Source organism: Flavobacterium glycines (genome assembly GCF_900100165.1).
In the GTDB taxonomy this organism is placed as follows: Bacteria; Bacteroidota; Bacteroidia; order Flavobacteriales; family Flavobacteriaceae; genus Flavobacterium; species Flavobacterium glycines.
Genome location: NZ_FNEO01000002.1, coordinates 1 through 57,671 on the forward strand (window position 1 = coordinate 1; position 57,671 = coordinate 57,671).

The window sequence follows — 57,671 nt, forward strand, 5'->3', positions numbered from 1 at the left end:
ACGTTAGCGGTAATTTTCTCGCCACACAGACATGACACAGACAACAAAAAATATATTACAGATTATTTTAGTAACGCTTTTATTAAGCGTTCTAATTTTCGCTTTTACAGAAAGGTCGAATCAACTATGGAAAAAAACGGCTTTAATATTAATGGGTTTAGCATTTATAATACTGGAAATAAGAAGAATTAAAAGAATCAAGTATTTTAATCTCATTGAGAATGATTTAATAATCAATCAGACTTTTTCAGATCAAAAAAGATACGATTTAAAAGCAATTTCAAGTTGGACTGAAAACCATTATAATCTATTAGGAATTAAAACCGGAAACGAAATAATCATAAATATTGAAGGAGAAAAAATCAGATTGTTTGAACGAAATTCAAAGGATTATGAAAAGCTGTCTGATTACTTGAATGATAAGTTATCAACGAAGTACGAAAACTACCGCTAACAGCGGTTTTTGCGCAATTGCTGATTTAACTTTTTACTTCTTCACGAAAAACGTTTATCTTTAACAGAAAATAATCAGCCCGCTGGCATCGAAACTGTCGCAAAGCATCGGAACACGTTATGAGCTATGCTAAAACCGAGCATTAAATGAAGAACTTCAATTTGAGAATTACGTTATTCTATTTTTTTGGAATTTTATTTATCATTTATGGTTTTCAAAGATTCTTTTATTCGTTTCAAATTAAAGAAATTTTATACTTACGTAAAGACATAAATGACGTTGAATGGACAAAAAGAATAAAAATACTTGATGATTTTTTATGGTATAGACTTTATTTGGCTTTTGTGATTGCCTCATTGGGAATTGTATTTGTTGCTTACATGAATTGGAAAAATAAAAATCATTACATAAATACTGTTATTATATTTCTTCTCTTATTGATGACATTTTTTTCTGGAATAATTTTTAATAACACTATAAACCAATACTTTAGTTATTTTGAAAAACTATTTGGTAAAAGTTATGAATACGGCTACTTTGCGTGTGGAATAGTACTAAATTTCGTTGGAAGTTTATTAATACTGAAAAGTATCAGAATTGAGAAAAGCACAGTTCATAACAGCGGTTTCATGCAATGACTGGGTTGCTTCGTTACCTTAACGCTTTTTCTTCACGAAAAAATTCTATCTTTAGCAGAAAATAATCTACACCACTCGCTAGCAACAAACGCAAAGCCCTGGACCGTTATGTGCAACCTTAAATAACGATAAAAACATCAAGTAATGTCTGGACTCAACATACTAAATGAAAAATCTTTAGAAATTGACCCGCAACAATGGTGTTCAGACATTGAGACTTTTATTAGAACAAAATTTATTGAATCCAAAAAGGACGGGATTCTAGTAACCGTTTCAGGCGGACTGGACTCCAGTGTTACTGCCGCTCTTACAACAAGAGCTGTTGGTAAAGACAAGGTAACAGCTCTAATGTTACCAGAACGATTTGGCAACCCTGAAGCCAATTTATACGGTAAACTCATTATCAAACAGCTTGACATAAAATCCAAGAAAATTTACATCAACCCTATCCTACGTAGTTTAAAAATAGCAGATCTACTTTTGACATTTTTAGGTGGCAGGGAATTTTGGAGAAATCGAATTGAAAAAGTCAAGCAAAAAAAAGGAGATGAAGTTTACAAAGGATATTTAAAAATGTTAAGGGGTGAACGAGTAGAAACATTTCAAAAATATACCTCTAAAATAAGTGGCAGACAGCGTGCAAGATTACTTTACGCATACAAATATGCAGAAGACAACAACCTGTTGCTGGTTGGTGCAACTCATAAAACAGAGCGTTCCGTTGGGCTTTTTGTAAAATGTGGAATTGATGACTGTGCGGACATTATGCCTCTTAAAAATATTTATCGAAGTCAAATATTCCAAATTGGGCAACATATCGGCATCCCAACCGAAATTCTGGATAGAACACCCAATCCCGATATGGTTCCTGGTGTTACAGACAAATATGTTGGCTATCTGGAATTGCCTGTACAGCAAGTTGACTTGATTTTACTTGGCTTAGAGAACAAAATGACACCAAAAGAAATTGCAGAACAAGTTACCCTAAGAGAAAAAAAAGTTTTAGAAATACAGGAAATAGTCCGATTGACAGAAACGCAAAGAAATCCTTCGCTTGCACCAATTATGACCGTAAAAACAACTAAGAATGAATAGAAGGGCTACATACAACAGCGGCAACTGTTGCACAACTCCCATTTACTAAAAATCATATCGAAAAAATACAATCCAACTTCTTTTAAAGCGATTTGAAAGAAGTTTCTTTTTGCCCTAGTACCTTTCAACGAATGCCTGCTTATCTTATGAAACAAACCACAGCGTTTATAAGATGCTCATTCTCTATTGCTTTTAAAAAGCAAAGTTATTATCTTTAATTCACCACTTAAACTTTAGAGATAAAAAGTCAATAATATGCAAAAGATCCAATTCAAAATACACATAAACGCCTTTGCCGACAAAGTCTATGAAACCATGCTGGGCATGAGCAATAAAGCTACTTATGAGACATGGACAGCGCTTTTTAACCCCAGTTCTACCTACGAAGGCAACTGGTACAAGGGAAGCAAAATGCTCTTTGTGGGAACAGATGAGCATGGTAACAAAGGCGGCATGGTTTCGGAGATAGCTGACTGCATCCCCAACCGTTTTGTTTCTATTCGTCATTACGGAATTATAAAAGACAATACCGAAATTACCGAAGGTCCGGAAGTAGAAAAATGGGCTAACGGATTTGAAAATTATACCTTCGAAGAAAAGAATGGTACAACTACAGTTATTGTTGATTTAGATGTTACAGAGGATTTTTTGGATTACATGAATCAGACTTTCCCAAAAGCACTCGAAAAACTAAAAGAAATTTGCGAGCAATAAACACAAACAAAAAAGCCTCGAAATCAATGATTTCAAGGCTTCTTGTGATTCCAGAAGGATTCGAACCTTCGACCTACGCATTAGAAGTGCGTTGCTCTATCCAGCTGAGCTATGGAACCATTTGTTTTAAAACTTTATGGTAAAGTTTTGGTCGGGGTGGCAGGATTCGAACCTGCGGCCTCCTGCTCCCAAAGCAGGCGCGATAACCGGGCTACGCTACACCCCGAGTAGCAAAATTTATAAGCGGAGAGACAGGGACTCGAACCCTGGCGACGGTTACCCGTCGACAGATTAGCAATCTGCTCCATTACCACTCTGGCACCTCTCCAAGCTCAGAGAACGTGTCTCGTTTTGCGGTTGCAAATGTAACACAACATCTCATTTCTCACAACTATTTTTGTGCTTTTTTTTAATATTTTTTTTGATTTTTTCAAAAAACACTAACAATCAAAGAGATAGAATCCATCTTTTTTTAAACTTTTTTTTCAAAAACAGAATCAATAATCGAAAATATAAATTTTATACAAAAAAGACTAAATTTGCTACAACTATACAATCAAACCTAATTTAAAAAATGAGCAAAAAAGTAGTTATCGTTGCTGCCGTAAGAACACCAATCGGAAGTTTCATGGGAGGATTAGCCAATGTTTCAGCACCGCAACTGGGCGCTGCAGCCATCAAAGGCGCTTTGGACAAAATCAATTTAGATCCTAATCTGGTAGACGAAGTACTGATGGGTAATGTCATTCAGGCAGGCGTAGGTCAGGCTCCTGCACGTCAGGCGGCTCTTTTTGCTGGTTTGAAAAATACCATTCCCTGCACCACTATCAATAAAGTTTGCGCTTCGGGTATGAAAGCCGTAATGATGGCGGCTCAGGCTATTCAAACTGGTGATGCTGAAATTGTAGTAGCAGGCGGTATGGAAAACATGAGTTTGATTCCGCATTATACCCATTTGAGAAGCGGAACAAAATTTGGTCCCGCTACCCTTACAGATGGTATGCAAAGAGACGGTTTAGTGGATGCTTATGACAATCAGGCTATGGGTGTTTATGCCGACCTTTGTGCCAACCAATACAATATTAGCCGGGAAGAACAGGATAATTTTGCCATTGAATCGTATCGCCGTTCGGCTCAGGCCTGGGATACAGGTAAGTTTGATGCCGAAGTCGTGCCGGTAGCCGTTCCGCAACGTCGTGGTGAACCGATAGTGATTGCTAAAGACGAAGAATATACTAATGTTAAATTAGATAAAATCCCTTCTTTAAACGCTGTTTTCACCAAAGACGGAACCGTTACTGCCGCTAATGCTTCTACAATAAACGATGGAGCCGCAGCCTTAATCCTGATGAGTGAAGAAAAAGCAGCCGAATTACAATTAAAACCATTAGCCTATATAAAAAGCTATGCCGATGCTGCTCAGGAACCAAAATGGTTTACCACAAGTCCTGCAAAGGCCTTACCTAAAGCCTTAGACAAAGCAGGAATAACAATAAATGATGTCGATTTTTTTGAATTCAACGAAGCTTTTTCCGTTGTAGGTTTAGCCAATATCAAAATCCTGGGATTGGACAGTGCCAAAGTAAATGTCAATGGAGGTGCCGTTTCCTTAGGACATCCACTAGGTTGTTCAGGAGCGAGAATCTTAGTGAGTTTGCTGCATATTTTAGAACAAAATAATGCCAAAACAGGAGCCGCAGCCATTTGCAATGGTGGCGGAGGTGCTTCAGCAATTGTTATTGAAAGAATCTAAAAAAATAGAATTAATGTTCGGAATTTGTAATTTAGCCATTATCCCCCTTCGATTTGAACCTAGCGACAAAAGCGAAATTGTTTCCCAAGTTTTATTTGGCGAACATTTCAAAATTTTAGAAAAACGCAATCAATGGTCACGCATTAAATTACAATACGACGACTACGAAGGCTGGGTAGATTCCAAACAATATCAGGTGATTTCAGAAGCCAATTACGACCAATTGTCTAAAGAAACCATTATCCTGAATTCCGATTTAATCGAATACATTACAGCACCTAACAATCTGTTGATTCCTATTCCGCTGGGGGCTTCGCTGTCTTTTTTAAACAACAACGAAATCAATACCCAGAATTACGAATTTGAAGGAACAAAAGTAAACGGTATAAAAGACAAAAAAAACCTTATCAATACCGCTTACATGTACCTGAATGCTCCTTATTTGTGGGGAGGGAAAACACCTTTTGGTATTGACTGCTCCGGTTTTACACAAATGGTTTATAAATTGAATGGATACAAACTTTTAAGAGATGCTTCGCAGCAGGCAACTCAGGGTGAAGCCTTAAGTTTTATTGAAGAAAGCGAACCCGGAGATTTGGCTTTTTTCGATAACGAAGAAGGCAACATCATCCATGTGGGGATTATCATGGAAAACAATTACATTATCCATGCGAGTGGAAAAGTACGCATTGACCGTATTGACCATTTAGGAATTTTTAACGGCGAAATCAACAAACATACTCATAAACTGAGAGTGATTAAGAAGATTGTTTAATTTTAAAACATTCTTTTTAAAACGAGGCTATATTCCCCTCTTGAGAGGGGTTAGGGTGTGAAAAAACCTTTTTTACTTACAATCCCATTTTTCATTAGAAAGTTTGTCTTTTAATGCCGATTTTAAATTGTAATGCCACCATTCGGAATCGAAAGAATTAAAACCATTTTCTATCATAACCTTTTTAAGCAGCGCCCGATTGTCTTTTACTTTTTGAGATAAATCTTCGTAGTTATGACTGGCTTCAGGGCCAAAAAAATCAAAAGGAGTTCCCATTTTTAATTCTTTCCCTCTTTTATTTACAAGTGTAATATCGACCGCTCCTCCTCTATTATGAATCGAACCTTTGGCTGGATCGGCTACATATTCCGGATTAGGAACAATAGCCCACATTCGTTTTTGAATATCCAGCGGACGGTAACAATCATACAATTTAATACGCAACCCTTCTTTCATAAAAGTTTCATTGGCCTTTATCAAAGCCTGAACTGTTTTGTAACGCAAATAACATTCGGCGCAATCGTACACTTTGGCTTTCAGAAAATTATCTTCGGTAGCGTATTTCATATCATAAACAAAATCAGCACTATAGGATTTCAAATTGACAAATGTAGTATCGTCCACTGCCACAGCAACCGGATTAACAGACTTCACCACCACAATTTGCGATTGACAGGACAAAAAAATAATCAATAAACAAAGTAAACTTATATTTTTGAATGTAGTTCTCATTGGCAACTAAATTAGTAACGCGTTTTTTGAAATAAAATGCATTTTCAAATACAACATTTTGCGCTTCTTACAAATGTACAAAAGGAAACCAATAAAGCAGTCTTACTCCTTATTCTTATTGATAATCCACACAAAATTGATTGTTCGAAATTGAAAACAAAAAAAGAATCAGCCTGAAGTAGTTAAAAAAATCTTTTTTATGCGGTTTTACTTTCGGCGATTAAATTTAAAAATGTACTTTTATTTTTTATTACCCAAATGCAATAAATCATTCACCATTAAAACTAAATAAACAACTTAAAAATGATTGTAGATTCTTTAAACAATGCTGCTAAATACTATGGTTTGCACCCTGCTTTCGAAAAAGCTTTTCAATTTTTAAAAGAAAATGACTTAGCCAATCTGGCTGACGGAGTAACCCAATACAGCGATGATTTAAAAATTATCGTAAACTCAGGAAACGGAAATTCAAAAGAACAAAGTTTGGTTCACTTTGAGTGCCACGATAAAAATATTGATATTCAGGTATGTGTAGCCGGTCCGGAAACCTACGCCTGGAAACCCAGAGAAAAATGTGTGAGTCCAAATGGTGATTACAGCGACGAAAAAGATGTTCGTTTCTTTTTTGACAAACCGGATATGTTTTTCGAATTGAATCCGGGACAATTCACCATCCTATTTCCGGAAGATGTACATGCGGCCATGATAAGCAATGGAAAAATTAAAAAAATCGTTATCAAGGTTAAAATCTAAAAAAAAAATAAAATTAATTACAGCAAAACTACTTTTCGGAGTAGTTTTTGTTGTTTTATGAAGCAAATGAGAATCATTTTATTCCGAAAAATAATTATTACATTTGAATCTATTGCCAAAAAATTACAACCAAATGCTTAAAAACAGAGCCGTTTTTATTTTTACATTCTTCTTTTTATTTCAACTCAGCCATGCTCAAAAACCAAAAAAGCCTGATGCTGTTGAAATTTACAATCAAATTCAGAAATTAAATTTCCTCGGGAGTGTGCTTTATATTGCTGCTCATCCTGATGATGAAAACACCCGCTTGATTTCTTATTTTTCGAATGAAAAAAAAGCAAGAACGGCCTATCTTTCCTTGACTCGTGGTGATGGCGGACAAAATTTAATTGGTCCTGAATTAAGAGAATTATTAGGTGTAATACGTACCCAGGAATTAATAGAAGCCCGAAAAATTGACGGCGGAGAACAGTTTTTTAGCCGTGCTAATGATTTTGGTTTTTCTAAAAATCCCAACGAGACATTTGAAATTTGGGACAAAGAAAAAGTACTGGCTGATGTAATCTGGACTATCCGAAAATTTCAACCTGATGTGATTATCAATCGTTTTGACCATCGTTCACCAGGAACTACCCATGGTCACCATACCGCTTCGGCTATTTTGAGTGTAGAAGCATTTGGTTTATCCAATAATCCGGAACGTTTTCCGGAACAATTGCAATGGTACAGTCCCTGGCAAGCCAAACGTGTTTTCTTTAATCCTTCGGTTTGGTTTTATGGCAGTCAGGAAAAATTTGATGCTGCTGATAAGACCAATTTCGTCACTTTAGAAACAGGTGCTTACTATCCGGCATTAGGGCAATCCAATCAGGAAATTGCAGCCTTGAGCAGAAGTGCTCATAAATCACAAGGTTTTGGCAGCACGGGAAGTCGCGGTAAAGACAGCGAATATTTAGAACTGATTAATGGTGAAGAATTAAAAGACAAAACCAATATTTTTGACGGAATAGACACTAGCTGGAATCGTGTAAAAGGAGGAAGAACTATTGGGAGAATAATCAACAATATACAGGAACGATTTGATTTTTCAAATCCTTCTGCTTCAATCCCTGCTTTAATCAAGGCTTACCAAATGATTGAAAGTCTTGATGAAAATCATTGGAAACCAATTAAATTAAACGAAATTAAAAATATCATTGCCAGCTGTGCCGGATTGTATCTCGAAGCCGTGGCCTCAGAAGATCAGGCGACTCCGGGAAGTGCTGTAAAAATCAAAATTGAAGCGATTAACAGAAGTACTATTCCAATGGAATTAAAAAGCATCACCAGTTTTCCTGACAAAAATAATACCGACATCAACAAACCTTTAGATAACAATAATCCACAAAATCTAACAGTTCCTATTCAATTAGCCGAAAACATTGGGTATAGCCAACCTAATTGGTTAAAAGAAAAACCAACTACAGGTATGTATCAGGTTAGTGATCAAAAAAACATTGGAATTGCTGATATCATCAGAGATATTAAACTGGAATTCAACATTGCAATCAACGGTCTGACCATTCCTTTTGAACGTGCAGTAGTCTATAAATTTAATGATAAAGTTAAAGGAGAAATGTACAATTATCTTGATGTGGTTCCCGAAGTAAGTTCGAGAATCATAGACAAAATTTCTTTTTTTAATGACGGAAATACCAAAAAAATGGCAGTATTGGTAAAAGCCGGAAAAGACAACATCAAAGGAGAAATCCGATTGGAACTTAACAATGACTGGAATGTTTTTCCGGATCATATTCCTTTTAGCCTGGACAAAAAAGACAACGAAAAAACAGTTTATTTTGAGGTAACTCCTCCTAAAGAAGCTTCGGAAACTACCGTAAAAAGTGTGGTTACACTTAATGATAAAAAATATGAAAAAGAACAAATTATTATCAATTACGAGCACATCAGTAAACAGCAGGTATTGCTTCCGTCAGAAGCAAAATTTAAAAAACTGGATTTAAAAACTACTAATGAAAGAATTGGCTATATCATGGGTGCAGGAGATAATGTCCCTGAATGTTTGAGCCAAATGGGATACAAGGTAACATTAATCACTCCCGAAGAAATCAATTCGCGTTATTTGAATAATTTTGATGTAATCATCACCGGAATTCGTGCTTACAATACCCTTCCCTTTTTAAAAACGAGACAACATTTATTATTGGAATTCGTTAAAAGAGGAAAAACACTGATTGTACAGTACAACACTCCGGATAAAACGATTCCTGCTAATATTGCTCCCTATCCTTTAAGCCTTTCTAACGACAGAGTTACCGACGAAAACGCCAATGTTGAATTTTTAGCACCAAATCATCCTGTTTTAAATTATCCTAACCCGATTACATCAAAAGATTTCAAAGGCTGGACACAGGAACAAGGCTTGTATTATCCTAATGAATTTGACGCTGCCTTTACGCCTATACTTTCTTCTCACGACAAAGGAGAAAGTGCTAAAAAAGGTGCTCTATTAGTTGCTACCTACGGAAAAGGACAATATATCTATACCGGCTTAAGTTTATTTAGAGAATTACCAGAAGGTGTTTCAGGAGCCTATCGGTTAATTGCCAATATGATTGCATTAAAAACTCCTGAAACTGAGGAAACACAAAAATAAAAAACACTTATAATGGACTCAAAAAAAGAAAAAAAGTGGAAACCGGATTACACCTGGGTACTGGTTGCCAATGTAGCTTATGTCTTGTTTTTTTATCTAATAATGAAATTATACTCTTAAACCATGCAATTATTTGACTGGATTGTACTTATAATTACCTTGCTATTCATAGTAATTTATGGAGCCTGGAAAACGAAAGGAAGTAAAAACGTAGAAGAATTCATTCTGGGAAGTAATGAAACTCCCTGGCATATGGTGGGGCTTTCGGTAATGGCTACTCAGGCCAGTGCGATTACCTTTCTTTCCACTCCCGGTCAGGCTTATCATGACGGAATGGGATTTGTTCAGTTTTATTTTGGATTACCCATAGCTATGATTGTCATTTGTTTGACATTTATTCCTATCTATCATAAATTCAAAGTTTTTACTGCCTATGAATATCTGGAAAAACGTTTTGATTTAAAAACACGTTCCTTAGCAGCTATCCTTTTTTTATTGCAAAGAGGACTTGGAACAGGATTGACCATCTATGCTCCTGCGATTATTTTATCGGCATTATTAGGTTGGAATCTTACGTACATGAATATTGTAATAGGGATTTTGGTAATTATTTATACCGTTTCCGGCGGGACTAAAGCAGTTAATGTGACCCAAAAACAACAGATGTTTGTGATTATGTCGGGTATGTTTATCACCTTTTTTCTAATTCTTCATTTTTTACCTAATGATATGACTTTCAGCAATGCGCTGCATATTGCCGGAGCTAATGGAAAAATGAACATTGTAGATTTTTCTACTGACCCTGAGGAAAAATATACTTTCTGGAGCGGAATTACAGGAGGTTTCTTCCTGGCTCTGGCTTATTTTGGCACCGACCAATCTCAGGTAGGACGTTATTTATCCGGAAAATCGGTTAGGGAAAGCCAAATGGGATTAATCATGAACGGGCTCTTAAAAGTGCCTATGCAGTTCTTTATCTTACTGACTGGCGCGATGGTTTTTGTTTTTTTCCAATTCAACCCGGTACCTTTAAATTTTAATCCCAACAACAAAGCCCTCATTGAAAAATCAAAATTTAAGAACGAATACCATTCTTTAGAAAAAAAACTGGACACCCTTTCTGAAGACAAAAAAGTAATTAATCTTTTGTACATCGACCAATTAAACCAGGATTATGACAATCCTATTTTAAGAAAAGAATTAGTTGCTATTTCAACCAAAGAAAAAGATTTAAGAGACAGAGCTAAAGAAATTATCCATAAAGCCGATAAGGGCAGTGAAACCAATGACAAAGATTATGTTTTCTTTCATTTTATCCTGCATTATTTACCCAAAGGTTTAATTGGTTTATTATTGGCTGTAATTATATCGGCAGCTATGTCTTCTACTGCTTCGGGACTAAATGCTTTAGCTTCCACCACCGCTATTGATATTTACAAACGAAATTTAAAAGAACCGAAAACCGAAACGCATTATCTGAATGCTACTAAATTTTTCACGTTCTTTTGGGGAGTGGTAGCCATTCTTTTTGCCTGTATTGGTACTTTGTTTGAAAACCTAATTCAGTTAGTAAACATTGTTGGTTCTATCTTCTACGGGACAGTATTAGGCATTTTTCTGGTTGGTTTTTATTTTGATTTTGTCAAAGCCAAAGCTATTTTTTACAGTGCTTTTATTAGCCAGTTGACCATCTTTGTCATTTATTATTTTGCCATTTTTATCTATCCGAGTGGCGAAGAAAAACTGGGCTATTTATGGCTTAATTTCATTGGAGCCATGATGACGATTGTGCTTTCTTCTTTATTGCAATTAAGTATTTTTAAAACAACGAAAATTGAAGAATAAATTAAAAACAAAAATCCCATTCGAACCAGATGTGCGAATGGGATTTTTATAAAAAACGAAATATTTTATCTACTCCATTCCTCTATACTGGCTTTGTTCATTTCAATGTATTCTTTGTTTCCGGCAGCTTCCGAAGCCGACATAGACCATTTAGCTGTTTCTATAGCTCCTTTTTTATCTCCCTGTTTTGCCTGAATCAATGATTTTAATCTTAGATAATAAAACGGAACCGATTTAGACAATTCAATCGCCTTGTCAATATAAGATCTTCCTTTTGCAATATCTCCGTTAGACTGGTAATAATATTGAGCTGCTGTATAATATTCTTCAGGTGTTGGTCCTGCAAGGGTTTTATCAATACTTGCAATTGCCAGTTTATTAGTAGGCACTTCAAATTTCAATGAAACATAGGAGTTCTCCCAGGAAATATCTAAAGTTGCCGAATTAGTCGTCAAATTATTAATCGCTAAAGTAAAAGTTTCTACCGGTTTTGTCAAAGCTTCATCATTAACCGTTGCCTTCAAAGCTACTTTTGCCTCATCAAAATCCTTAGGTGTTCCCCAATTGTCAATTGCGGTATAAAAAATAATATCCCAACTCTGAACATTGGGAACGGTAAATAAAGCATATTTCCCTTTTTTCAACGTTTTTCCATTAATCACTACATCATCACTAAAAGAGATCGTCGAATTTTCATTAGCTCCGGTACGCCATAGCTGACCAAAAGGAACCAAATTCCCTAAAACCGATCTTCCTCTTGCCGATGGTCTGGAATACACAATTTCTACATCAGTTAGACCAACTACCTGTTTAACAACAGCATTCGGACTTGTTTCAGGAATTCTTACCTGAGCTGTAACACTAAAATAAGAAACCACAAGAAATAATACAATCAATACTCTTTTCATAATTCTGTAATGTTTTAAAAATCAAATTTACAATATCTGTTTTACGACAGCTGTTAATTATTGCATAATTTAGAATCCATTTCTTTAACTCTGCTATAATCCAGCTCATCAAAGTGATTTACAACATAATCCGCCAATGATAAATCCTGATTCTTAGAATGCTCACTATTATAGCCTATACACAAAATTCCTGCCGCTTTTCCCGCAACAATTCCATTAGTACTATCTTCAATAATAATACAATTTTCCTTAGGAGCAATCGATAAACTCGCAGCATGTTCAAAAATGGCCGGATGTGGTTTTGATTTTGGAAAATCCTCACCACTTACCTTATGGGTAAAATATTGATGCAAATCAAAACGATTAAAAATACGCTCGATAGTTACTTTTGAAGCTGAAGAAGCCAAAATTAACTGCACTCCATTTTGATGTAAATCTTCAATTAAACTGCGAACACCAGCTAATAATTCTAAATCTTTTTTAGTATCAAAAGCATCATTAAAAATGCTTCTTTTTCTCAGAATCAAATCTTCTACATCCTGTTCCAGTTGAAAAATATCTTTTAGTTTTTGGAAAATATTTCGAGTCGAATTTCCTGTAAAAGAAGTATATAATTCTTCGCTTACTTCGATATTTAATTCTTTGAATTGTTTGTAATAAGCATAACGGTGTACAGGTTCAGTATCGACAATTACGCCGTCCATGTCAAAAATTACAGTTTGTATCATTGTTTTGTTTTTAGTTTCTTGTTTTTTGTTGAAAGTTGAAAGTTGACAGTTCTAAAATATAAAGGAATTTGATTTTAATCTCTTTCCTCTTTTCTTATTATTCCTTTTTCAAAAGATCACGAATTACTGTTTCGGCTGCATGTAAACCAAATAAGGCCGGCATATAACTGTTTGTTCCGTAAAAAGATTTTTTAAAGTTAGTTCCGTCTGTCATTTTTACACTGGTTTCATCCGGTTTTTCCATAGAAAAAACAGCTTTTACTCCTTTTTTAACGCCCATTTTACGCAAACGCTTACGAACTACTTTGGCCAAGGGACAAACATCGGTTTTACTAATGTCTTTTACAGTAACTTTTCCGGCCTGCATTTTCCCACCGGCCCCCATATTAGAAATGATTTTCACCTTCTTTTTCTTCGCTCCAACAATCAAATTCAATTTTGGAGTAATACTATCAATACAATCCAAAACATAATCCATATCCTCAGAAACCAATTCGAAAGCACGTTCCGGAGAAAGAAATTCTTTCACTCTGGTTAAATTCAATTCCGGATTGATATCCATCAAACGATCACCTACAATCGTTACTTTTGGTTCCCCAACTGTCGAATGCAAAGCCGGCAATTGTCGGTTTATATTGGTAATATCCACCACATCTCCATCCACAATAATCATATTTCCCACTCCTGCGCGGGCTAAAAATTCGGCTGCAAATGATCCTACACCACCTAATCCTACTACCATTACATTGGCATTCTGTAATTTATTTAATCCTTCTTTTTTGAATAAAAGCTCCGCTCTTTCGGTCCACTCTGCCATAATTTAAAGTGTATTTGTTTATTTGGTAATTTGTTTATTTGTAAAAACAGCATCAAAATTATTGGAAATAATCTGCTGTAATTCTTCCACTGTTATCTTTTTATATTTTGCAGCCAAAGCGTACACTTCTTCAATAGTATAGTCGGAAGTATCGGTTTCCAGAAAAAATCGATTTTCCGGCACACTATTAAAAACCGATTCTAATTCGGGATTTATCAATAAATATCTCCCAAAAGAAAGATAAAATCCATTATTGAGAAGTTCTTTTGCCAACTGCTCTTTTTTAGAAAATCCATGAATAATGACAGGAGTTGTCAGTTTCAAACGTTTTTTCATTTCTTCCAATTCCTGAAAAGCATGAACACAATGTATCACAACAGGTTTTTGAAATTTTTCGGCCAATAGTAATTGTCTTTCTAAAACTTCCAATTGAATCTCAAAAGCAGTCTCACTGCGTTTGTCCAAACCACATTCGCCAATAGCCAGACATTCCGGCAAGCCCGCTTTTTGTTGTAAAATTTCAAAATCACTTAGCAGTCGATTTTCATCGATAAACAATGGATGAATCCCAATGGAATAATGCGGCATTGTCTGGTCAAACTCCTGTGGATATTGATTGACTAATTCCAGAATCTCAGCATCATTAGTAAATTGATGGGTATGTAAATTGAAGTACTGCATTAGTCATGAAATTTTTTAACCCCCGCACGAATTGCCACTTTTAAATCGTTTTCCAAAGGAACTTTAGGACAGGAATAACGGTAACTGTAAGCACAATACGGATTGTACGAAGTATTAAAATCAATTGCAATTGTATTGCCTTTTGGAATCTTTAAATCGATATATTTCCCGCCAATGTAACTTTCTTTACCCGAAGTTGCATCAAAAAAAGGCAAAAACAAATCGTTCTTATATTTTGGATTTACAATGAGTTCCAAACTTTGATACACATTCAATTTGTGCATTTTTCCATCCATTTCAAAATGTACTTCACCGTACTTCTTATATATTGGTGTTCTGTCAGTTGATGTTTTCATCTTGAAAGCTTTTTCTTTTGGCGTACGCACTAACTTGGCAACTACAAAATATTTTTTACTTACAGGATAAAAATCCAAACCTTTGAAATGGCTAAAATCAGCTTCTTCTAATGGACTCGTATCACGATTAGCATATTCTTTATTTAATTCCTGCTGGTATTTTTTAGCTGCAGCCAAATCAAATTTTTCCTGGCTATAGCCAAAAACACTTTGGAACAAAATACTAAACAATAGAATATACCTCATCTTCAAAATTTTATGCAAAAATAGCTTAAAAGTTGCAAAGCCACAACGACTAATCTTCATAAAATTACAGCTTAAAACTATAAAAACTAAAATTTTAGTTAAATAACTATAAAAATAGTTTTGAAACTAAAAAAATAGTTATATACTTGTATTCAAATTAAACAACTATGGAAAAGTTAACCAACAAAGAAGAAGAAATCATGCAAATTTTATGGAAGCTGGAAAAAGCTTTTGTAAAAGAAGTCATGGCCGAAATGGCAGATGAAAAACCGCATTACAACACCCTTTCGACCATTATTAGAAATCTGGAAGAAAAAGGATATGTTTCCTATAATGCTTTCGGGAAAACGCATCAATATTTTCCAATTGTAAAAATGGAAGATTATCGAAAAAAATTCATGAATACTGCCATTGAAAACTATTTTGATAATTCTTATAAAAATATGGTTTCCTTTTTTGCCAAAGAAGAAAAAATATCTGCCGAAGAATTACGAGAAATTTTAGCCATGATTGAGAAAAAAGAATAACTATGGAAAATTTATTCCTTTACTTCATCAAAGCAAGTGGCTTAATTGGATTGTTTTTCCTGGCCTATATGCTATTACTGCGCAAAGAAACATTCTTTACCGCCAACAGATGGTTTTTACTTTCGGGATTATTCACCTCAGCATTACTGCCACTTTACTTTATCACTAAAATAATTTGGGTAGAACCCACAACGGATTCCTTGGATTGGTCTACTATTCCGGTAACGACTATGACTATTAATCCGGAACCCCAAATCGATTGGTACTTAATCGCTACTTACGTTTATCTAATAGGAACAGTAATTTTTCTGCTCAAACTCTTCTTTGATTTTTATAGTTTATCCAAAGTATTTAAAGGTCAAAATAGCAAACAGCAAGGAAATTTTAAACTAATTGATATAAATGTAAACATTGCACCTTTTTCCTTTTTTAAAGCTATTGTTTATAATTCCTCTTTGTATACGTCAATAGAATTAGAAAATATATTGGAACATGAAAAAGTCCACAGCAGTCAGCATCACAGTGTAGATGTATTAGTCGCGCGATTGTTTTGTATTGCTTTTTGGTTCAATCCGTTGATTTGGTTGTATAAAAAAGCAATCATTCAAAACTTGGAGTTTATAGCCGACAGTGAAGCTTCCAAAAACATCGCCGACAAAAAAGCCTATCAATTAACTCTTTTAAAAATAACCACACAAGACAATTGTGTAGCCATTACCAATCATTTCTATCAATCCTTAATCAAAAAAAGAATTATTATGTTGAACAAAAACCAATCCGACAAATGGAATTCTTGGAAGTACATCACCGTATTTCCGGTACTAATTGCCTTTGTGTTTTTATTTCAAATTGAAGTAGTTGCACAGGAGAAAGAAGTTCAAAAACAAAAAAAACAAGATAAAATAAACACAAAAACAGGGAGATTAAAATTAACCATTGACCCAGGTAAAGATGCTGAAAAAGACAAAATATTCAATAGAAAAATTGAATTTAGAGATGAACTTATTGTCGTAAATGGAAAACCAACATTTAGAGACCCAAGAGATCTTTATATAGACCTTATAACATCAATAAAACAATTAAACATAGAACAAGCAATTGCGAAGTATGGAACTTTAGGAAAAAAAGGTGCTTTTGAAATCACAACTGAAAATAATATTTCTCCATTTAGTGAAGAAATTAAATTAATGGGGAGTGATAAAAAAACTGAAAAGACAAATAAAAACAGTAATAAGTCAAAAAACAAAAAGACAGTTAGAATAACAACAAAAAGTAAAGAACCGATTAAATCCTACCTTAAAGAATATTATATTGATGGTAAAAAATCGACTGCTTTTGTATATAGTAAACTAGACATAAACAACATTGACAAAATCGAAACAAATTCTTTTGAAAAGAAAGTAATAATTACAACGAAAACGTCAGACACACCAAAACCAACTATTATTTCTGAACAAAATGACAACAGTAAGACTTCAACAAAAATAAATGACGAGGACAAAAATTCTGCTCCAATAGATTTTATTAAAACTTTTAGAAAAGCCTTAGTCATAATTGATGGAAAAGAGAGTAACCTTAAAAGCTTATTAAAAATTAAAAATAGGAATATCAAAATTATTAACGCTAATATATTTGAAGAATCCACCGATGAAACCAAAAAAATCACCTTAGCTACCTATGGGGAAAAATCCCGAAATGGAGTTCTAGTAGTTGAAACTTCTCCCCTTTAAAAGGAAAATAATAAAAACTACTATTAAAATAAATGATCTAAAAAGACGGTCTCTCTCCAAGACCGTCTTTTTAGTATCTTTAAAAGAAAAAAATGTTCAAAATTTTAGCCAAAATCAATAAACTCGTTTTACCTAGTTTCAGCAAGCAAGGCCTGGATTTGGCTAAAGCCAAGAAATGGCAATTAGTAATATTGGGTACCGTTATTATGTTACTTCGAGAGCACTGGATTAATAGGTTAAAGCAGCAAAAATTTTGTAGCCATTTAATTTCTCACGACCGTTAAGAAAAGTCAGCTCCATCAGGAAATTCAATTGCACAATTTCACCTCCTAATTTTTCTACCAATTCACAAACCGCTTTTGCCGTTCCTCCTGTTGCCAGCACATCGTCGTGAATCAAAACCTTATCTCCTTTTTGAATAGCATCTTTATGAATCTCTAAGATGTCAGTCCCGTATTCTAAATCATAGGAAGCTGAAATGGTTTCATAAGGCAATTTATTAGGTTTTCGTACTGGTACAAAACCGGCATTTAATTCCTGAGCCAGTAAAATTCCAAACAAAAAACCTCGGCTTTCCGCTCCTACGACCTTATTAATTTTATGTCCGTTTAATGATTTTACCAAAATTTCCAGACATTCCTGAGTTGCTTTGGCATCATTTAACAAAGGGGTAATATCTTTAAATAAAATTCCTTCTTTTGGAAAACCCTGAATATCACGGATATAATTTTCTAACTTCATTTTTTTTAGTATTTATTGAAATTTATGCTTGCAAGTTACACATTTATCCCTATATTTGCACCCGCAATCACGCTTTACAAAGCTACTGCAAAAGGCCTCGTGGCGCAACTGAATAGCGCATCTGATTACGGCTCAGAAGGTTACTGGTTTGAATCCAGTCGAGGTCACTTTTTAAAATTAAAGCCCGAAAAACCTATGTTTTTCGGGTTTTTTTGTGTTTATTATGCAACTTTAGCAATTCTGGTAAATTTAAAAACCTCAGTGTTTACTAGGAAAACTGGTTTGAATCCCGTCGGGGTAAAATTCATAAATCATTGTAAAAATATAATTAAAAAAATTAAAAGTAGTAATCCTGTTTTATACTATTTGTTATTTAGGGATAGAACTATTTAATATTGTATCAACTGTTTTAGCACCATAAAAACGGATAATTTCATTTTTCCCCATCTCATTACCGCGTTCAAAAACTCTTTTGATAATGTTTTTTTCTGTTTTTCCCAATCAATTGTATTTATTTTAGTGTCCCAAAAAGTGTGTAAGTTGAAAAGTCAAGACTTCGTTTTTTAATTACATAGTTTATGTTATAGTACCAAAAAATCGAGCTTTATTAATAGAACTCAAATATTTTCAGAATAACTTTTCAACTTACACACTTTTTGAAACACTACTAATAATTTTCTCATTTCACGCATCTAAAACCAAGATGATTAGTAGCTGATCTAACTTCTCCATTCCCTCTAGTCCCAACCATATATCTACTACAATATTCTGAAGTACATAAAAAAGAACCTCCTCTATGTACACGTTTTTTCTCATTTCCTCCTTTAGAATCGTAAGGTGCATCAGGTCCTTTTGGATTTCTCGCTACTCCTCCTTCTTGACTAAGTTCCCTATAATAATCCGAACTATACCAATCATTTACCCATTCCCAAACATTTCCAGCCATATCATACAAGCCGTAAGCATTTGATTTAAATTGAGCTACCGGAGCAATTCCGGCAAAACCATCTTCAGCTGTATCACCTTTATCAACTGGAAAATCACCCTGATAAATATTTGCCTGAAATTTATGATCAACAGTTAATGTATTCCCCCACGAGTATAACTCTCCTGTTTTCCCTCCACGTGCAGCAAACTCCCATTCAGCCTCAGTAGGTAACCTTTTCCCTGCCCATTTTGCATAAGCCAAAGCATCTTCATAAGCAATTTGAACTACTGGATAATTCCCCTTATTCTTTATTGAACTATTAGGTCCTTCAGGATGTCTCCAATCGGCACCTTTTACAAATCTCCACCATTGAAGATAATTATTTAAACTCACCTTAGTAAGTGTTGGAGTAAATACAGCCGATCCTGCAAACAAACTCTCAATTGGAACATTAGGAAATTCTTCTATAGTAGGTTTTATTTCCGCTACAGTCACATAAGCTGTTGCATCAACAAATTTTTGAAACTGATCATTTGTAACCTCCTTTGCATCCATCCAAAATCCATCAACATACACTTGATGAATTGGCGTTGCATCTTGGGTTACTCCTTTAATACTACACAAGCTTTCTGACTCTTTTTTACTTCCCATTGAAAATTCTCCTCCCGGAATCCATACCATGCCCTCAGGTGCATATTTAGGTTTATTATTTTTATTCTCGATTGTAGGTTTATATGTTGGATTACCATCACTATCAACTACTTCATTAGATTTCTCAACAACTGTTTTTTTTGATGCAGCTGAAAAAAGGTATGCAAGACCAATTGTAAAAATGACTACAACAGAAATGCTCCATATTTTTTTATTTTTAATCATCATTATATCTTTTAATTCAATTTTAATTATAACATTTACTAATACTACATAACAAATTTAAAATAGTTATATCTTTTAAAAGTTATAAAAATGATCAATTATAGTCTAATTATTGACAATATAGCCCTTTATTTATCAAATAAATATATTATTGATATACTAATTTAGTGTACAATTGAAGTTAAGAATAAATCTTAATTTTAAAAATCCAACATTGAAATAGCCTTTAAAATATAAGATACTTATAAACAAAACCTTTAAAATGTTTATCACATTTAAAAGGTTCTTACTTTTTCTCAAACTTATGCTTGCATATCCATATTTTTCCACTTGTATAAAATGATTTTACAAGTAATTATCCTTTCTCTGAATTAAAAAGCTAAAACCACACTAAACCAAAAAAATCATCATCATTTTACTTATAGTTAACCAATTTCAAAAGTTTTATGATAGAATTTGAAATAGTGTTTTCTACTTCAAGTCTAACTTCGCTTTATCAAAATATTGAAAATAAACAAACTATAAACGTAAAGATGAAGATTATGAAAAAAACCTTTAGCTTATTTTTAGCTATCTCGGCAATTACTTTTAGCTCGTTTGCCCAACCCAATCAAAATGATGAATCATTTAAATGGTTTAAAAAAGCGACTGAAGTAATTAATTACCAATTAAACCAAGCCACAAAGACATACCTTCCCGGTAAAAACCCGCGTTCAATAAATCCTGATGGAACGGTAAAACTAGCTGGACTGACGGATTGGACTACCGGATTTTTCCCCGGAAGTTTATGGTATGGGTACGAACTTACCGGTAATAAAAAATTAGCTCAGGAAGCTAAAAAATTCACACTTGCACTGGACTCTATCCGAAATATAAAAACCACACATGACCTTGGTTTTATGCTCTTTTGCTCTTATGGTAATGCGTACAGAATTACAAATGACGCCATCTACCTTCCTGCATTGCGTGATGGAGCTGCCAACCTTGCTGCCCGTTTTAATCCTAAAATTGGAGTAATTCGTTCTTGGGATTGGCTACACTATCCGGTAATTATCGATAACATGATGAACTTGGAATACTTATACTGGAGTGCAAATGAATTTAACAAACCCGAATATGTCCATATAGCCAATACTCATGCGTTAACAACGATGAAAAACCACTTTAGAAAAGATTACAGCTCATATCATTTAGTAGATTATAATCCGGAAACAGGTAAAGTATTGCGTAAAATGACCCATCAGGGAGTTACAGATGATTCTGCTTGGGCTCGCGGACAGGCATGGGGATTGTATGGATATACAATGTGTTATGCTAACACTAAAAATCCAAAGTTTTTACAACAAGCTGAGCATATTGCTTCTTTTATAATGAATCATCCCCGAATGCCAAAAGACAAAGTTCCTGTTTGGGATTTTGATGTTCACAATGCAATGGATACCGCTGAACGTGCACCAAGAGATGCTTCGGCTGCCGCCGTTATAGCATCTGCCTTATTGGATTTAAGTACACAGGTAAAAGACGGAAAAAAATATGTTGACTATGCCGAAGACATCTTACAATCATTGTCTTCAGACGCTTATTTGGCTAAGCCTGATGAAAATAGTTATTTCCTGCTCAAACATAGTGTCGGCGCTTTTCTTTACAATTCTGAAATTGATACTCCATTGGATTATGCAGATTATTATTATCTGGAAGCATTAAAACGATATGCTGATATCAAAAAGATTGATTCATCAATAACCATCCGATAACAACTATTTACGATTACCGAATCAAAAATTTACTCCAGAATTACAATTTAAAAGTTATAACCATACTGATTTATATATGGTTAACCAATATTCAAAACAAACCACCATTAGTGATTCTGGATACATTTCAAAATAATAATTGGCTAATCTAAGAAACAGACTTAAAAACCCAATTCTAAAAATTAGCCTTATTTGATTAACCCTAAAACCAAACTATTATGAAAAAAAGTTTACTTGTTTTGATTTGTGTATTTGCTCTGTTAGAAACAAAAGCACAAAACTCTTCCTGGTTGTATGACTTTGGTACTGCCGCTGCAGTTCCTTACACATCCACAACCTACAGTAGCAGTTATTTACCCACACCACTGGAAGGAGGCGGTAATGCTGCTGTAAGAGCTTCATCAACTACTGAAGGACCAATAGAATTAACTTCCTCCAATTGGGCAGGTGGTAACGGAGCCGAGCTAAAAATAACCGGAGGAACAACTGCTTCAGGAGCCAAATTTGGTTTAGCTCCATTTAGCGGTACAACAGTTGCTGCTTTTCAATGTAAAATAAATATCCTAACAGGAAGCAATGGACGGTTTTTGCTGTATTTTGGCAATGGAAGTAATTTTACCTCCGGAAGCAGCATCAGCGTAGCACAAACCTTCGCTTCATTGCGTTTCACTCTCAATGCAACAGCTGTCAATCTGGATTGGCTTTCATCATCTACCAGCCCTAACTATAATACAACAGGACTTTCTCAAACAACAATCAACAAAAATCAGTCCTACACTTTGAAGTTTTATATGAACAACAGTAATACCTCAGCATCATATATTACTGAAAATGGAAGTACTCCAACCACACACAATCTGGCTGCCGGAACTTTTGATATCTGGATTGATAATACGAAAGTACTAATCAATGCTGATCCCGGAACTGGTTTACTACCACAGGGAACTACAATTAATGGAATTATTTTTTTAAATGTGGGTGCAGGTTCATCAGCTCCTGTAATGTATATTGATGATATCAGTTACTCCAATTCTTTAATACCTACACCTCCTGTACCACCTGCAACTGTTACCAATACCCTTGTTAGTGTTGATTACGAAAGTGGAACCGAAAACTCTGGAATTTTAGATTTAAATACTACAAATGCAACTGCTGATGATGCCGAATACATAGTGAGTCCTGGTCGTACCGGAAATTATGCTATAGCACATCGCGTAACCATTGGAGACTCTGGTTATTTTTCCGACAATCATTGGCGAAGTGAAGCTGCTACTGCTCAAATGTTTGATAGTGGCAAATATTATCCCGGAGATGAACGTCGTTTTGAAGCTAGTCTTTTACTGAAAGACTGGGAGCCTTATACACCGGGTATGGCACAAAATGGTGATATTATTTTTCAAGGCAAACAAAGTGGAGGTGAAAACCCTGCCTGGTATCTGAGTGCCAAGCGTAATAGTATTACTTTTCGCATTCCAAATGATAATATCGAGCCAACAATTATAGAGGATTTTCGTCCGTATATCAATCAATGGATTGATTTCAGAGTGGATGCTAAAATGACAACGGATGCCACTGGGTATTACAAGGTTTATTATAGATTACCGGGTCAAACTGAATATACTTTAGCTTATGAAATTAGTAATCATAGAACTTTCAATCAGGATGTTCCTGAAGAAAATCCTTCAGGATATCTGAAATGGGGATTGTACCGCCCAGGTCAGTCTATTACTACCGATCCTCCTAACGTAGCAACACGTATCATTTACCATGATGATATCCGAATTTATGAACTTAATAATAACAGCGCACCAGTACAAGTTTGGGGCAATACTTTAAATGGTACTATTGATTTTAGTTCGCCTGTTATCATAGGAAATATTTCTAATTCCAATATCGTAAATGACGGAAGTACAACTCCTAGTTTCTTTTATGCCACAAAAAGCAGTCTTAACACCGCCGGCGTATTTAGCAACAGAGTTTTATTAAATGGATGGACTAATAAAGTATTGGCCTCAGACCCCGCTACTCCATTTGATCCTGGTCAGTATTTTGAATTTAAATTGCAACCGGCAAGTGGTTACAAAATCGATTTTTCTAATCTTAAATTCACAGCGAGAAAAGGAAACACTGCTGACCCTAGTATGTTTGTAATGCGATCCAGTCTGGACGGTTTTACTAATGATATTACAACTCCTCAAAGCTTTGCCGGAACAACTGCTACGGCACTTACCTACGACCTGTCTTCATTGTCTAACGTTCAAACATCTATCACTTTTCGTCTGTATTGGTATGGTTCCAACAGAACAGGCGGAACTCCTCTGGTAGGTATCGACGATTTTTCATTCAATGGTCGGGTTAAACCTGTTTTTAATATTCCTGAAAAATCGGATATAACTAAAAGCACAGACCCCGGTTATAGCACCTATATTGTAAAAACTAATGAATTTGATGTAATCGCAGTAAACAACTGCAGTAAAACTACTTACAACTATACACTTAGCGGAGCTACTACAGGTAGCGGTAACGGCTCATTGGCTGATCAAATTTTTAACAAAGGAGAAACCCTCGTTAAGTGGGTAGCCACCGATGAATGCAGTAACAGTTCTACTGTTTCTTTTACAATAAAAATTAATGATACAGAAAAGCCTATTTTCACCGCACCTTCTGCAATAATCGTAAACAATGATGAAAATCAATGTAGTGCCAATATAATATTAGTTCAGCCTACTGTTACTGATAACTGTGCCGTGGGTACCATTACTAACGATGCACCAGCCTTATTTCCTATTGGTATTACAACAGTAAACTGGAAAGCAACCGATACAAGTGGTAACACAGCAACAACAACACAAACAGTAACCGTAACTGATACACAGGCTCCGGAAATACACGTCATTGCTGCAATTAACCTTTGTTATGAAGCAAGCGGTAATTACACCATTCCGGCAGCAACATCTACCGATAATTGTACTGCAAACAATGTGACGTATCAAATTAACGGTGCTACTATAAGAAACGGAAATGGCTTAGATGCCAGTGGGAATTTCAATGTAGGCATTTCAACAATAACATGGATTGTTACTGACAATGCAGGCAATAGCAATACAGCTACAACTACCGTTACAATTAACAGCAAATTAACGGCAGACATTGCTGATATTTATGCAGTAAGTCGTGGAGGTCAGGCTAATACAATTTATTTGGGTTATGGTCCTTCTTCGCTAACCTTATCTGCAACACCAGCTAATGGTACAGCACCTTATAGCTATTCGTGGAGTAATGGTGCTACAACCGCAAGTATTGCAGTAAATCCTTCAACTCCGGGAGTACACAGTTATACAGCTACAATTACAGATGCATTAGGTTGTTCTTTTGCTGTAACCAAAGAAATAACTGTAATCGATATTCTTTGTGCAGACGGTAAAGTAAAACTATGCCACAGCAGCAATCCTAACCATGATAAAAGTCTTTGCATCTCAACAATTGGTGTTGCTGATCATTTGGCGCACGGCTGTTACCTGGGAAATTGCTATACGCTGAGCAGTAAAAAAAATATTGAACTTGCAAAAGAAGTAACAAACGAATTTTTTGTAATGGTTAGTCCTAATCCTACAGATACAGAATTTCACATTACTATTAGCAGTAATTCTGCAGAAACTGTTGCTGTAAATGTGTTTGATATTTCAGGAAGAAGAATCAACTTATTAAAAGTAAATCCTAATCAAACCATAAGCTTTGGAAACAATTTAAAATCAGGAATATACCTGACCGAGATAATTCAAGGCAAGAATAAAAAAACAGTTAAGTTAATCAAACAATAATTTGTTTTTTTACTTAACTTAATAGATAAATAGAATCATAAGAGGCTATTATTTTTTGATTAAAAACAACCAATTTATAGTAGCTTCTTATTCATTTTAAAAGAATTTAATTGACAATAATCAATTTAACAACCCGATGATAAATTTAAAAAAAACAATAGCCCTTAGCTTTTCATTTATAGCAATATCTTTTGTCAAAGCTCAGGAATTGCCAATATCTAAGGATAGTTTCGATAATATCAACCTGACTTATCATGGCTTAGAAAAAGTGAACGCACTTTATACAGCAGCTAAATATGATGAAGCTGCCAAAGAACTCCTTACTTATTACCGCAACCGAAAAAACATCAAACATACTGATTTTAATATTGGCGATGAAGCTCGATTTAGAGGAAAAGACATTGGCAAAGCCAATCAGTTAAAAGCAGATAATGCCTTAGAACACCAATTTCAACCTCAAAAAGGTTATGGCTATTATGATTATGGCAAAGACATTAACTGGGAATATTGGCCGGTTAAAGACAACGAAGTGCGCTGGCAATTACACCGAGTAACCTGGTGGCAAGCTATGGGAATGGCTTATCGCTGCAGTGGTGACGAAAAATATGCTAAAGAATGGATTTTTCAATTTAAAGATTGGGCTAAAAAAAATGCTTTAGGTTTATCTCCGGAAAACGATCGTTATGCCTGGCGTCCTTTAGAAGTTTCGGATCGTACACAAAGTTTGCCCGGAACTTTTAATTTATTTATAAACTCCCCTCATTTCACAGCTAATTTTTTATTAGAGTTTTTAAACCTGTTTCACCAACAAGCCAATTATATTACTAAACATTACAGCGCAGAAGGTAATCATTTATTATTTGAAGCCCAAAGAGTTCTAGTAGCAGGTAGCATCTTCCCTGAACTTAAAAATGCCGAAGCTTGGCGCAAAAGCGGTATTGAGATATTAAACCGTGAAATAAAATTACAGGTTTTAAATGATGGAATGCAATGGGAACTTTCGCCAACGTATCATGTAGCCAGTATTGAAATTTTCCTGAAAGCCTATAACTCGGCTAAAATGGCCGGTGTAGCAAAGGAATTTCCGGAAAGCTATGTAAAAACAATCGAAAATATGGCTGTGGCAACGGCAAAAATCTCCTTTCCTGATTATAACAATCCTATGTTTGGAGATTCTTGGCTTACTACTAAAGATGTCCGAATGAAACAATTCCAATCTTGGTCAAAACTATTTCCCGAAAATAATTTGCTACAATACTTTGCCACCGACGGCAAAGCAGGCACTATCGATTTTCTATCATCTGCACTGGAAAATGCTGGATTTTATACCTTCAGAAACGGTTGGAATAACAAATCGACAGTAATGATTGTAAAGGCTGGTCCTGAAGGAAAATTTCATGCACAACCTGACAATGGAACTTTCGAACTTTGGGTAAAAGGACGCAATTTTACACCTGATGCAGGTTGTTATATCTACAGCGGAGACGCTGAAATCACAAAAATGAGAAACTGGTATCGTCAAACCAGAGTACACTCGACCCTTACACTCGACAACCAAAACATGGTAATTACGAAGGCGGAACAAAACAAATGGGAAACGGGTAAAAAGCTGGACATCTTAACCTACACCAACCCTAGTTATACCAATTTGAATCACCAACGCAGTATTCTTTTTATAGATCAAAAGTATTTTTTAATTATTGATAAAGCCATTGGTAAAGCAACCGGGAATGTACAAGTACATTTTCAATTAAAAGAAGATAGTAATCCTGTTTTTAACAAAATAAAAAACAGTGTTTGTACTACTTATACAGACGGAAACAACCTTTTAATTCAATCAGTAAACTCAGATAAAGTTAGCCTTAACAAAGAAGAAGGAAAAGTTTCGTATGCTTATGCAAAAGAAATTCCAAGACCTGCTTTTGCTTTCGAAAAAATTAAAAATGATGACAAAACAGCTTATTTTACAACTATAGTTTATCCATTCGACGGTACTAAAACACCTGAAATTGAAATTAAAGAAAACAAAGGAAATGATTTTGAAAAGGGAAACATCAATCTTTCAGTATTTATTGATGGAAAGAAAACCAATTTAAAAGCAAACCTACTATAATGTAAAAGCTATTAACCAATTAAACCAAAAAATCATGAAGCAAACAGTCTACATTCTAAAAAAATACGTGTCTATTTTTACAGGAATTTTAATCGTATCATGTGATAATGATCAAAAAATTTCTGATAATACATCTGAAAAAAAAAATACTTCCACACCTAGTAATTTAAATTTAACTGTCAATGAAAGTGACACCTTACTCTATGTAAACTATGAATCAGGCACAGTAGATTCAGGTATTACAGGCATAAATCCTACCAATGCCACAGCAAATGATGCCGCTTATATTGTTGGTGTTCCCAGTACCTATCGCATAGCTCATAAAGTAATATTAGGTAATCCTGACTATTACTCTAATGAAGCTTACCGAAGTGAAAGCGATGCTGTTAATGCTCCAAATGCTAAATATCTGCCTGGTGATGAACGTAGATATGAGTTTATGGTATTATTAAAAGACTGGCAAGAATGGGATTCTACAAAACCCGCTTACGGAGATAATATCTTCCAACTTAAAGTTTCCGGTGGAGCATTAGTCCCTGTACGTATCCTTACTAAACGCAATGCCATCGTAACAAGAAACACTTCATATCAGGATAATTTAATTAATGACTTTAGACCATATATTAATCAATGGATTAGCTTTCGTATTGATGTAAAATGGGCTACAACCAATACAGGCTACTTAAAAATTTACACCAAACTTCCCGGCCAAACTAGCTATAATCTTGCTTTAGAAAAAAACAATTATGCCACTTATACTGGCAATCCCGAAATATATCCAGGTCAATACGGATATATAAAATGGGGTTTATATCGCGAAGCAGGATATGATGCTAACGGCAATTTAATTACCAGCGATAATATTCTCACCCGCATTGCATATCATGATAATATCAGGATTATTAAGCTTCCTTTACAATAACTATTGACAAGCTAAAAAAAACAGCAACAATTTTAGACTTAATAATGTTTTTTAAATAAACTGTACGTACTAAAGCTAACAAAAAAAAGTCTTTTTTAAAATACCGCAACTCACAACCCCCAAAATTCATTCGGTTTTATACTCATTTTAAAGCTTTTAAAAACACTTTTAATCAAATTCAATAGTATTTTGGACATATTCAAAACTAAAAAGAACAACTGATTTATAACTTTACAAATGTTAATTAACGGTATCAAATTAAAAATCAATGAATAATTGATTAATCCATTTTAAAAACATTATAACTAAACAAATGCTAAAACCAAACTTTATGAAAAAAACAATTTTGGAGTATTCTTAAATACTACAAATCAAAACTATAATTTTAATTAAATCATTACCAATTCAGAAATAGGTTAACCTCTATTTCACTAAATAACAAAATTATGAAAAGGACTATATTCTTATTTTTGTTGCTTGCCACTTGCAGCCTTGTATTTGCGCAACAAAATATAACCATAAAAGGTGTCGTAAGTGATGGGCAAAATATGCCATTGCCAGGAGCAACTATTTTAGAAAAAGGAACTCAAAACAGTACCGTAACCTCAATAGATGGTTTTTATCAAATTAAAGTGAAACCAAATGCAATATTGGTTTTCTCCTTTATGGGTACCAAAACTATTGAAGAAAAACTTAACGGTCGAACAACTATAAATACCAAATTACAGGATGAAACCAACAGTCTTAATGAGGTTGTAGTGGTGGGTTATGGAACCAAATCCAGAAAAGATCTTACTGGTGCTATTTCTTCTGTAAAAGGAGAAGAACTGGCTAAAGTACCGGTACAAAACGTAGCTCAGGCTTTACAAGGCCGCATTGCCGGTATGCAAGTTAATATGAACGATGGTACACCAGGTGCTGACCCTTCAATCAAAATACGTGGAGGAATGTCAATTACACAAAGTAACGAACCTCTGTATGTTATTGATGGAGTTCCACAAACCGGAGGATTGGGCTTTTTAGACCCAATGGATATTGAATCGATAGATGTATTAAAAGATGCTTCGTCAACCTCTATTTATGGTGCTCAGGGTGGAAACGGTGTAATATTAGTCACTACAAAGAAAATAAAATCAGGAAAAGTAACTATTGATTATGATACTTATGCAGGTATTAAACAAGTGACTTCCGAAATCCCTGTAATGAATCCATATGATTTTGTTCAATTATCCTACGAAAGATCAGTTTCTGACCCTGTAAAACTGGCTGCGTTTACAAATAATTATGGTGCTTTTGATCAGCTAGAGTCACTTTATGCAAACAGAGCTGGTAAAAACTGGCAAAAAGAAGTTTTTGGAAATCCGGTCATGAGTCAATACCATAAATTGAGTATCAATGGTGGTGGAAATGAAACTAAATTCAACATTTTCTATTCTTTAAATGATGATGAAGGTGTCATGAAAGGAAGTGCTTCAAGAAAAAATATTGCTAAAATATCGATAAACCATAACGTAAGTAAAAAGTTTTCGATTAATGGTATTGTAAACTATTCTAACCAAAAAATTACCGGATTAGGCACAAGCGAAGGTGGAAATCCAAGATTGAGCATGTTACAAAATGTATTGCGATACCGCCCTGTAAATGGGCTATTAGGATCAGATGATGAACTTGCAAATTTATCATTGGATCCATTAGACACCGGCCTCGCTTTACAAAGTCCATTAATTTCCATTTCAAGTCAACAAAGAGAATCAGTAAAAAAAGCGATCAATGCAAGTGTACAATTGCAATACAACCTTACTCCTAACTTAGTTTATAGAGGATTAGCGAGTTTAACTGATAATAATACTAAAAGTAAATATTTTAATGACAGTTCTGGTATTCTTGCAATCAGAAGTGGTGGTGCTTTTGGAGGTATTTCGGAACTTCTTACAAGCCGTTTTAATTATAACAATACCATTACCTACAATAATACATTTGGTAAAAATCATAAGTTTGACATTACTGCCGGTCAGGAATATATTTATAATTATTCTGAAGCCCTTTCGGTTAGTGCTTCTGCATTTCCGGTTGTAAATTCAGGTTGGGATAGATTAGATATGGGTACTGTTCCCGGAATACCAACATCACTTACTGAAGATGACAAAATCATGTCATTTTTTGCCAGAACAAATTATTCATTCAATAATAAATATTTGCTATCTGCAAGTGTAAGAGCAGATGGTTCTTCTAAATTTGGAACTAACAATCGTTGGGGGTATTTTCCGGCAGTATCTGCTGCATGGAGAATCATCAATGAGAATTTCATGAAAAATGCAACTGCATTTTCTGATTTTAAATTGCGTTTAAGTTATGGTCAGGCAGGAAATAACAGAATAGCTAACTATGCAGCATTAGGTATTTTTGATACAGGATCATATCCTTTAAACAATCAAACTGTTTCTGCTGCTTTTCAAAAAAATCTTCCTAATCCAAATTTAAAATGGGAATCAACTCAATCCTCTAATATAGGTTTAGATTTAGGATTTTTTAAACAAAGAATAATGCTTACCACTGAATGGTATGATAATCGTTCTAAGGACCTACTTTATAACACTCGTATTCCAGCCAATGCCGGTTTTACAAATCAGTTCCAAAATATAGGTTCTACTTCCAGCCGTGGTTTAGAATTTACATTAAACACAACCAATATTAAAAAGAATGACTTTAGTTGGAATACCGGTTTCAATATAGCATTTAACAAAACCAAAGTACTTAGCCTGAGTGAAGGAGAAACTTCACTATTAACCAATAGTTATGCTCCTCTTGTAAACGACTTTATATTGCAGGTAGGAAAACCTGTAGGTATCATGTACGGCTATGTAAGAGACGGTTTGTATCAGGTAAGTGATTTTGATTACAATACAACAAGTGGAGTTTATACGTTAAAATCAGATGTAGTTAAAGACAATGGTGCAGCAGCACAACCGGGATTCATTAAATTCAAAGATATGAATGGAGACGGTGTAATAAATGATTTAGACCGAACCGCAATAGGAAATGCAAATCCTAAATTCTCTGGAGGTTTAAATAACACCTTTACTTATAAAGGAATCGATTTAAGTATATTTCTGAACTTTACTGTAGGTAATGATATTTTTAATGCTAATGTTTTGAACAACGCAAGTCTTAATACTGAAAATTTAAATTCATTAGCCCGATTTGCTGACCGATGGACAACCATCAATGCAGCGGGACAACGAGTAACTGATCCTACTGAATTAGCAGCTTTAAACACAGGAAAAACAAATCCTGTTTACAACGGAAATACAACTGGTCGTTTGTATAGCGACATTATTGAAGACGGTTCTTTTTTACGTATCAATAACATTAGTATTGGTTATAGCCTACCTAAAAAATGGCTAACCGCAATGAAAATATCCAGAATGAGATTTTATCTGACTGCTTATAATATATATGTATTTACGAAATATTCAGGCTACGATCCCGAAGTAAGTGTAATCAACAATGCCTTAACTCCCGGAGTTGATTTTAGTGCTTATCCAAAAGCAAAATCTTTTATTACAGGTCTAAATATTTCACTCTAATTTAAAATCTAAAAAAATGAAACATAAAATATTTTCCCTAAAAACAACTTTAGCTGTTGGCGTAGTTGCACTGCTGCTACCACTTAGTTCTTGTGATAATCAGATAGAAACTACTCCTTATTCCTATTCCACATCAGCTAATTTTTTCTCTAATTTAGACGAGGCTTATATGGCAACATTAGGCGTATATCAAATTATGTCTCTTCAGGATACTTACGGCTGGAATATTCCTTTAGTTTTTGATGCTGATACTGATATTATCCAAATTAGTGGTGACACCGATGTTGACTGGAGAACAATACCTCATTACAAAGGAATTTCCCAAACTGTAACTTTTTACACTGTATGGAGTCAATTATATACTGGTATAGATCGTGCTAATGTAGTAATTGAAAAAATACCGCAAATGAAGCTTTATACGGAAGGTACCGAAAGCCAAAAAACGCAATTAAACAGAATGCTCGGAGAAGCTAAATTTTTACGTGGTTTTTACTATTCTGAATTAGTCCGTCTTTGGGGTGATGTACCTTTTAAAACCAAAAGTTCACAATCAGGAGATAACTTCAAAGCGGGTTTAGTTGATCGTTATGAAATATATGGGCAAATTATAAAAGATATGACAGAAGCAGCCGCTGTATTGCCTGAAGCCATGCCTACCGATGAACGCATCAACAAATGGGGCGCTAAAGCAATGCTTGCCAGAGTTGCTTTGTTTGCCGGAGGCTATTCATTAAAAGCTGATGGAAACATCACACGCCCTGACAATTACAAGGATTATTACCTAATAGCACAACAGCAAATTAATGATATTATGGCTCAAAATCCATATAAGTTAAATACCTCATACTCCAGAGTTTTTAAAAACCAGTGCCAACATGTTTTAGAACCTACCGAGAATATTTTTCAGGTTGCTTTTTATAACTCAGCAGTAGGTACAATATTGGCTAACACTTCTTGGTCCGGCTATTTCAATGCACCATCTGTTCCTACGGTTAGTAACGGTTTTTATGGAGGTACTGCCGCTAGATGTTTAATAACCAAACCATTCTACACTAGCTTCGCAGCAGGAGATCAACGAAGAGATTTTTCTATAGCAACTTATATTTTTGACGCTCTTGGAAACAAACTCGCCCGTGTAACAACCACACAAGACCAAACTTGGACAACAGCCAAATGGAGTAGAGAATATCAAACCAATGCCCCTCAGGAAAGAATTAGTACCAATATCAACTGGGTAATTATGCGTTATTCTGATTTATTATTAATGCGTGCTGAAGTCGAAAATGAATTAAATAACGGGCCTAATGCTATAGCATATGATGCCATTAATCAAGTAAGAAGAAGAGGTTTTGGTTTAGACGTTCCCGGTAGCAGAATTAGTATCACTTTAGGAAATCAGGGTACAGGATATACATCAGCAGCTACTGTTGTAATCAATATTACAGGAGGTGGCGGTACTGATGCAGCTGCTGCTGCAGTAACAGTATCTAGCGGACGCATTACAGCAATTACATTACTGCGTTCTGGTGATGGATATACTTCTGCTCCAACAGTAACAATTACTAGTACCGATGGAAAAGGTTCCGGAGCCACTGCAACAGCAACACTTTTGACAAAACCAACAGCTACACAAGTTAATCTTTCCGGTTTAGATAAAGTTAATTTCCTAAAAGCAATACAACAGGAAAGAGCCTGGGAACTTTCGGGCGAAGGAATGCGCAGAGCCGATTTAATTCGCTGGGGAATTTTAGCTGAGAAGATAACTGAAACAAAAACAGCGGTTCAGGCAGTCAGAACCACTTATCCTTATCCGGCATTTGACAACTTTAAAAAATTCAAACACGAATTATATCCTTTTCCAACAAATGAAACGGATGTCAACAAAGGTATAACAAGACAAAATCCTAATTATTAATCCCCTATCAACTGCAATGATGAAGAAAACAATTCTATTATTCATTTTAATGTTAATAAGCAACTTATCTTTTGGGCAAAACAAACCCAAAAATATGAAAGCACAAAGAGATTCTATTTTTACAGTAATGAAACTGAGTGATGAAAATAAATTAAAAATGCACGAATTAATTGCTAAAAATGGTAATGGTCAAAAAGCAATTAAAGAAGACCCAACGCTTTCTGAGGAACAGAAAAAAGAAAAACTGCAAGCTTGGAAAAAAGATATTACGGCAGAAGAAAGAAAAATACTCACCACTGAGCAATTTGAAATATGGAGGGATTTTGGAAAATCCTCAAAACAAAAATAATAACCAATAATCCAATGCAGAGCCTCAAAAGCTCTGCATTTCTTTTTTAAATAAATACCACTCTTGAACATTTTGTCATTTAACACCAACTTATAATTAATTAAGAAATGTCCCCATATAATATAAAATCATAAGTAATTACAACTATAATTACACATAAAACACAGGCTTTAACTAAATTTAATAGCATTTTGAACAAAATCAAAACCTCTTTCAGATGCAGATAGCTAAATTCGTAATATCATTTACAAGTTATTCAATAAAATTAGCATAGATTATGAAAATCAAAAAACACCTATTGCTTCTATGTCTGTTAGGCTTAAATATGCCTTGGGTTAGTGTTGCCCAAACAAACAGTCGTCCCAATATTCTCATCATTATGACCGACCAACAAACAGCCGATGCGATGAGTATAGCCGGAAATAAAAATTTACATACCCCGGCAATGGATAAACTGGCTCAAAACGGAGTTCGTTTTACTAAAGCTTATTGCGCTCAACCTTTATGCAGTCCGTCCCGTGCGGCAATAATGAGTGGAAAAATGCCTTTTGAAAATGGTTTTATAGGGAATGCCCCTGTAAAAGATGGACAATGGCCTGAAGATTTATTAATGATGGGTAAAATTTTTCAAAACGGAGACTATAAAACAGGCTATGTAGGCAAATGGCATTTACCTGTACCAACCACTAAAAAAAGCCAACATGGTTTTGAATACATTGAGAACACAGACTTTTTAGATTATAATGATGCGGCAACACCTTCTTTTTGTGCTCGTTTTATCAAAGAAAATAAGAACAATCCTTTTTTACTCGTGGCTTCTTTTTTGAACCCACATGATATTTGTGAATGGGCAAGAGATGAAGATTTAAAAATGGATGTTTTAGAAGATGCTCCTCCGGCAGATCAGTGTCCGCCATTACCGGCAAACTGGCAAATACCTGCTCACGAACCCAAAATTGTTCGTGATCAACAAAAAATAGTCGGTTTACGCACCTACCCTTCTGTCAATTATACACCCGAAAAATGGCGTCAATACCGATGGGCTTACAACCGATTAGTCGAAAAAGTTGATAATTATATCGAAATGGTATTAGCATCGTTAAAAAAATATGGTGTCGAAAAAAATACCATTATCATTTTCACCGCCGATCATGGCGATGGCAATGCAGGACACAGTTGGAACCAAAAACAAATTTTATATGAAGAAGCGGCTAAAATCCCTTTTATCATCTCCAAAATGGATGGTTCGATAACTCCCCGAACGGATGATATGTTAGTTTGCAACGGTATCGATATTATCCCAACAATATGTGGTTTCACCGGAGTACCCAAACCAACTTACTTAAAAGGAATAGACTTAAGCAAAAAAATAACCAATCCCGAACTACAACTACGCGATACACTAGTTATTGAAACTGATTTTGCCGATAATGAAGATTTATTAGGCATTAGTGGCCGAGCTGTGATTACTAAAGATTTTAAATATATTGTTTACAACAAAGGAGAAATTAAAGAACAATTATTTGATTTAACCAACGATCCCGGAGAAATCAACAATTTAGCGGTAAATAAATCATACAAAAAACAGCTTGTTGCCATGCGAAACTATTTAAAGCAATGGTGCAAAAAAAACGGAGACACATTTGATTCAGGATTATAAATCCGATTAAAAAAATAAAGATATGATACCTAAAAAAATAGCTGTAGTAGCATTATTGATACTTGCAATCCATGTTTTCTGTCAAGAAAAGTCCGCAAACATTAAACTAACAGCAGAAAAATTACATTCCAGAGTTCGCGAATGGCCTTATCCTGTCAATGGAATAACGGTACCAACCAATGCACCTGCCCTACTGTGGCCTGGAACTAACGGCAAAGAAATGGTTAAGCCAATGGAAAGTGGCAGTGATGTGCCTGAAGATCCAAATATTGGTAATGTGCGTTACAAAGTAATGCTTGCCAGTGATAAAAATTTCAACAACGATTTACTTAGCAGTTCAGAGCAACGTTGGGCGGTTTATCCACTACATCAGGCTTTAAGACCGGGAAAATGGTACTGGAAATACGGTTATGCTTTAAAAGGCAGCAATCAATGGACCTGGTCTGCTGTTTATGATTTTGTGGTGGATGCCAAATATGCTAATGAAAAAGTATCTCCTCCAATTAGTGAAGTATTGAAAAGAAATGAAGGCTCCCACCCTCTTTTATGGGGTATGAACCGCATTGGGGAAGATTTTTATCGCAATAATCTGGACAATCCAGAAGCTAAAAAATTCATTGTATTTGCCGAAAAACTAATGTTGGCTCCGCTTCCTACTGAAAAACCACAAAGGGTCATAGATACTACCGGAAAAACACCATTGGAGAAAAAAATTATTATCGAAAGAATGTATCACGGTTTTGGTGATGCCGTGGGAAATCCGGTTCGTAATTTGTGTATTGCTTATCAGCTGACAAAAGACAAACGTTTTATTCTGGATGCCAAACGCAGAGCATTAAATATTGCCAATATGAATCCTGATGGTGTGGCTACAAGGGATGATTTTACCAGTGGTGCTGTGTTAGAAGCCCTGGGTTGGTTCTACGATGCCGGATATGATTTCTTAACGCCACAGGAAAAAGAACAGTTCAAAAATAGTATTACAATTAGAGCTAAAAGAGTTTATAATCATTTGCCTAATCGTTTTGAATTACATGTAAGTGACAATCACGTTTGGCAAATTACCTTGCGTAACCTGGCTATTGCAACGGTGGCAGTAATCAATGATGTTCCGGAAGCCAAAGAATGGCTTACCTACATGTATGAAGTCTGGTCGGCACGTTTTCCTGTTTTAGGTACAACCGATGGAGGCTGGCATGAAGGCAATGGTTATTTCAGGGTCAATTTTAAGTCGATTATTTATTTATCACAAATGTTTGGTGACTTTAGTGGAGTCGATTATTTTAAATTACCATGGATGCAAAACCTGCCTTATTACATGTTGTACACCCATCCTAACGGTGCTGCTACTACCGCTATAGGCGATATGTGGGAAAACGTTCCCTACATTGTAAAAGGTGAAGCCTGGTTTGCAGATGCGCTAACTTACCGAATGAATAATCCTTATTTAAATGACTATGTTAATGGAATAAAAAGATATCACCCTGATTATTTTCATGGTACAGATGATTTCCTTTTCTTTCGATTATTGAATTATAAACCTAACAGAGAACTTCCTATTTCCTCGCCTACTCAATTGCCTAAAACCAGAAAATTTGCTGATGTAGGTGTGGTAGCCATGCACGAAAATTTAGCAAAAGCTAATAAAAGTATAAGCAGTTATCTGTTCAGTAGTCCGTTTGGATCTTCAGGACACGGTCATGCTTCGCAAAATGCTTTTACGATTAATTTTAAAGGCAAAGTACTTTTTGGCGGAACGGGTTATTACAGTAATTTTAGTGATAAACACAACCTTTTATATTACCGTACTTCTAAGGCTTACAATACCATTTTAGCTGATAGTCTAAACCAAAAAATTGGCGAAGAAGGTTATGGTTGGATTCCAAGAGCTATTTCAGGACAACGTATTCAATATGCTTTGGGCGATGCCAGCAATGCTTATGGCGAAATAAAAAGTGATTTCTGGTTGGATCGATTCAAACAAATTAAGCTAGTTCCAAGTAAAGAAAACGGTTACGGCGAATCGGGTGTTACTTTATACCGCAGACACCTATTGCAGCTGGATGGTGGTTATATTATTCTTTATGATGAATTAGAAGCCAATAAGCCTGTAAAATGGACCACACAATTTCACTGTCCGTATTATACCATCGAAGGAACAAACGCTGCAAACGCCAACCAACAAAATTTTACGGTAAAAACTGATTTGGGGAATGTGACAGCAAGTGTTTTTGCGAATACTTCTTTGAAAATGAATATTCACAACAAATTTTTTGAACCAGCAGTTAATTGGAATAAAGTGACCAATGACGAAGGTCAGATTAAAGATTTTAAAGATCAATGGCATGCAGGCATTACTTCGGAAGCCAAACAAAAATTCCGATATTTAACCATTATCCAAGTTAAAGATGGAAAAACCGAAGTGATTAAAACGCTCTCAAATAAAAGAGGGTTAACTCATGTACAAGTTGGCGATTGGGATATTCAGGCACAATTAGATGGTGAAAAAACGGCTGCATTACAGGTTATTGGTAAAGAGGCAAAATCCCTGTTTAACTATGGTGATTTAGCCGTATTTTTTCAAGGGAAAGTTTACAAATCCAGTATTACAGGAAGTTCTCTATTATTAGAAATGGAAGGAAGTAAATTGAACAAACAAGAAGCCGTAGATGAATTACCAGATGTTGCCAAATATGACCGAAAATTAAAATAGGCCTATTCTTTTAAATTATAATAACATTACTTTTTTGCCCCAAATTGCCTAACTTGTTGTTCTCTTTTAACGAGAAAAATAAATATTATTTAAAAGAAAATAAGCGTAGAAAAACAACTATAATCCACACTGTCATGAGAAAAAAGATTGCTTGTATCGCACTGCTTTGCATTGCTCTTTTAGCCACTAAGAGTCATGCTCAAATGCAGGATCGCTATTTTCGTAACATTTCGGTCGATAAAGGCTTGTCGCAAAGTACTGTTTTTGCCATTAGACAAGACGCTCTGGGTTTTATCTGGATTGGTACACAGGATGGTTTAAACCGTTATGACAGTAAGGGATTTAAAGTATATCGTCCGATAAAAAACGTTAAAAACAGCTTACAATCTTACTATATTCGAAGCTTATTTACGGATCACAAAGGACAATTATGGATTGGAGGGAATAAAGGAATCAGTGTTTATAACTATGACACCGACAGTTTTACAAACTATCAGCTGCCTCGTAGTCTGGGCGAATGGTATATTTCTTCAATTACAGAAGACAATGCCCATCAAATTTGGGCTACTTCCATTGCTGGTGATGTTTTTATGCTTTCGCCAAAAGCAGATCATTTTATCCCGGTAAAATTCAATGCTTCATCCCATGAGATTAAAAAAATTGCTTACATCGGACTTTGGCAAAAACAAATAATTTTGGGTACAGATGTTGGTCTTTTTAAATTAAAACCCGACAGTTCTCAATTGACAAAAATTAATATTGGTGTTAAAAAAACCTATATCAATGATGTCTATATCGAAAATCAAAAAATATGGGTGGCAACCGAAGGTAACGGACTTATTAATTACAATACAAAAAATAATAAGCTTACTGTATTACTGCATAAAACAACCGCAAACAGTATTGCTGATAACAACATCCGATGTGTAGGTAAAGATACTGAAGGAAATCTTTGGATTGGCACATTTAAAGGCCTTTCCATTTTTAATCCTAAAGAAAACTCGTTTACTAACTATTACCATCAAATAGCGCAACCTTATACCATCAGTCAAAATTCAGTGCGTTGCTTTTTTAAAGACAAACAAAACGGAATTTGGTTAGGCACTTATTATGGAGGTATTAATTATTACCATAAAAATGATATTAAGTTCAATTTATTGAGCCAAAACTCCGGTAAACCTTCGTTAAATGACGAAGTTATTGGTGTAATAAAACAAGATGCAAAAGGTAATTTTTGGATAGGAAGTAATGACAAAGGGCTGAACTATTGGAACAAAAACGCCAATACCATAAGCTATTATTCGAATAGCGAAAATAATCCAAACAGTTTAAGTTCTAACAACATCAAAGCCATTGAATTTGATAACAATGCTAATATCCTGATTGGAACTCATAACGGAGGACTTAATTTACTAAATCCTAACAATGGCGTAGTAAAGCGGTTTCTTCATGATGACAATAATCCAAGTTCCATAGCCGGAAATTTGGTTTACAGTATATTAAAGGATTCCAAAGGTCGTATTTGGGTGGGCACACGATCCGGTTTGGATCAATTTCATCCGGAAACCAAATCTTTTACTCACGTTCATTTAGACAAGGCTGGAAAACGTCCGTCATCGGATGATATTACCTATCTTTTCGAGGATAGCAAACATCGTATCTGGATTGGAACAACTAACGGTGTAACCTTATTTTATCCTGATAATATTTTGTTTGGAGACATTGGACACGGAAAACGAAGCGATGATATTGTAAATTGTATTACCGAAGATCAAAAACATCGCATTTGGATTGGAACCCGAGAAGGACTACGCCTGTATGATGAAGCCCAGGAAACATTTATTAGTTTTAAAGAAACCATCGATTTTGTCAAAGAAACAATTTACGGTATTATCCCTGACGAGGATGGAAACCTATGGATTTCAACCAACAGAGGCTTGATAAAATTCAATCCTGACAAAGGCTCGGTTCAAACATTTGACGAAAGCGACGGTTTGCAAAACAATCAATTTAACGAATACTCATTTTATAAGGCTAAAGATGGAATGCTGCTTTTTGGAGGAATTAAAGGGCTCTCCTATTTCTATCCGTCTATGATAAAACAGCAGGCACTTCCGTTAAAATTAAATTTTACAGCACTCGAAGCATTAAACAAAACCGTTGCTGTTAATGACGAAACCAACATTCTGGAACAGCATATTGACCAGACAGAAAGCATCGAAATTGGACCTGAATACAAACAGTTTAGTATCTTTTTTAATACCTTCAATTACATATCCTCTAATCGTACCCACTATTATTACAAACTGGACGGAATTGACAAAGATTGGCAACTTACAGATGAACTAAAGATTAGTTACAGCAATTTACCAGTTGGAAAATACAATTTGCAAATTAAAGCAATGGGACCAAATGGTGAAATGAGTCCCATTAGAAATTTAGAAATTAAAATCCTGCCCCCTTGGTACAAAACTGGCTGGTTCATTCTGCTGTTACTGATAGTAATTGGTACGGCAACCTATATTGGTTTCAGAATGATTACGGAACGAATTAAAGCCTTACAACAGCTAAAACAAGAACGTATCGATAAAGAAAGAGTACGCGATATCAATCAGGTAAAAATGGATTTCTTTACCAATGTTTCACACGAACTTCGAACTCCATTAACACTGATATTAGCACCTTTAGAAGAATTATTAAAACTGCCTTTTACTGATAAAGCAACCAAAAAGAAACATGAGCTGATGTTTCTTAATGCTAAAAGACTGTATAACCTGGTGGATCAGTTATTTGAATTTAGAAAAACCGAAATGGGAACACAACAGCTCAAAGTGAGTAAAAATGATATTGTGCGTTTTGTTCAGGAAGTTTACGAATCTTTCAAACCTCTTTCAGAGAAAAAACAAATCCATTTTACAAACCATTCTTCAGAAACAGCGCTTTCGTTTTATTTTGATAAGGATGCTATGGAAAAAATACTATTCAACCTGCTTTCCAATGCCTTTAAATATACCGAAGCAGGACATAATATCAGCATTGAATTATTAAAAAAAGAAGATGAAATAGTTATAAAAGTTAGCGATACGGGTGTTGGAATCAGCGAAGAAGATTTAGCCAAAGTTTTTGATCGTTTTTATCAGGTAAGCAATAAAGAAATGAATTTAGGTTCAGGTGTCGGACTGGCTTTTACCAAGCGTTTGGTCGAATTGCATCATGGAACTATTACTGCCGAAAGTACTAAAGAAGAAGGCAGTACTTTTACGGTGACCCTTCCTATTTCAGACGAAATTTATAAAAATGATTTGCATCTTGAAAATAGCATTCAGGAAGTTGCTATAATAACTGAAAAAGAGAACAATGATGAAAATTATTTGCAATTAGAAGAAAATGATGCCATAATCAATGAGATAACCCAGGAAGTTCAGGCCATCAAACTACTCATTGTGGATGACAACAAAGAAATTTTAGCCTATTTACAGGATTATTTTTCTAAAATGTATGAAGTAACGGTGGCCTATGATGGTCAAATGGCTTTGGATTTATTAGAAGTACAGCCTTTTGATATTATTATTAGCGATGTAATGATGCCTGAACTCGACGGTTTGCATTTTTGCAAACGGGTAAAACAAAACATCAATACTTCCCACATTCCTTTTATGCTGTTAACTGCCAAAACAGAAACAAGCCAACAAATAAAAGGATTGGAAATGGGAGCTGACGATTATATTACCAAGCCTTTTTCTACACAATTGTTAGCGCTTAAAATTTCAAATCTGTTGCGCTCCCGTAAACGCCTGAAAGAATACTATTCTGCATCACAAGAACTAATACCCGAAAATATTGCTTTTAATACTCTTGATGAAGAATTTTTAAAAGAGGCTATTAACATTGTTGAAGAACATTTGGCTGATTCTGAATTTACAGTAGATGTTTTCAGTAAAAAAATCGGAATGAGTCGTTCCAATCTTTATTTGAAATTAAAAGCCATTACCGGCGAATCAGCAATGGATTTTATAAAAAGAATCCGATTCAAAAAAGCCGTTGAACTGATGCAAAGCAAACGCTACACGATTGCACAAATTACGTATATGTGTGGATTTAATTCGCCTTCTTATTTTTCAACGGCATTTAAACAACATTACGGTTGTATGCCTAGCGAATATTTAGATAAAACCGACAACGCTAAAGAAGAATCTTAATTTTAAAAGACTAAAAAAACAACTCACTCATGAAATTTATGAAATTATTTTCGGGAATTGCTTTTATATTGCCTTTGGCCCTTTTAGCACAAACAAAAGCGATTGTAAGCATCCAAAACCATTCAGCTTTAAATTACAAAGACGCTGTGGTAGCCATAAAATGGGACGCCGTTTTACTACAATATCCCCAAATTGACACTGCTAATTTTGTAGTTCTTAATTCGGTTACTAAAAAGCAAATTCCCTATCAATTAGAACACAAAGGACACTCCGCTATTCAAAATGTATTGGTACAAACGGATGTCAAAGCCAAATCGTCACTTACTCTTTTGATACAAAAAGGAAAACCGGAAATTTTTACTGCCAAAACTTATGCCCGCTATGTACCGGAACGTAAAGATGATTTTGCCTGGGAAAACGACCAAATAGCTTTTCGCGCCTACGGTAAAGCACTGGAAAAAGAAAAAGACAATGCTTATGGTTTTGATGTTTGGGTAAAACGCACTAACCGAATGATTCTTAACGAACGCTATAAAAGGGCTGATTATCATACTGACCATGGCGATGGTTTAGACTATTACCATGTAGGCTTTACATTAGGCGCCGGTAATATGGCTCCATTTGTAAATGACACCATCCGTTATTCAGGAAATTATCAGCAATGGAAAATTCTGGATAACGGTCCTTTACGCACTACATTTCAATTGATTTATGATAGTTGGAATGCCGGAGGAATAAAAATAAGTGCTACAAAAACCATTTCTATCGATGCTGGTTCACAATTAAACCGCATCGAAAACACCTATACTTTTAACAGTGATAACACCTTGCCGGTTGTAGTGGGAATCATTCGAAGATCCGAAGCCGGATACATTTCACTGAACGAACAACAAGGAATTATGGGATATTGGGAACCTACCATGAATGAAAATGGTACAACCGGAGTAGGTTCAATAATGACAACTCCTATTACAAAAATGTGGGTCAATAACGAACAATTATTAGCTAAAACTACCGTTAAAAACAACGAAACTTTTATTTACTACACAGGAGCCGCCTGGGATAAAGCAGGAAAAATTACCGATGCTAAAAAATGGTTAGACTACCTGAATGATTTTAATCAAAAACTAAAAAATCCTTTAGTTGTGAGTATCAAATAACTCTTATCCCATTTCATCAAAAGGCGATTAAATCAAAAGATTTAGTCGCCTTTTTCAATTTAATTTGACTGCTATTTGTTTGAAACATAAAAGTGTTTTTAAACTATTAAGTTCATGAAGAAAATTAAGATTTACAGTATTCCTAAACCTCTTAATTTTCTTCATGGTTTTCAAAAAAAGAATCTTCACAACATTTCCACTGAACCTTTAATTATAATCAGCAAAAAAATAGCCAACTAGAACCTACTCAGAAACCTGTTATTCATGGATTTATAGCTATAAAACAAGCTGTTTACACAAATTCGAAAGTTAATTGGTAAATATTGAAATACCTTTTTTGATTTCAAATATAACTTCGCAATATCAAAACTGATAAAAACCAAAATAAATACTAATTAAAACAATAAAAACAATGTCGATTAACTTATTTGATTTATCTGGAAAAACAGCACTAATTACAGGAGGAGTTCATGGTTTAGGAATGGCTATGGCAAAAGGATTGGGACATGCTGGAGCAAAAATTGTAGTAAACGATCTTTCGCAGGAAGCAATTGACAAAGCTATTGCCGAATACCAGTCGGTAGGAATTGAAGCTTATGGATACGTTTTTAATGTTACCGATGAAAAAGCGGTAATTGAAGCCATAAACAAAATTGAAACGGAAGTTGCTCCAATTGATATTCTAATAAACAATGCCGGAATTATCAAAAGAACTCCAATTATTGAAATGGAAGTCGAAGATTTTACGGCAGTAATAAATGTAGATTTAATTAGTCCGTTTATTGTTTCTAAAAATGTAGTCAAAGGTATGATTGCACGTGGTGGTGGAAAAATTATCAATATCTGCTCTATGATGAGTGAACTAGGAAGAGATTCTGTAAGTGCTTATGCTGCTGCAAAAGGTGGATTGAAAATGCTGACTAAAAACATGGCTACCGAATGGGCTAAATTTAACATCCAGACTAACGGAATTGGTCCGGGTTATTTTGCAACAAGTCAAACAGCTCCAATTAGAGTAAACGGACATCCATTTAACGAATTTATCATCAGCAGAACACCGGCAAATCGTTGGGGAGATCCGGAAGATTTACAAGGAGCAGCCATTTTCTTATCTTCAAAAGCGAGTGATTTTGTAAACGGACACATTCTTTATGTTGACGGAGGAATATTAGCTACCATTGGAAAACCATCTAATGAATAATACTACTAAAACCTTTCACTAAAAAACGATGTCAAAAATGAAATCTACAATACATTCAAATCAAAGGAGCGCAGTAATCCCTATGATTATTTTAACCAGTTTATTTTTTATACTGGGATTTATAACCTGGTTAAATGGTCCACTAATTCCTTTCTTTGAATTGGCTTGTGAATTATCAGCCTCACAGGCTTATTTTGTGACTTTTGCATTTTATATTGCCTATTTTGTCATGGCTATTCCCTCTTCAAAAGTAATTGAGAATATCGGTTATAAAAACGGAATTTCATTTGGCTTACTCACTATTGCTTTTGGAGCATTTTTATTTTATCCGGCTGCCGAAAGTCGCACTTTCTATTTATTTCTAATAGCGTTATTTATTATGGGAACCGGTTTGGCAATTTTACAAACAGCCGCTAATCCTTATGTTGTGGTTATTGGACCACGAGAAAGTGCTGCAGCAAGAATCAGCGTATTAGGAATTGCTAACAAATTAGCTGGTTTTGTTGCTCCTTTAGTTCTAACAGCTTTAGTTTTGTCAAATATGCAGGATTACACTGCCGAAAAAATTGCAGCTCTTGATAGCGAAGCTAAATCAGCAGCATTGGACACTCTAGCACTGCAATTACAAACTCCTTACATGTATATGGGAGCCGTAATACTTATTCTGGCACTATTAGTACGTTTTTCTCCATTACCGGAAATCGATTTGGACAAAGATGGAAATGTAGCCCATATGAGTATTTTTAAACAAATCCAAAATGCGTTCCAATTCCCTCAATTAGTTTTAGGTGTCATTACTTTAATGTTATACTTATCCGCCGAAGTTTTGGCAGGAGATTCCATTGGAGGTTTCGGTAAACAACTAGGTGTTTATGGTGAAGACGGTAACTTTTATTTAAAACTGACTTCATTTACCATGACCGCAATGGTAGTAGGATATATTCTAGGAATTACGCTTATTCCAAAATACATTTCTCAGGTTCAGGCATTAAAAGCCTCGGGAATTTTTGGGTTGATTTTAGTCCTTTTAATAGTAACTGTTTCCCCTGCTATACATATTCAATTACCCGGAATTCCGGCATTGCCACTAGTAATTATTTTAGTGGCGCTTATGGGACTTTCTAATGCCTTATGTTGGCCTGCTATTTGGCCAATGGCTCTTCAGGACTTGGGCGGATATACTAAAGTAGGAAGTGCCATATTAATTATGGGAATCATTGGCGGAGCCATTTTCCCTTTAATTTACGGGGCCTTAGTCGAAAATATAAATGCCGCTAATCTGGCAAATAATATGAGTAAAACAGTCAAAAGTGGCAATCAAATTGCCTATTTGATTTTGTTACCTACCTACCTTATGATCATCTTTTATGCCTTTAAAGGACATCAATACAGAAGCTGGTCAAGAAAATAATTGAAATTAAGATTATAAAATAAAAATAAAGAATAATGAAAAGTACAATAGACAAAGCGACAGGATTTGAGAAACGATTTGAAAATATCAATACGGTAGTTTTCGAAAATTCAGCTGAAGCTTCTAAAGCTGTTGCTCAGGAAATTGCAACACTTATCAAATCAAAACAAGCCAACAACGAATCCTGTGTATTAGGTCTTGCAACAGGTTCTTCTCCAAAAGGATTGTATGCTGAATTAGTTCGTTTGCATAAAGAAGAAGGATTGAGTTTTAAAAATGTCATCACCTTCAATTTGGATGAATATTATCCAATGGAGCCTAATTCAGTAAATAGCTATGTGCGATTTATGAAAGAATTACTCATAGATAAAGTAGATATTTTACCTGAAAATTATCATATTCCTGACGGAACTTTATCCAAAGAGCAAATTGCGGATTACTGCGCGGATTATGAAGCTAAAATTGAAGCTTTGGGCGGAATCGATTTGCAAATACTTGGAATTGGAGGAAATGGGCATATCGGGTTTAATGAATCCGGTTCTTTACAAAACTCTAAAACCAGATTAGTTGCGCTGGATCATATTACCAGAGTAGCTGCAAGTGGTGATTTTTCAGGATTGAGCAATACGCCAAGAACAGCGATTACCTTAGGAGTTAAAAAAATCATGGAAGCCAAACAAGTTATTCTGATGGCTTGGGGTGAAGGAAAATCAAACATTATCCAAAAATCAGTTGAAGGCGAAGTGACCAATCATATTCCAGCTTCCTTTTTGCAAGAGCATAACAATGCAGTTTTTGTTTTAGACAAAGAAGCTTCTTCTAAACTAACCCGAATTAACAAACCATGGTTAGTTGAAAAAATTGTTTGGACGGATAAATTAATCCGAAAAGCCGTTTTAGGCTTAGCATTAGATTTGAAAAAACCAATTTTAATGCTTACCGATGCCGATTATATTGAAAACGGAATGAGTGATTTATTAGCCGATTCAGGTCCTGCTTATGACATCAATATTAAAATTTTTAATAAACTGCAAAACACCATCACAGGTTGGCCGGGCGGAAAACCAAATGCAGATGATGAAAACCGACCTGAAAGAGCCGAACCGGCTAGAAAAAGAGTCTTACTTTTTAGTCCGCATCCCGATGATGATATCATTAGTATGGGAGGTACTTTTATGCGTTTGCAGGAACAAGGTCATGAAGTACACGTAGCCTATCAAACTTCGGGGAACATTGCTGTTGCTGATGATGAAGCCCTTAGATTTGCAAATTTTGTGATTGATTACAATGAAAAATTTGGAATAAAAAGTGTAGAAGCTGAAGATATTTATAAAAAAGCCTCTGTCTTTTTAAAGAACAAAAAAGCCAGCGAAATTGATATTCCGGAAGTTCGTTACATCAAAGGATTGATTCGAAAAGGAGAAGCGCGTGCAACAAGTCATTTTGTTGGATTGCCAGACAGTCAAATTCATTTTATGGAGCTTCCTTTCTATGAAACAGGAACTATTGAGAAGAAACCTATTGGAAAAGAAGATATCCAAATTACGATGGATTTGATTGAAAAAGTACAACCACATCAAATCTATGCTGCTGGTGATTTAGCCGATCCACACGGAACACACAAAGTATGTCTGGATGCCATTTTTGAAGCGGTAAAAAATCTCAAGTCAAAAGATTTCATGAAAGATTGTTGGGTTTGGTTATACCGAGGAGCCTGGCAGGAATGGGGAATTGACGAAATTGAAATGGCCGTACCAATGAGTCCGGATCAGGTTTTAACCAAAAGACACGGAATATTCAAACACCAATCTCAAAAAGACGGAGTTGTTTTTCAGGGAACTGATTCCAGAGAATTTTGGCAAAGAGCAGAAGACAGAAATGCAGAAACGGCACAATTATACAATCAATTAGGTTTAGCTCATTATGCTGCTATGGAAGCATTTGTGAGGTGGGAATATTAGATTTTTTTAATTTGTTGTAGTGAAAAATCAGGCTTTATAGCCTGATTTTTTTTTATTCATAAACATTAAAAACTGTATTTACAATAATTTAATTTATTGAAATAGCAGTATATATAACTCGTTTCAATCTTTTAAATAAAACATTAAAATTATAATGTCATTATTTGTAAAAATTTTTATCTGAAATTTATAAGTAAATTAATATGTTCGATAGTCGAACACCTTAAGCCTAATTTAAAGAGTTATTTTTCAATTTAAAAAGATAGATTTTTTAAACAATCATTAAAAAGAAAACTTATTATTGCTTTTGAAAAACAATTTCAACAAACCAATCATTCTCAACAATCCCAATAAGACAAAGGCTTCACAAACTATCCCTTAAGTTATCCAAGAACATTAATATAGGTGTAAGGTGTTAGATTGTAATCCCCTCGACTCCACAAAAAATTATAAGCATTTCTTTTTTTATTAAACCGAAGTACAAACAACTTATGGATAAATAAAATTTATTGAGAATCTTCAACAAATTATGACGCGGATATTCTAAAAATATTTTTTTAACTTTAAATTTAATATTAATCGAATTTCTCGTTGACACATAAAATTTACAGACTTTTATTTTAAAATTATATACCCAAAAGTTCCATTTTAACATTTTACCTTAACTGAACATTAAACCAATATTTTAAATATTATCTTACAATTTAATTCTAAAAACAGGCTAATTTCTTCAAATCCTGCATAAAATGGTTTGAAAATTGTATCGTAGGGGTCACAAACTAAAAATGCCAAACTTTACAGTTTGGCATTTTTTTTTATGTTTTTTACTAAAATCAACAAGTTATAGTAGGATAAAATATGGTTTGAATTTTATTAGAGTTACCTTGACTGGATTCAAATCAGTAATGTATTTAATGTTAGAACTATATTTTTTATTTATCCAACCTTTCTGAAAATCATTTTTACGCATATTGTTATACTACTCAGAAATCTTAAAAAATACTATCATGGCTCAAAAACTGAGATTATTGTGAAGATTTCAGAGCCTCTTTCTCCACCGATACAATTACTAAAAATCTGTAAAACTTATGTTTTACAACTTTTTTTATTGTTTGCTACACAACAAGACAGAATAATTATTTCAATATTTTATGTCCGTCTTTATTCATTATCATTTTTTATATTCCACTCTATCACATCCTCAACTATTGGTTTCTCGAAGTCAACCCATTTCTCATAGCCTTTGTCATTCAAATGAAGGCCGTCTTTGGTCAATTCCTTTGGCAGTTCGCCGTTTGCATCTGCAAATTGAGCATATAAATCAATAACTTTATAATAACCTTTAGCTTCATTTTTTTTAATGATTGTATTCACCGAAAGAATATCTTCTTTCAAGAATTCTCTTCGGCTAGGCAAAAGTGTCCGCACATAAATCTTTGTCGTCGGCGATTTGTGATGAATTTTTTTGGCAATTTTCAAGATGTTTTTGGCTACATATTCGGGTGACGGAACAATTTTGTCATATTTTAAAGCACGATTGTCTTCATTGTGATGGAGATTAAAGAGGTCATTAATTCCAATGAGGATAAATACCGCTTTGGGTTTGAAATAAATAATTTCATCCAAACGTTGCAATACGCCATCGGTACCATCTCCGGCAATTCCCCCGTTACGGATATTGTTTATCCCAAATCTGGCACTCCAATCTTTTCCTCCTTCCGTGATGCTATTGCCTATAAAGACAATTTCTCCAAACTCCAAAGGCTCTTTTTTAAACTCTTGAATTCGTTTTGGGTAATATTTTTGGGTCCAATCGTTATGATAGCGGCTTACTACTTTTTGGGTTGGGTATAATGCTGCTAATTTATTTGTCTCAACTGGAGCTGATTGTCCAAAAGTATTAATGCTTATAATTAAAAATAAAATTAGGCCTATTTTTTTCATAGTGTTCTGTTTGTGCTATTTCAACGGAATGTGGTTAATTGGAACGATTAGGTGTTATGTCTCGTCTTTCAAGAATGTCCAAAGATACAGTGAATACAAATCAAAAAGAGTTGCCAACTATGATTATTTTATGATACAATTGTTGTTTTTGCCTTTTTCATTTATTCCTAAATCACTCATATAAATATAGAAATCAAAAGTTAAAAAAACGTGCAAATTTTGAGTTAGAACAAGAATATAAAGACCAAAAAACGACCTTTTCAACAAAGTAATTCGGACTTTTGAACAAAACGCACTGGGGATAAGCATTCTATCTTTGTCTCAATAAAAATTTAAATCAAATTTAAAAAATGGGACAAAACAATTACAACGGAGCCTTGCAAAAACCGATAGGTTCTGGCTTCAACGCAACATCAACAACTACAGATGTAATCAAGGGAATTGACCTTGCAGAAAAAATCGCCATCGTAACGGGCGGTGACGGAGGACTTGGTTTGGAAATCACCAAAACATTGACTTCGGCTGGAGCAAGGGTTATTGTTCCTGCTAGAGATGTCGAAAAAACGAAACAAAATCTGGAAGGCATCAACAATGTAGAAGTATCCGCATTAAACCTGACTGATCCTGCTTCTATTAATGCTTTTGCAGAGAAATTTTTGGCTTCAGGCAGACCATTGCATTTGCTTATCAATAATGCTGGTGTAATGTGGACTCCTTTGTATCGTGACGAACGTGGCAATGAGGGACAATTTTCAACCAATCATTTGGGGCATTTTCAACTAACAGCCAAACTTTGGGAAGCATTGAAAAAAGCAAATGGCGCAAGAGTAATTACGGTTTCTTCTTCAGGACACCATTATTCGCCGGTACTTTTTGACGATGTAAACTACAACACAAGGGAGTACGATAAATTTGAAGCCTATGGACAATCCAAAACTGCCAATGTACTTTTTGCGGTAGAATTGGATAAACGAGCACTGCAATTTGGCGTTCGGGCTTATGCCTTGCACCCTGGGTTGATTTTGGAAACCAATCTGGGCAGACATTTAGCGTTTGAAGATTTTGTTACCTTGGGTATTTTAAATGCTGACGGTACACCAAATCCTCTAGCCGAAGAAGCAATGAAAAAAATACAAAAAACCAAGGAACAAGGAGCTGCCACAACAGTTTGGGCTGCAACGAGTCCAAAGCTTGAAAACATTGGAGGCGTGTATTTGGAAGATGTAGAAATTGCCCAATACGATGCAGAAAATTACGACAGTATTGCTGCTGCCTATAGAAACCCAGGCGGATTTGGAGGTGTGGCTCCCTTTGCATTAGACGCAGAAGCTGCCCAAAAACTTTGGACTTTGACCGAAGAATTGACCAACACAAAATTTGATATTTAATTAATTGAAAAAAATAAGGTTCACATCGTTGAGCCTTATTTTTTTACCTTTGTATTATGGCAACAAAACGAATCAATAAAAACGCTGAAATTGTTTTCAGCTGTAGCGGATCTACTCGTAACAATACCGAAATGATTGCGGAGGAACATTGCGTTGTTCGGGTGTTGTCGGGCGAATTAAAAGTGATTCAGTCAAGTAAAACCTATATTTTTGGGTTGGGCGAAACGCTTCTTTTTCCAAGAAATCAACTATCTACGTTAATAAAGTCCGATAAAGACGGCTTGCCTTACAGAGCCATTGTGGTAAAACTGACACAGGACGTTTTAAGGGCATTTTACGAACAAAAAAAATTGCAAACCACTCTGGTTTCTAAAACCGATTACATCATTCTTTTGTCCCAAAGTCCTTTACTCGATAGTTTTTTTGCTTCGATCTTGCCGTATTTCGACCTAAATTACAAATTACCGCAAGAACTCTCTGAATTGAAAATTCAGGAAGCGATTACCATTTTACGCTCCATAAACCAAGACATCGACAACATTTTTTCTGACTTTTCAGAACCTCATAAAATCAACTTGGTCGAATTTATGGAACGTAATTATATGTTCAATATGCCATTAGAAAAATTTGGATACCTGACCGGGCGAAGTTTGACCACTTTTAAACGTGATTTCAAAAAGGCTTACAACACCACACCACAAAAGTGGATTACCCAAAAGCGACTGGAACTAGCCCGTTTTCAAATAACTGAAAAAAAGAGAAAACCCATTGATATTTTTTATGAAGTGGGTTTTGAAAACTTATCCCATTTCTCTTTTGCTTTTAAAAAACAATTTGGGAAGAGTCCTACGGAGTTTGTAAATAAAACTGACAATGCTAGCTTTTAATACTACAATATAATGAAAAACTGTACTTTAATTAATTTTAGTTCAAGCATAAGATATTTGTTTCTTTAAAAAGAGATCAGGTACACTATATAAGAAACTCTTGAAAGAAATCTATATTTCCTGAAAAACTCAAAAAACGATTAAAAATTCACCTCTAAAAAAACAGTAAAACAAGAGATTTTGCTTCTGGATTTAATTTTTTACAAAAAATGAACAATGTTCAAAAATAAAACATATCTTTGTCAAATAATTCTAGAGGTATGAGTGTCGCAAATAGAAAAGCAAAAGAAAAAGAAGCATTAAAAGCATTGATTTTAAAAGGTGCCAAAAGACTTTTTATAGAAAAGGGTATTGAGCAAACGACAATTAGAAATATTGCTGACGAAATTGACTATAGTGTAGGTACCGTATATGTTTATTTTAAAGACAAGAATGCCATTTTACACGACCTGCATTCTATTGGTTTTCAAGAATTAGGAGGATATTTTGAGGAATTGTTCAGCATAGAAGATCCAATGGAACGATTACGAAAAATGGGATTTACCTACATAAAATTTGCCTTGGAAAATCAAGAAATGTATGATTTGATGTTTAATCTTAAAGCTCCGATGGAATTTTTGGAAAGTTCGGAAGAGGGAGGTTGGAATGAAGGGCTTGTGACTTTCAACTCCGTAAAAACAACAGTTCAGCAGTGCATAGAAAAAGGACATTTTAAAGGCCACAATATGGAACCGCTTTCGTTTATGGTTTGGAGTTTGGTTCACGGTATGTGCTGTCTCGAAATTCGTCAGCGAACCAAAGGCCTAAAATTCACAAATCCTGATACGATCCTACTGGATGGTTATAATGAGTATTTAAAAATAATAGATCGACTATAAATTTTTTTGTTCAAAAAAATGAACAATGTTCAATTAAAAAACAATGTATATTATGATTAAAAAGGCAATAATTCTAACAGCAGTGCTACTCGGATATCAAGGATATTCGCAAAGTAAGCTAGACGGCTACATAGAAACCGGACTAAAAAACAATGAAGTAATAAAGCAACATAATTTTGATATTAACAAAAGTATGTATGCTTTGAAAGAGGCACGTTCGCTATTTTACCCTACCGTTTCCTTAAACGGAAGTTATACCGTGGCAGAAGGCGGAAGAACCATCGATATTCCGATTGGCGACTTGATGAATCCTGTGTACAGCACTTTAAATCAAATGACAAATTCGAATGCTTTTCCGGCTTTAGAAAATCAGTCTGTTTTAATTAACCCCGATAATTTCTATGATGCAAAAATTCATACGACAATGCCCTTACTTAATTTTGAAATTATCTATAACGAAAGGATTAAAAACCAACAGACTTCATTACAAAAGATAGAATTGGAAATCTATAAAAGGGAGTTGGTTAAGGAAATAAAAATTGCCTATTACAAATATCTTCAGTCCATTGAAGGGATTAAAATTTACCAAGATGCCTTGGCATTGGTCAAAGAAAACCAAAGAGTAAACCAATCTTTATTTAAAAATGACAAAATCAACCGTACCGCAGTTTTGCGAAGTGATAACGAGGTAATACGGATTCAGGCGAATCTCGAAACGGCAAAGCAAGTCAGTAATAACGCCAAATCGTACTTCAATTTTTTGCTCAACGAAAAATTGGATTCCAACATTGAAACAGATAACAATGATACTTTACCCATTGACGCCATTACAGATAATACGCAAAACAGGGAAGAATTGCTAAAACTGACTCAGGTAAAGGAATTAAATGAAACTGTCGATAAACTTACTCAAGCCCATTGGTTTCCTACACTGAGCGGATTTGCCGATTTCGGTTTTCAGGATTTTGATTTTGAAGTGAACAAAGATTCACGATATTATTTTGCAGGCTTGGGTTTGCAATGGAATATTTTTTCGGGCAACAAAAACAAATACAAACTCAAACAGGTCGAAGAGGATTCTAAAAAAATAAGTTCCCAAACAGACAATGTAAGACAGCAATTACTGCTTCAGTTTCAGGTTTCGCAGAATAATCTGAAATCGGCATTGGAACAATTCTACGCCAATAAAAACCAAAAAGAATCCTCCAAAAAATACAATGACGACATCACCAAATTGTACAAAGAAGGACAGGCGATTTATATAGAACTTCTCGATGCACAGAATCAATGGGTAAACGCCCAACTCAATACCAATATTGCCCTCTATAATTCGTGGATTGCTTATGCCGAATTAGAAAGAGCCAATGCCACTTTTACTTTAAAAAACTAAAAATTAAACAATTATGAAGAAATTAATAATTATCCTATTCGTACTACCTCTTTTTTATGCTTGTAAAGAAGAAACAAAAGAACAGAAACCTTTTGAAAATGCCGATGTTATTTCGATTAAAACAGCAACGGCTCAATCATTGGCACTTGCAAGCAACATCAACGCATCGGGGTTAGTGACTACAGAAAACCAAGCCAATTATGGCTTTAAAATTGGAGGAGTTGTCAGTAAAATTTATGTAGAAGAAGGACAGTTTTTCAAAAAAGGACAACTTCTTGCCACTTTGGATGAAACCGAAATCGGTTCGGGCTTGAATCAATCGGATTTGAATGTCAAGAAATACGAACGTGATTATACTCGTGCCTTAAATCTTTACAAAGACAGTGTTTATACTTTGGAACAGCTTCAAAACACCAAAACAGGTTTGGACATTGCCCGAAAACAAAAAGATGCTGTTGCTTTTAATGCGCGTTATGCCAAAATTTATGCCACAGCCGATGGTTTTGTAACCGCAAAAATTGCTAATGAAGGTGAAGTGGTCGGTGCCGGATCTCCAATTTTGGCCATAAACGAAACTAGTAAAAACAACAATTATCTTTTAAAAGTGGGTTTAACCGACCAAGAATGGGCGGCTGTTGAATTGGGGCAAAAAGCAACTGTCACTCTTGATGGATTTCCTGACGAACAATTTGACGCTACTATTTTTAGAAAATCACAAGCGGCAGATGCTGCATTGGGTTCGTTTCAGGTGGAGTTGAAATTGGATATGAAAAACAGCAAACCGGCCGTGGGTATGTTTGGAAAAGCAGAAATCAAGGCCGAGAAAGCCGAAGACCGCATCATCATTCCGTACAACTCACTTCTTGAAGCCGACGGAAACAAGGCCTTTGTTTTTGTCGTGGCAAACAACAAGGTAAAACGTCAGCCTGTTACGATTGCCAAATTTGAAAACAATAAGGTTTTTATCAAAGACGGTCTTCAAAAAACGGATGAAATTGTGATTTCCAACAGTGCTTATCTCAACGAACAATCCACTATCAAAATCATTAAATAATAACGCTATGCAAATAACAAATTTTTCCGTTAAGAATTTTCAGTTCACACTGATTCTGTCGCTGTTAGTCGCTGTGGTTGGGGTGCTTACCTTATTCACAATGCCACGAGCAGAAGATCCTTCGACGCATCCGCCACAATATTTGATCACCGTTATTTATCCCGGAACGAGTCCGAAAGATATGGAGGAACAAGTCGTAAAACCTATCGAAAACAAGATTTACGGATTGGAAAATATCGAAAAAATACTCACCACTGTAGAAGATGGCGTAGCCGCTTTTCAGGTAAAATTCAAATACGGAGTGGATGTTGACAATAAATATCAGGAAATCTCTACCGAAATGAATGCTCTTAAAAACAGTGAATTGCCCAAAGATATTTATCAGATTAAAACAGAAAAAAATTCTTCTTCGGATGTAAAAATTCTTCAGGTTGCTTTGGTTTCTGAAAATGCTTCTGACAAAAAACTACGCGATGAAGCTGATGAACTAAAGGCAAAGATTGAAAAAATAACCAATCTCAAGGACGTAAAATACAGCGGAATTCCGGAACAGGAGATCCGCGTGGATTTGAATTTGGAAAAATTGGCACAACTAAAAATTCCATTAAATGTAGTAATGGGAAGTTTGCAAAGTGAAGCGGCCGATATTCCCGGCGGAAGTATCGATTTGGACACTAAAGTATTCAATGTAAAAACGAGCGGAAAATTCAAAAATGCCGATGATGTTGCCAATACTGTCGTTTACAATGCCAACGGAAAAATCATCTATATGAAAGACGTAGCCGAAGTGAGCTACAAATCGGAAGTGGTAAACCACATTGCAAGAATCAACGGACACCGATGCGTTTTGGTCACCGCCGGAATGAAGGACAACGTAAACATAAGCGATGTGCAAAAGCAATATTTACCAATTGTGGAGGAATTCTCCAAAGACTTACCTGCTAACATCAAACTAGTCAAGAATTTTGACCAAGCCGATATGGTGTCAAAACGTTTGGGACATTTAGGCTTTGACTTTGCATTGGCCATTCTTTTGGTTGTCATTACGTTGGTGCCATTAGGCGGAAGAGCCTCACTTATTGTTATGATTTCCATACCTTTATCATTGGCGTTGGGATTAATTGCAATGAATGCTTTAGGGTATTCCTTAAACCAATTGAGTATTGTTGGCTTGGTTGTCGCTTTAGGATTACTGGTAGATGACAGTATTGTGGTAGTCGAAAACATTGAGCGTTGGCTACGAGAAGGGCATTCCAAAATGGATGCTGTTTTAAAAGGAACTAAACAAATAGGAATCGCTGTTGTAGGTACTACCACTACTTTGGTAATTGCTTTTTTGCCATTGGCTTTTCTTCCGGATATGGCAGGCGAATTCATCCGAAGTCTGCCTATGGCGGTTATCACGAGTGTT

General features: G+C 35.0%; 40 protein-coding genes, 4 tRNA genes and 1 pseudogene (1 of these 45 running past the window's edge). 32 read left to right on the forward strand and 13 right to left on the reverse strand.

The genetic code is table 11. From position 1 onward, the window contains the following. Nucleotides 1-151: 151 nt before the first annotated feature. The 3 genes from BLR17_RS08610 to BLR17_RS08625 all read left to right on the forward strand — a co-directional run bounded on the left by BLR17_RS08610 (nt 152) and on the right by BLR17_RS08625 (nt 2,901). On the forward strand, nt 152-454 hold the full coding sequence (locus BLR17_RS08610) for a hypothetical protein (RefSeq protein WP_139068408.1): 303 nt from the start codon (nt 152-154) through the stop codon (nt 452-454). Nucleotides 455-1,236: 782 nt separating this feature from the next. Then, a complete protein-coding gene (gene nadE / locus BLR17_RS08620) occupies nt 1,237-2,187 on the forward strand; it encodes an NAD(+) synthase (RefSeq protein ID WP_066329935.1) in 951 nt (316 codons plus the stop codon). A gap of 255 nt (nt 2,188-2,442) precedes the next feature. Continuing rightward, entirely contained in the window at nt 2,443-2,901 is a 459-nt protein-coding gene (locus BLR17_RS08625) for a tungsten formylmethanofuran dehydrogenase (protein ID WP_066329933.1), read from the forward strand. Nucleotides 2,902-2,946: 45 nt separating this feature from the next. Here BLR17_RS08625 and BLR17_RS08630 read toward each other — a convergent pair. The 3 genes from BLR17_RS08630 to BLR17_RS08640 all read right to left on the reverse strand — a co-directional run bounded on the left by BLR17_RS08630 (nt 2,947) and on the right by BLR17_RS08640 (nt 3,229). After that, nucleotides 2,947-3,020, reverse strand: a tRNA-Arg gene (locus BLR17_RS08630). 29 nt (nt 3,021-3,049) lie between these two features. Then, nucleotides 3,050-3,127 (reverse strand) — tRNA-Pro (locus tag BLR17_RS08635). Nucleotides 3,128-3,145: 18 nt separating this feature from the next. Continuing rightward, nucleotides 3,146-3,229 (reverse strand) — tRNA-Ser (locus BLR17_RS08640). 246 nt (nt 3,230-3,475) lie between these two features. On the opposite strand from BLR17_RS08640, the gene BLR17_RS08645 reads away from it, so the two are divergent. Both BLR17_RS08645 and BLR17_RS08650 read left to right on the forward strand, forming a co-directional pair. Continuing rightward, the gene (locus tag BLR17_RS08645; RefSeq protein ID WP_066329932.1) at nt 3,476-4,654 is read left to right on the forward strand and encodes an acetyl-CoA C-acyltransferase; all 1,179 of its coding nucleotides are present in this window, start codon (nt 3,476-3,478) and stop codon (nt 4,652-4,654) included. 13 nt (nt 4,655-4,667) lie between these two features. Beyond that, entirely contained in the window at nt 4,668-5,429 is a 762-nt protein-coding gene (locus BLR17_RS08650) for a C40 family peptidase (RefSeq protein ID WP_066329993.1), read from the forward strand. Between the two features lie 72 nt (nt 5,430-5,501). Here BLR17_RS08650 and BLR17_RS08655 read toward each other — a convergent pair whose 3' ends face one another. Further along, nucleotides 5,502-6,161 (reverse strand): M15 family metallopeptidase, encoded by a 660-nt coding sequence (locus BLR17_RS08655; RefSeq protein ID WP_066329931.1) that lies wholly within the window; start codon nt 6,159-6,161, stop codon nt 5,502-5,504. 303 nt (nt 6,162-6,464) lie between these two features. Between BLR17_RS08655 and BLR17_RS08660 the strand changes: the two genes are divergently transcribed. The 3 genes from BLR17_RS08660 (at nt 6,465) to BLR17_RS08670 (ending at nt 11,415) form a co-directional block, all read left to right on the forward strand. Further along, nucleotides 6,465-6,914 carry a NanQ anomerase/TabA/YiaL family protein gene (locus BLR17_RS08660; protein ID WP_066329930.1) on the forward strand — a complete coding sequence of 150 codons (450 nt, stop codon included), beginning with the start codon at nt 6,465-6,467 and terminating at the stop codon, nt 6,912-6,914. A gap of 133 nt (nt 6,915-7,047) precedes the next feature. Then, nucleotides 7,048-9,570, forward strand: coding sequence for a PIG-L family deacetylase (locus tag BLR17_RS08665; protein WP_066329929.1), 2,523 nt, complete (start codon nt 7,048-7,050; stop codon nt 9,568-9,570). A gap of 123 nt (nt 9,571-9,693) precedes the next feature. Continuing rightward, nucleotides 9,694-11,415 (forward strand): sodium:solute symporter family protein, encoded by a 1,722-nt coding sequence (locus tag BLR17_RS08670; RefSeq protein WP_066329928.1) that lies wholly within the window; start codon nt 9,694-9,696, stop codon nt 11,413-11,415. 65 nt (nt 11,416-11,480) lie between these two features. Here BLR17_RS08670 and BLR17_RS08675 read toward each other — a convergent pair whose 3' ends face one another. From BLR17_RS08675 to BLR17_RS08695, 5 genes are all read right to left on the reverse strand, one after another. Further along, a complete protein-coding gene (locus BLR17_RS08675) occupies nt 11,481-12,323 on the reverse strand; it encodes a DUF2911 domain-containing protein (RefSeq protein WP_066329926.1) in 843 nt (280 codons plus the stop codon). 53 nt (nt 12,324-12,376) lie between these two features. Next, nucleotides 12,377-13,051, reverse strand: coding sequence for an HAD family hydrolase (locus BLR17_RS08680; protein ID WP_066329924.1), 675 nt, complete (start codon nt 13,049-13,051; stop codon nt 12,377-12,379). 97 nt (nt 13,052-13,148) lie between these two features. After that, nucleotides 13,149-13,868: a tRNA threonylcarbamoyladenosine dehydratase gene (locus BLR17_RS08685; RefSeq protein WP_066329922.1), complete on the reverse strand. Its 720-nt coding sequence runs from the start codon at nt 13,866-13,868 to the stop codon at nt 13,149-13,151. A gap of 18 nt (nt 13,869-13,886) precedes the next feature. Beyond that, complete coding sequence (locus BLR17_RS08690; RefSeq protein ID WP_066329918.1) at nt 13,887-14,549, reverse strand: TatD family hydrolase; 663 nt, start codon at nt 14,547-14,549, stop codon at nt 13,887-13,889. Continuing rightward, on the reverse strand, nt 14,549-15,151 hold the full coding sequence (locus BLR17_RS08695) for a DUF1684 domain-containing protein (RefSeq protein WP_066329917.1): 603 nt from the start codon (nt 15,149-15,151) through the stop codon (nt 14,549-14,551). The genes BLR17_RS08690 and BLR17_RS08695 overlap by 1 nt, the downstream gene beginning before the upstream one ends. Nucleotides 15,152-15,318: 167 nt before the next feature. Between BLR17_RS08695 and BLR17_RS08700 the strand changes: the two genes are divergently transcribed. The 3 genes and pseudogenes from BLR17_RS08700 (at nt 15,319) to BLR17_RS16585 (ending at nt 17,640) form a co-directional block, all read left to right on the forward strand. Continuing rightward, nucleotides 15,319-15,678, forward strand: coding sequence for a BlaI/MecI/CopY family transcriptional regulator (locus tag BLR17_RS08700; protein WP_066329916.1), 360 nt, complete (start codon nt 15,319-15,321; stop codon nt 15,676-15,678). A gap of 2 nt (nt 15,679-15,680) precedes the next feature. Beyond that, the gene (locus BLR17_RS08705; RefSeq protein ID WP_066329915.1) at nt 15,681-17,408 is read left to right on the forward strand and encodes a M56 family metallopeptidase; all 1,728 of its coding nucleotides are present in this window, start codon (nt 15,681-15,683) and stop codon (nt 17,406-17,408) included. 92 nt (nt 17,409-17,500) lie between these two features. Further along, nucleotides 17,501-17,640, forward strand: a pseudogene (locus BLR17_RS16585) (SsrA-binding protein). Here BLR17_RS16585 and BLR17_RS08715 read toward each other — a convergent pair. Beyond that, nucleotides 17,637-18,149, reverse strand: a complete 513-nt coding sequence (locus BLR17_RS08715; protein WP_083189571.1) for an adenine phosphoribosyltransferase — start codon at nt 18,147-18,149, stop codon at nt 17,637-17,639. The pseudogene BLR17_RS16585 and the gene BLR17_RS08715 sit on opposite strands and share 4 nt — an antisense overlap. A 93-nt stretch (nt 18,150-18,242) precedes the next feature. Between BLR17_RS08715 and BLR17_RS08720 the strand changes: the two genes are divergently transcribed. Next, nucleotides 18,243-18,316: transfer RNA gene (locus BLR17_RS08720), tRNA-Arg, on the forward strand. Nucleotides 18,317-18,518: 202 nt separating this feature from the next. Here the strand turns inward: BLR17_RS08720 and BLR17_RS16605 are convergent. After that, nucleotides 18,519-18,650 (reverse strand): DUF6922 domain-containing protein, encoded by a 132-nt coding sequence (locus BLR17_RS16605; protein ID WP_255283854.1) that lies wholly within the window; start codon nt 18,648-18,650, stop codon nt 18,519-18,521. 178 nt (nt 18,651-18,828) lie between these two features. Next, on the reverse strand, nt 18,829-19,953 hold the full coding sequence (locus BLR17_RS08725; RefSeq protein WP_245683128.1) for a formylglycine-generating enzyme family protein: 1,125 nt from the start codon (nt 19,951-19,953) through the stop codon (nt 18,829-18,831). A gap of 542 nt (nt 19,954-20,495) precedes the next feature. Between BLR17_RS08725 and BLR17_RS08730 the strand changes: the two genes are divergently transcribed. From BLR17_RS08730 to nagB, 14 genes are all read left to right on the forward strand, one after another. Then, on the forward strand, nt 20,496-21,707 hold the full coding sequence (locus BLR17_RS08730) for a glycoside hydrolase family 88 protein (protein WP_066329990.1): 1,212 nt from the start codon (nt 20,496-20,498) through the stop codon (nt 21,705-21,707). A gap of 218 nt (nt 21,708-21,925) precedes the next feature. Next, nucleotides 21,926-25,528, forward strand: a complete 3,603-nt coding sequence (locus tag BLR17_RS08735; protein ID WP_066329912.1) for a heparin lyase I family protein — start codon at nt 21,926-21,928, stop codon at nt 25,526-25,528. Nucleotides 25,529-25,664: 136 nt separating this feature from the next. Continuing rightward, a complete protein-coding gene (hepC, locus tag BLR17_RS08740) occupies nt 25,665-27,641 on the forward strand; it encodes a heparin-sulfate lyase HepC (protein WP_066329911.1) in 1,977 nt (658 codons plus the stop codon). 34 nt (nt 27,642-27,675) lie between these two features. Further along, entirely contained in the window at nt 27,676-28,563 is an 888-nt protein-coding gene (locus BLR17_RS08745; protein WP_066329909.1) for a heparin lyase I family protein, read from the forward strand. Between the two features lie 446 nt (nt 28,564-29,009). After that, nucleotides 29,010-32,150: a SusC/RagA family TonB-linked outer membrane protein gene (locus BLR17_RS08750; RefSeq protein WP_066329906.1), complete on the forward strand. Its 3,141-nt coding sequence runs from the start codon at nt 29,010-29,012 to the stop codon at nt 32,148-32,150. A 16-nt stretch (nt 32,151-32,166) separates the two neighbouring features. Continuing rightward, complete coding sequence (locus BLR17_RS08755) at nt 32,167-34,065, forward strand: RagB/SusD family nutrient uptake outer membrane protein (RefSeq protein ID WP_066329905.1); 1,899 nt, start codon at nt 32,167-32,169, stop codon at nt 34,063-34,065. A gap of 94 nt (nt 34,066-34,159) precedes the next feature. After that, nucleotides 34,160-34,414, forward strand: a complete 255-nt coding sequence (locus BLR17_RS08760; protein WP_066329904.1) for a hypothetical protein — start codon at nt 34,160-34,162, stop codon at nt 34,412-34,414. Nucleotides 34,415-34,691: 277 nt separating this feature from the next. Then, nucleotides 34,692-36,074: a sulfatase family protein gene (locus BLR17_RS08765; protein ID WP_066329903.1), complete on the forward strand. Its 1,383-nt coding sequence runs from the start codon at nt 34,692-34,694 to the stop codon at nt 36,072-36,074. A 22-nt stretch (nt 36,075-36,096) separates the two neighbouring features. Continuing rightward, nucleotides 36,097-38,787: a DUF4962 domain-containing protein gene (locus BLR17_RS08770; RefSeq protein WP_066329901.1), complete on the forward strand. Its 2,691-nt coding sequence runs from the start codon at nt 36,097-36,099 to the stop codon at nt 38,785-38,787. A gap of 134 nt (nt 38,788-38,921) precedes the next feature. Next, nucleotides 38,922-42,986 carry a hybrid sensor histidine kinase/response regulator transcription factor gene (locus BLR17_RS08775; RefSeq protein WP_066329989.1) on the forward strand — a complete coding sequence of 1,355 codons (4,065 nt, stop codon included), beginning with the start codon at nt 38,922-38,924 and terminating at the stop codon, nt 42,984-42,986. Between the two features lie 29 nt (nt 42,987-43,015). Then, on the forward strand, nt 43,016-44,146 hold the full coding sequence (locus BLR17_RS08780) for a DUF4861 family protein (protein WP_066329899.1): 1,131 nt from the start codon (nt 43,016-43,018) through the stop codon (nt 44,144-44,146). 412 nt (nt 44,147-44,558) lie between these two features. Beyond that, entirely contained in the window at nt 44,559-45,347 is a 789-nt protein-coding gene (locus BLR17_RS08785; protein ID WP_066329898.1) for a gluconate 5-dehydrogenase, read from the forward strand. Between the two features lie 37 nt (nt 45,348-45,384). Beyond that, nucleotides 45,385-46,758 (forward strand): sugar MFS transporter, encoded by a 1,374-nt coding sequence (locus BLR17_RS08790; protein WP_066329988.1) that lies wholly within the window; start codon nt 45,385-45,387, stop codon nt 46,756-46,758. Nucleotides 46,759-46,790: 32 nt separating this feature from the next. Then, nucleotides 46,791-48,719: a glucosamine-6-phosphate deaminase gene (gene nagB, locus BLR17_RS08795; protein ID WP_066329897.1), complete on the forward strand. Its 1,929-nt coding sequence runs from the start codon at nt 46,791-46,793 to the stop codon at nt 48,717-48,719. Nucleotides 48,720-49,880: 1,161 nt separating this feature from the next. Here the strand turns inward: nagB and BLR17_RS08800 are convergent. After that, nucleotides 49,881-50,663, reverse strand: coding sequence for a GDSL-type esterase/lipase family protein (locus BLR17_RS08800; RefSeq protein WP_066329896.1), 783 nt, complete (start codon nt 50,661-50,663; stop codon nt 49,881-49,883). Nucleotides 50,664-51,013: 350 nt separating this feature from the next. Between BLR17_RS08800 and BLR17_RS08805 the strand changes: the two genes are divergently transcribed. From BLR17_RS08805 to BLR17_RS08830, 6 genes are all read left to right on the forward strand, one after another. Further along, the gene (locus BLR17_RS08805) at nt 51,014-52,051 is read left to right on the forward strand and encodes an SDR family NAD(P)-dependent oxidoreductase (RefSeq protein WP_066329895.1); all 1,038 of its coding nucleotides are present in this window, start codon (nt 51,014-51,016) and stop codon (nt 52,049-52,051) included. A gap of 56 nt (nt 52,052-52,107) precedes the next feature. After that, the gene (locus tag BLR17_RS08810; protein WP_066329892.1) at nt 52,108-52,938 is read left to right on the forward strand and encodes a helix-turn-helix domain-containing protein; all 831 of its coding nucleotides are present in this window, start codon (nt 52,108-52,110) and stop codon (nt 52,936-52,938) included. Between the two features lie 260 nt (nt 52,939-53,198). Continuing rightward, complete coding sequence (locus BLR17_RS08815; RefSeq protein WP_066329891.1) at nt 53,199-53,816, forward strand: TetR/AcrR family transcriptional regulator; 618 nt, start codon at nt 53,199-53,201, stop codon at nt 53,814-53,816. A gap of 52 nt (nt 53,817-53,868) precedes the next feature. Further along, nucleotides 53,869-55,206, forward strand: coding sequence for a TolC family protein (locus BLR17_RS08820; protein ID WP_245683129.1), 1,338 nt, complete (start codon nt 53,869-53,871; stop codon nt 55,204-55,206). A gap of 13 nt (nt 55,207-55,219) precedes the next feature. Continuing rightward, nucleotides 55,220-56,260 carry an efflux RND transporter periplasmic adaptor subunit gene (locus BLR17_RS08825; RefSeq protein WP_066329890.1) on the forward strand — a complete coding sequence of 347 codons (1,041 nt, stop codon included), beginning with the start codon at nt 55,220-55,222 and terminating at the stop codon, nt 56,258-56,260. Nucleotides 56,261-56,267: 7 nt separating this feature from the next. Continuing rightward, nucleotides 56,268-57,671 carry the beginning of an efflux RND transporter permease subunit gene (locus BLR17_RS08830; protein ID WP_066329889.1) on the forward strand. Its footprint extends 1,647 nt past the window's final position, so the window shows 1,404 of its 3,051 coding nt (coding positions 1-1,404); its start codon is at nt 56,268-56,270; its stop codon lies off the right edge, out of view.

Excerpts from the sequence above, each read along its gene's own strand:
- BLR17_RS08765 (WP_066329903.1), top strand. The coding sequence starts at position 34,692 with ATGAAAATCAAAAAACACCTATTGCTTCTATGTCTGTTAGGCTTAAAT.
- BLR17_RS08790 (WP_066329988.1), top strand. The coding sequence starts at position 45,385 with ATGAAATCTACAATACATTCAAATCAAAGGAGCGCAGTAATCCCTATG.
- BLR17_RS08755 (WP_066329905.1), top strand. The coding sequence starts at position 32,167 with ATGAAACATAAAATATTTTCCCTAAAAACAACTTTAGCTGTTGGCGTA.
- BLR17_RS08685 (WP_066329922.1), bottom strand. The coding sequence starts at position 13,868 with ATGGCAGAGTGGACCGAAAGAGCGGAGCTTTTATTCAAAAAAGAAGGA.
- BLR17_RS08760 (WP_066329904.1), top strand. The coding sequence starts at position 34,160 with ATGAAAGCACAAAGAGATTCTATTTTTACAGTAATGAAACTGAGTGAT.
- BLR17_RS08645 (WP_066329932.1), top strand. The coding sequence starts at position 3,476 with ATGAGCAAAAAAGTAGTTATCGTTGCTGCCGTAAGAACACCAATCGGA.
- BLR17_RS08705 (WP_066329915.1), top strand. The coding sequence starts at position 15,681 with ATGGAAAATTTATTCCTTTACTTCATCAAAGCAAGTGGCTTAATTGGA.
- BLR17_RS08805 (WP_066329895.1), top strand. The coding sequence starts at position 51,014 with ATGGGACAAAACAATTACAACGGAGCCTTGCAAAAACCGATAGGTTCT.
- BLR17_RS08625 (WP_066329933.1), top strand. The coding sequence starts at position 2,443 with ATGCAAAAGATCCAATTCAAAATACACATAAACGCCTTTGCCGACAAA.
- BLR17_RS08770 (WP_066329901.1), top strand. The coding sequence starts at position 36,097 with ATGATACCTAAAAAAATAGCTGTAGTAGCATTATTGATACTTGCAATC.
- BLR17_RS08730 (WP_066329990.1), top strand. The coding sequence starts at position 20,496 with ATGAAAAAAACCTTTAGCTTATTTTTAGCTATCTCGGCAATTACTTTT.
- BLR17_RS08800 (WP_066329896.1), bottom strand. The coding sequence starts at position 50,663 with ATGAAAAAAATAGGCCTAATTTTATTTTTAATTATAAGCATTAATACT.
- BLR17_RS08725 (WP_245683128.1), bottom strand. The coding sequence starts at position 19,953 with ATGATTAAAAATAAAAAAATATGGAGCATTTCTGTTGTAGTCATTTTT.
- BLR17_RS08715 (WP_083189571.1), bottom strand. The coding sequence starts at position 18,149 with ATGAAGTTAGAAAATTATATCCGTGATATTCAGGGTTTTCCAAAAGAA.
- BLR17_RS08650 (WP_066329993.1), top strand. The coding sequence starts at position 4,668 with ATGTTCGGAATTTGTAATTTAGCCATTATCCCCCTTCGATTTGAACCT.
- BLR17_RS08670 (WP_066329928.1), top strand. The coding sequence starts at position 9,694 with ATGCAATTATTTGACTGGATTGTACTTATAATTACCTTGCTATTCATA.
- BLR17_RS08665 (WP_066329929.1), top strand. The coding sequence starts at position 7,048 with ATGCTTAAAAACAGAGCCGTTTTTATTTTTACATTCTTCTTTTTATTT.
- BLR17_RS08610 (WP_139068408.1), top strand. The coding sequence starts at position 152 with ATGGGTTTAGCATTTATAATACTGGAAATAAGAAGAATTAAAAGAATC.
- BLR17_RS08775 (WP_066329989.1), top strand. The coding sequence starts at position 38,922 with ATGAGAAAAAAGATTGCTTGTATCGCACTGCTTTGCATTGCTCTTTTA.
- BLR17_RS08660 (WP_066329930.1), top strand. The coding sequence starts at position 6,465 with ATGATTGTAGATTCTTTAAACAATGCTGCTAAATACTATGGTTTGCAC.
- BLR17_RS08735 (WP_066329912.1), top strand. The coding sequence starts at position 21,926 with ATGAAAAAAAGTTTACTTGTTTTGATTTGTGTATTTGCTCTGTTAGAA.
- BLR17_RS08655 (WP_066329931.1), bottom strand. The coding sequence starts at position 6,161 with ATGAGAACTACATTCAAAAATATAAGTTTACTTTGTTTATTGATTATT.
- hepC (WP_066329911.1), top strand. The coding sequence starts at position 25,665 with ATGATAAATTTAAAAAAAACAATAGCCCTTAGCTTTTCATTTATAGCA.
- BLR17_RS08780 (WP_066329899.1), top strand. The coding sequence starts at position 43,016 with ATGAAATTTATGAAATTATTTTCGGGAATTGCTTTTATATTGCCTTTG.
- nadE (WP_066329935.1), top strand. The coding sequence starts at position 1,237 with ATGTCTGGACTCAACATACTAAATGAAAAATCTTTAGAAATTGACCCG.
- BLR17_RS08695 (WP_066329917.1), bottom strand. The coding sequence starts at position 15,151 with ATGAGGTATATTCTATTGTTTAGTATTTTGTTCCAAAGTGTTTTTGGC.
- BLR17_RS08675 (WP_066329926.1), bottom strand. The coding sequence starts at position 12,323 with ATGAAAAGAGTATTGATTGTATTATTTCTTGTGGTTTCTTATTTTAGT.
- BLR17_RS08700 (WP_066329916.1), top strand. The coding sequence starts at position 15,319 with ATGGAAAAGTTAACCAACAAAGAAGAAGAAATCATGCAAATTTTATGG.
- BLR17_RS08750 (WP_066329906.1), top strand. The coding sequence starts at position 29,010 with ATGAAAAGGACTATATTCTTATTTTTGTTGCTTGCCACTTGCAGCCTT.
- BLR17_RS08810 (WP_066329892.1), top strand. The coding sequence starts at position 52,108 with ATGGCAACAAAACGAATCAATAAAAACGCTGAAATTGTTTTCAGCTGT.
- BLR17_RS08820 (WP_245683129.1), top strand. The coding sequence starts at position 53,869 with ATGATTAAAAAGGCAATAATTCTAACAGCAGTGCTACTCGGATATCAA.
- BLR17_RS08825 (WP_066329890.1), top strand. The coding sequence starts at position 55,220 with ATGAAGAAATTAATAATTATCCTATTCGTACTACCTCTTTTTTATGCT.
- BLR17_RS08690 (WP_066329918.1), bottom strand. The coding sequence starts at position 14,549 with ATGCAGTACTTCAATTTACATACCCATCAATTTACTAATGATGCTGAG.
- BLR17_RS08680 (WP_066329924.1), bottom strand. The coding sequence starts at position 13,051 with ATGATACAAACTGTAATTTTTGACATGGACGGCGTAATTGTCGATACT.
- BLR17_RS08815 (WP_066329891.1), top strand. The coding sequence starts at position 53,199 with ATGAGTGTCGCAAATAGAAAAGCAAAAGAAAAAGAAGCATTAAAAGCA.
- BLR17_RS08745 (WP_066329909.1), top strand. The coding sequence starts at position 27,676 with ATGAAGCAAACAGTCTACATTCTAAAAAAATACGTGTCTATTTTTACA.
- BLR17_RS08785 (WP_066329898.1), top strand. The coding sequence starts at position 44,559 with ATGTCGATTAACTTATTTGATTTATCTGGAAAAACAGCACTAATTACA.